Annotated in this window: 49 protein-coding genes and 2 tRNA genes (1 of these 51 cut by a window edge); 32 read left to right on the forward strand and 19 right to left on the reverse strand. The window is 55.2% G+C overall.

The window, feature by feature from the left end:
- The 6 genes from dnaK to greA all read left to right on the forward strand — a co-directional run.
- Window position 1: a 1-nt sliver of a molecular chaperone DnaK gene (gene dnaK / locus FJD38_RS19520; RefSeq protein WP_122783717.1), read on the forward strand. The gene continues 1,916 nt to the left of window position 1, outside the view; a 1-nt sliver of its 1,917-nt coding sequence is all that appears in the window; its start codon lies off the left edge, out of view; only part of the stop codon is in view: it crosses the left edge, with 1 base visible at window position 1.
- A 320-nt stretch (window positions 2–321) separates the two neighbouring features.
- A complete protein-coding gene (gene dnaJ, locus FJD38_RS19525) occupies window positions 322–1,446 on the forward strand; it encodes a molecular chaperone DnaJ (RefSeq protein ID WP_122783716.1) in 1,125 nt (374 codons plus the stop codon).
- Window positions 1,447–1,456: 10 nt separating this feature from the next.
- Entirely contained in the window at window positions 1,457–2,263 is an 807-nt protein-coding gene (gene dapB, locus FJD38_RS19530; RefSeq protein WP_146387005.1) for a 4-hydroxy-tetrahydrodipicolinate reductase, read from the forward strand.
- A gap of 260 nt (window positions 2,264–2,523) precedes the next feature.
- Window positions 2,524–3,660 carry a glutamine-hydrolyzing carbamoyl-phosphate synthase small subunit gene (gene carA, locus FJD38_RS19535; protein WP_122783714.1) on the forward strand — a complete coding sequence of 379 codons (1,137 nt, stop codon included), beginning with the start codon at window positions 2,524–2,526 and terminating at the stop codon, window positions 3,658–3,660.
- Between the two features lie 112 nt (window positions 3,661–3,772).
- Window positions 3,773–6,994, forward strand: coding sequence for a carbamoyl-phosphate synthase large subunit (carB, locus tag FJD38_RS19540; protein ID WP_146387007.1), 3,222 nt, complete (start codon window positions 3,773–3,775; stop codon window positions 6,992–6,994).
- A complete protein-coding gene (greA, locus tag FJD38_RS19545; RefSeq protein ID WP_122783712.1) occupies window positions 6,991–7,467 on the forward strand; it encodes a transcription elongation factor GreA in 477 nt (158 codons plus the stop codon). Before carB ends, greA begins: the two co-directional genes overlap by 4 nt.
- A gap of 295 nt (window positions 7,468–7,762) precedes the next feature.
- Here the strand turns inward: greA and FJD38_RS19550 are convergent, their stop codons facing one another.
- Entirely contained in the window at window positions 7,763–8,071 is a 309-nt protein-coding gene (locus FJD38_RS19550) for a YhbY family RNA-binding protein (RefSeq protein ID WP_122783711.1), read from the reverse strand.
- A 107-nt stretch (window positions 8,072–8,178) separates the two neighbouring features.
- On the opposite strand from FJD38_RS19550, the gene rlmE reads away from it, so the two are divergent.
- The 16 genes from rlmE to FJD38_RS19630 all read left to right on the forward strand — a co-directional run bounded on the left by rlmE (window position 8,179) and on the right by FJD38_RS19630 (window position 24,192).
- Window positions 8,179–8,829 carry a 23S rRNA (uridine(2552)-2'-O)-methyltransferase RlmE gene (gene rlmE, locus FJD38_RS19555; RefSeq protein WP_122783710.1) on the forward strand — a complete coding sequence of 217 codons (651 nt, stop codon included), beginning with the start codon at window positions 8,179–8,181 and terminating at the stop codon, window positions 8,827–8,829.
- 190 nt (window positions 8,830–9,019) lie between these two features.
- Window positions 9,020–10,927, forward strand: coding sequence for an ATP-dependent zinc metalloprotease FtsH (gene ftsH / locus FJD38_RS19560; RefSeq protein WP_122783709.1), 1,908 nt, complete (start codon window positions 9,020–9,022; stop codon window positions 10,925–10,927).
- 8 nt (window positions 10,928–10,935) lie between these two features.
- Entirely contained in the window at window positions 10,936–11,787 is an 852-nt protein-coding gene (gene folP, locus FJD38_RS19565) for a dihydropteroate synthase (RefSeq protein ID WP_146387009.1), read from the forward strand.
- Between the two features lie 16 nt (window positions 11,788–11,803).
- Window positions 11,804–13,141 carry a phosphoglucosamine mutase gene (glmM, locus tag FJD38_RS19570; RefSeq protein ID WP_122783707.1) on the forward strand — a complete coding sequence of 446 codons (1,338 nt, stop codon included), beginning with the start codon at window positions 11,804–11,806 and terminating at the stop codon, window positions 13,139–13,141.
- A gap of 66 nt (window positions 13,142–13,207) precedes the next feature.
- Window positions 13,208–13,963, forward strand: coding sequence for a triose-phosphate isomerase (tpiA, locus tag FJD38_RS19575; protein WP_122783706.1), 756 nt, complete (start codon window positions 13,208–13,210; stop codon window positions 13,961–13,963).
- Between the two features lie 3 nt (window positions 13,964–13,966).
- On the forward strand, window positions 13,967–14,350 hold the full coding sequence (gene secG / locus FJD38_RS19580; protein ID WP_122783705.1) for a preprotein translocase subunit SecG: 384 nt from the start codon (window positions 13,967–13,969) through the stop codon (window positions 14,348–14,350).
- Window positions 14,351–14,379: 29 nt separating this feature from the next.
- Window positions 14,380–14,465: transfer RNA gene (locus FJD38_RS19585), tRNA-Leu, on the forward strand.
- Window positions 14,466–14,561: 96 nt separating this feature from the next.
- Window positions 14,562–14,638, forward strand: a tRNA-Met gene (locus FJD38_RS19590).
- Between the two features lie 141 nt (window positions 14,639–14,779).
- A complete protein-coding gene (gene rimP, locus FJD38_RS19595; RefSeq protein ID WP_122783704.1) occupies window positions 14,780–15,238 on the forward strand; it encodes a ribosome maturation factor RimP in 459 nt (152 codons plus the stop codon).
- A 47-nt stretch (window positions 15,239–15,285) separates the two neighbouring features.
- Entirely contained in the window at window positions 15,286–16,767 is a 1,482-nt protein-coding gene (gene nusA, locus FJD38_RS19600; protein WP_003439619.1) for a transcription termination factor NusA, read from the forward strand.
- A 27-nt stretch (window positions 16,768–16,794) separates the two neighbouring features.
- Window positions 16,795–19,299 carry a translation initiation factor IF-2 gene (gene infB / locus FJD38_RS19605; protein ID WP_122783703.1) on the forward strand — a complete coding sequence of 835 codons (2,505 nt, stop codon included), beginning with the start codon at window positions 16,795–16,797 and terminating at the stop codon, window positions 19,297–19,299.
- A gap of 158 nt (window positions 19,300–19,457) precedes the next feature.
- Complete coding sequence (gene rbfA, locus FJD38_RS19610) at window positions 19,458–19,859, forward strand: 30S ribosome-binding factor RbfA (protein WP_048383699.1); 402 nt, start codon at window positions 19,458–19,460, stop codon at window positions 19,857–19,859.
- Window positions 19,860–19,862: 3 nt separating this feature from the next.
- The gene (gene truB, locus FJD38_RS19615; RefSeq protein WP_016783434.1) at window positions 19,863–20,780 is read left to right on the forward strand and encodes a tRNA pseudouridine(55) synthase TruB; all 918 of its coding nucleotides are present in this window, start codon (window positions 19,863–19,865) and stop codon (window positions 20,778–20,780) included.
- A gap of 163 nt (window positions 20,781–20,943) precedes the next feature.
- Window positions 20,944–21,213 (forward strand): 30S ribosomal protein S15, encoded by a 270-nt coding sequence (rpsO, locus tag FJD38_RS19620; RefSeq protein ID WP_122783702.1) that lies wholly within the window; start codon window positions 20,944–20,946, stop codon window positions 21,211–21,213.
- 224 nt (window positions 21,214–21,437) lie between these two features.
- Window positions 21,438–23,543, forward strand: coding sequence for a polyribonucleotide nucleotidyltransferase (pnp, locus tag FJD38_RS19625; RefSeq protein ID WP_122783701.1), 2,106 nt, complete (start codon window positions 21,438–21,440; stop codon window positions 23,541–23,543).
- Window positions 23,544–23,832: 289 nt separating this feature from the next.
- A complete protein-coding gene (locus FJD38_RS19630) occupies window positions 23,833–24,192 on the forward strand; it encodes a BON domain-containing protein (RefSeq protein ID WP_146387011.1) in 360 nt (119 codons plus the stop codon).
- Window positions 24,193–24,418: 226 nt separating this feature from the next.
- On the opposite strand, the gene FJD38_RS19635 is transcribed toward FJD38_RS19630, so the two are convergent.
- The 14 genes from FJD38_RS19635 to dksA all read right to left on the reverse strand — a co-directional run bounded on the left by FJD38_RS19635 (window position 24,419) and on the right by dksA (window position 43,354).
- Window positions 24,419–27,352, reverse strand: coding sequence for a DUF748 domain-containing protein (locus tag FJD38_RS19635; protein ID WP_146387013.1), 2,934 nt, complete (start codon window positions 27,350–27,352; stop codon window positions 24,419–24,421).
- 109 nt (window positions 27,353–27,461) lie between these two features.
- On the reverse strand, window positions 27,462–28,475 hold the full coding sequence (locus tag FJD38_RS19640) for a class I SAM-dependent rRNA methyltransferase (RefSeq protein WP_122783698.1): 1,014 nt from the start codon (window positions 28,473–28,475) through the stop codon (window positions 27,462–27,464).
- Between the two features lie 108 nt (window positions 28,476–28,583).
- On the reverse strand, window positions 28,584–29,765 hold the full coding sequence (locus FJD38_RS19645) for an acetyl-CoA C-acetyltransferase (protein ID WP_122783697.1): 1,182 nt from the start codon (window positions 29,763–29,765) through the stop codon (window positions 28,584–28,586).
- A gap of 80 nt (window positions 29,766–29,845) precedes the next feature.
- Window positions 29,846–30,715, reverse strand: coding sequence for an oxygenase MpaB family protein (locus FJD38_RS19650; protein ID WP_146387015.1), 870 nt, complete (start codon window positions 30,713–30,715; stop codon window positions 29,846–29,848).
- 53 nt (window positions 30,716–30,768) lie between these two features.
- On the reverse strand, window positions 30,769–32,433 hold the full coding sequence (gene pgi / locus FJD38_RS19655; RefSeq protein ID WP_146387017.1) for a glucose-6-phosphate isomerase: 1,665 nt from the start codon (window positions 32,431–32,433) through the stop codon (window positions 30,769–30,771).
- A 260-nt stretch (window positions 32,434–32,693) separates the two neighbouring features.
- A complete protein-coding gene (gene panC / locus FJD38_RS19660; RefSeq protein ID WP_146387019.1) occupies window positions 32,694–33,554 on the reverse strand; it encodes a pantoate--beta-alanine ligase in 861 nt (286 codons plus the stop codon).
- On the reverse strand, window positions 33,551–34,351 hold the full coding sequence (gene panB, locus FJD38_RS19665) for a 3-methyl-2-oxobutanoate hydroxymethyltransferase (protein ID WP_122783693.1): 801 nt from the start codon (window positions 34,349–34,351) through the stop codon (window positions 33,551–33,553). The genes panC and panB overlap by 4 nt, the downstream gene beginning before the upstream one ends.
- 197 nt (window positions 34,352–34,548) lie before the next feature.
- A complete protein-coding gene (gene folK, locus FJD38_RS19670) occupies window positions 34,549–35,058 on the reverse strand; it encodes a 2-amino-4-hydroxy-6-hydroxymethyldihydropteridine diphosphokinase (RefSeq protein WP_146387021.1) in 510 nt (169 codons plus the stop codon).
- Between the two features lie 3 nt (window positions 35,059–35,061).
- Window positions 35,062–36,453 (reverse strand): polynucleotide adenylyltransferase PcnB, encoded by a 1,392-nt coding sequence (locus FJD38_RS19675; protein WP_122783691.1) that lies wholly within the window; start codon window positions 36,451–36,453, stop codon window positions 35,062–35,064.
- Window positions 36,454–37,195: 742 nt separating this feature from the next.
- A complete protein-coding gene (locus FJD38_RS19680) occupies window positions 37,196–38,629 on the reverse strand; it encodes a sigma-54-dependent transcriptional regulator (protein WP_122783690.1) in 1,434 nt (477 codons plus the stop codon).
- A 22-nt stretch (window positions 38,630–38,651) separates the two neighbouring features.
- Window positions 38,652–41,606, reverse strand: a complete 2,955-nt coding sequence (locus tag FJD38_RS19685) for a sensor histidine kinase (RefSeq protein ID WP_167654290.1) — start codon at window positions 41,604–41,606, stop codon at window positions 38,652–38,654.
- Window positions 41,590–41,766 carry a hypothetical protein gene (locus tag FJD38_RS19690; protein ID WP_003176118.1) on the reverse strand — a complete coding sequence of 59 codons (177 nt, stop codon included), beginning with the start codon at window positions 41,764–41,766 and terminating at the stop codon, window positions 41,590–41,592. The genes FJD38_RS19685 and FJD38_RS19690 overlap by 17 nt, the downstream gene beginning before the upstream one ends.
- A 77-nt stretch (window positions 41,767–41,843) precedes the next feature.
- Window positions 41,844–42,740, reverse strand: a complete 897-nt coding sequence (gene gluQRS, locus FJD38_RS19695) for a tRNA glutamyl-Q(34) synthetase GluQRS (RefSeq protein WP_146387024.1) — start codon at window positions 42,738–42,740, stop codon at window positions 41,844–41,846.
- Window positions 42,741–42,913: 173 nt separating this feature from the next.
- The gene (gene dksA / locus FJD38_RS19700) at window positions 42,914–43,354 is read right to left on the reverse strand and encodes an RNA polymerase-binding protein DksA (protein WP_122783687.1); all 441 of its coding nucleotides are present in this window, start codon (window positions 43,352–43,354) and stop codon (window positions 42,914–42,916) included.
- 323 nt (window positions 43,355–43,677) lie between these two features.
- Between dksA and FJD38_RS19705 the strand changes: the two genes are divergently transcribed.
- Entirely contained in the window at window positions 43,678–44,850 is a 1,173-nt protein-coding gene (locus FJD38_RS19705; protein WP_146387026.1) for a pyridoxal phosphate-dependent aminotransferase, read from the forward strand.
- A complete protein-coding gene (gene sfsA, locus FJD38_RS19710; protein WP_122783685.1) occupies window positions 44,850–45,557 on the forward strand; it encodes a DNA/RNA nuclease SfsA in 708 nt (235 codons plus the stop codon). Before FJD38_RS19705 ends, sfsA begins: the two co-directional genes overlap by 1 nt.
- Here the strand turns inward: sfsA and FJD38_RS19715 are convergent.
- Window positions 45,540–45,878 (reverse strand): Rieske (2Fe-2S) protein, encoded by a 339-nt coding sequence (locus FJD38_RS19715; RefSeq protein ID WP_146387028.1) that lies wholly within the window; start codon window positions 45,876–45,878, stop codon window positions 45,540–45,542. The two genes, sfsA and FJD38_RS19715, sit on opposite strands and share 18 nt — an antisense overlap.
- Before the next feature lie 164 nt (window positions 45,879–46,042).
- Between FJD38_RS19715 and FJD38_RS19720 the strand changes: the two genes are divergently transcribed.
- From FJD38_RS19720 to FJD38_RS19730, 3 genes are read left to right on the forward strand one after another with little or no spacing between them, the layout of a single operon-like run.
- A complete protein-coding gene (locus tag FJD38_RS19720; protein ID WP_146387030.1) occupies window positions 46,043–46,918 on the forward strand; it encodes a heme/hemin ABC transporter substrate-binding protein in 876 nt (291 codons plus the stop codon).
- Between the two features lie 50 nt (window positions 46,919–46,968).
- Window positions 46,969–47,952: a FecCD family ABC transporter permease gene (locus FJD38_RS19725; protein WP_208727529.1), complete on the forward strand. Its 984-nt coding sequence runs from the start codon at window positions 46,969–46,971 to the stop codon at window positions 47,950–47,952.
- Window positions 47,952–48,719 carry a heme ABC transporter ATP-binding protein gene (locus FJD38_RS19730; protein WP_146387032.1) on the forward strand — a complete coding sequence of 256 codons (768 nt, stop codon included), beginning with the start codon at window positions 47,952–47,954 and terminating at the stop codon, window positions 48,717–48,719. The genes FJD38_RS19725 and FJD38_RS19730 overlap by 1 nt, the downstream gene beginning before the upstream one ends.
- Before the next feature lie 230 nt (window positions 48,720–48,949).
- Here FJD38_RS19730 and FJD38_RS19735 read toward each other — a convergent pair whose 3' ends face one another.
- The 3 genes from FJD38_RS19735 to FJD38_RS19745 form a co-directional block, all read right to left on the reverse strand.
- Entirely contained in the window at window positions 48,950–49,222 is a 273-nt protein-coding gene (locus FJD38_RS19735; RefSeq protein WP_122783680.1) for a TfoX/Sxy family protein, read from the reverse strand.
- A gap of 252 nt (window positions 49,223–49,474) precedes the next feature.
- Window positions 49,475–49,816 carry a pentapeptide repeat-containing protein gene (locus FJD38_RS19740; protein WP_122783679.1) on the reverse strand — a complete coding sequence of 114 codons (342 nt, stop codon included), beginning with the start codon at window positions 49,814–49,816 and terminating at the stop codon, window positions 49,475–49,477.
- Between the two features lie 89 nt (window positions 49,817–49,905).
- Entirely contained in the window at window positions 49,906–51,462 is a 1,557-nt protein-coding gene (locus FJD38_RS19745; protein ID WP_122783678.1) for a bifunctional aminoglycoside phosphotransferase/ATP-binding protein, read from the reverse strand.
- A 117-nt stretch (window positions 51,463–51,579) separates the two neighbouring features.
- Here FJD38_RS19745 and mrcB point away from each other — a divergent pair, with 117 nt between their 5' ends.
- The 5 genes from mrcB to ilvN all read left to right on the forward strand — a co-directional run bounded on the left by mrcB (window position 51,580) and on the right by ilvN (window position 57,638).
- A complete protein-coding gene (gene mrcB, locus FJD38_RS19750; RefSeq protein ID WP_146387034.1) occupies window positions 51,580–53,904 on the forward strand; it encodes a penicillin-binding protein 1B in 2,325 nt (774 codons plus the stop codon).
- Window positions 53,905–53,920: 16 nt separating this feature from the next.
- A complete protein-coding gene (locus FJD38_RS19755) occupies window positions 53,921–54,658 on the forward strand; it encodes a tetratricopeptide repeat protein (protein WP_122783676.1) in 738 nt (245 codons plus the stop codon).
- Entirely contained in the window at window positions 54,658–54,987 is a 330-nt protein-coding gene (locus FJD38_RS19760) for a YqcC family protein (protein ID WP_122783675.1), read from the forward strand. The genes FJD38_RS19755 and FJD38_RS19760 overlap by 1 nt, the downstream gene beginning before the upstream one ends.
- A gap of 432 nt (window positions 54,988–55,419) precedes the next feature.
- Window positions 55,420–57,144 (forward strand): acetolactate synthase 3 large subunit, encoded by a 1,725-nt coding sequence (locus tag FJD38_RS19765; protein ID WP_146387036.1) that lies wholly within the window; start codon window positions 55,420–55,422, stop codon window positions 57,142–57,144.
- 2 nt (window positions 57,145–57,146) lie between these two features.
- The gene (gene ilvN / locus FJD38_RS19770) at window positions 57,147–57,638 is read left to right on the forward strand and encodes an acetolactate synthase small subunit (RefSeq protein ID WP_019410366.1); all 492 of its coding nucleotides are present in this window, start codon (window positions 57,147–57,149) and stop codon (window positions 57,636–57,638) included.
- Window positions 57,639–57,671: the final 33 nt, after the last annotated feature.

Genomic DNA, 57,671 nt, shown 5'->3' on the forward strand with positions numbered 1-57,671 from the left:
ATTAGCTTGTTTGTCGCCCGGTTGACCGCGCGCTTGCGGTGACTGGTAGGATGTCGCCGCGCGGGAGCTTGCTCCCGCGTTGGCGTGTCTGGAGTAGAGGAATTTTTACAGCATGCGACAAGGTCGGATGCTGGCGGTTGGGCTTGGAGGTTTTTATGTTCCGCCCGCACGAAACCGCTCCTGTCAGCCAATGCATTGGCTGTTAATCAGAAACCAATATCGTTGAAAAAGACGTGAGTCGAGTCTGGTCTCTATCGGATTTGGCGGGTTTGGTGAGGCTCGGGAGGGTTTTGCCGAACGTCCTTGAGAGTGCAAAGAATTATGGCAAAGCGCGATTATTACGAAATTTTGGGTGTCGAGCGTACTTCCACTGAGGTGGAGTTGAAGAAGGCATACCGACGTCTGGCAATGAAGCATCACCCGGACCGTAATCCGGATGACAAGGCTTCAGAAGAGCTGTTCAAAGAAGCGAACGAAGCTTACGAAGTCCTGTCGGACTCCAGCAAACGTGCTGCCTATGATCAATACGGGCATGCCGGTGTCGACCCGCAAATGGGTGGCGGCGGTGCTGGGTTTGGTGGGCAAAACTTCTCCGACATCTTTGGTGATGTCTTCAGTGATTTCTTTGGCGGTGGTCGTGGCGGCTCCCGGGGCGGCGCTCAGCGTGGTAGCGATTTGCGCTATACGCTTGAGCTGGATCTGGAAGAGGCTGTACGCGGTACCACGGTCAATATTCGAGTTCCTACGCTGGTTAATTGCAAGCCGTGTGACGGTTCTGGCGCCAAGAAGGGTTCTTCGCCTGTTACCTGTACGACCTGTGGCGGTATTGGCCAGGTGCGTATGCAGCAGGGTTTCTTTGCGGTTCAGCAAACGTGTCCGCGCTGCCATGGTCAGGGCAAGATCATTTCTGATCCGTGCGACAGCTGCCGTGGTGAAGGTCGCGTAGAAGAGTACAAAACCCTTTCGGTGAAAGTGCCTGCGGGTGTTGATACCGGCGATCGCATTCGTCTGTCGGGTGAAGGCGAGGCTGGCGTACAGGGTGGGCCTGCGGGCGATCTGTACGTGGTTATCGAGGTGCGTGAGCACGCGATTTTCCAGCGCGACGGCAAGCATCTGTTCTGTGAAGTGCCTATCAATTTTGCTGATGCGGCGCTGGGTGCAGAGCTTGAAGTCCCGACGCTTGACGGTCGAGTCAAGTTGAAAGTGCCTGAGGGCACTCAGAGCGGTAAACAGTTCCGTATTCGCGGCAAGGGCGTTGCCCCTGTGCGGGGTGGTGGTGCTGGTGATCTGATGTGTCGTGTGGTTGTTGAAACACCGGTGAAGTTGAGCCGACGTCAGCGTGAGCTGATGGAAGAGTTTCGCTCCACGCTGGAAGGTGACAGCAGTCACTCGCCTAACGCAACAGGCTGGTTCGAAGGCGTGAAGCGCTTCTTCGGCGACTTATAAGGGGCGGGACATGCGACGTATAGCTGTTATGGGTGCTGCCGGGCGCATGGGTAAAACCCTGATTGATGCGGTGCAGCAGCGTTCGCCGCTGTGCGGCCTGACCGCTGCGATTGTTCGTCCGGGCAGCTCGTTGATCGGTGCAGATGCCGGTGAATTGGTATCCCTGGGTCGTCTTGGTGTTGCGCTGTCGGCTAATTTGCAGGCGGTTGCGGATGACTTCGATGTATTGATCGACTTCACGCTTCCTGACGTTATGCTGAAAAACCTTGAGATTTGCCGTCAGTCTGGCAAGGCCATGGTGATTGGTACGACAGGGTTGAGTCCGGTGCAAAAGCAATTGCTCGCCGAGGCGGGCAAAGACATTCCGATCGTTTTTGCTGCGAACTTCAGCGTAGGCGTAAATTTGTCGCTTAAGTTGCTGGATATGGCTGCTCGAGTGATGGGGGAGGATGCGGACATCGAAATCATCGAAGCGCACCACCGTCATAAAATCGATGCGCCTTCCGGCACTGCCCTGCGCATGGGTGAGGTAATTGCCGATGCGTTGGGGCGTGACCTGCAAAAGGTTGCGGTCTATGGTCGAGAAGGGCATACCGGCGCACGTGAGCGCGAGACAATCGGTTTTGCGACGGTTCGCGGTGGCGATGTAGTTGGGGATCACACGGTGTTGTTCGCCACTGAAGGTGAGCGCCTTGAGATTACCCACAAAGCGTCCAGCCGCATGACGTTCGCCAAGGGTGCGGTTCGCGCTGCGCTATGGCTGGAGGGCAGCGAGCCGGGCCTGTATGACATGCAGGATGTGCTCGAGCTGCGTTGAAATACCTCTGTAATATCGGGCTATTGCGCAATCAATAGCCCGTTTTTTAACCGCTAAGCGATGTGCTGTCGCATTCCTCAGTCTTTTCGGCTCTTTAGCGGTAGACCAAAAAAGCCTTTTTCTGTAAGCTACAGCTTTAGTGTGTCCACTAAAAGCGCGCAGAATTATTCAGTGAAGAAGCGGGGTGACGTGTCCATACGTCACTCCGCTTTTTTACAACCTGCGATCGCCCTTTCAGGCTTTATTTACGGGAGGTCTTCTTGACTAAGCAAGCCATACTCGCCCTCGCTGATGGCAGCATTTTTCGCGGCGAAGCCATTGGTGCCGACGGTCAAACCGTTGGTGAGGTGGTGTTTAACACCGCAATGACTGGCTACCAGGAGATCCTGACGGATCCTTCCTACGCTCAGCAAATCGTGACCCTGACTTACCCGCATGTCGGCAATACCGGTACTACGCCGGAAGATGCCGAGTCTGATCGTGTTTGGTCCGCAGGTTTGGTGATCCGTGATCTGCCACTGGTTGCCAGCAACTGGCGTAACACAATGTCGTTGTCTGACTACCTGAAAGCCAACAATGTTGTGGCTATCGCCGGTATCGACACCCGTCGCCTGACACGCATTCTGCGTGAGAAAGGCGCACAAAACGGCTGCATCATGGCTGGCGACAACATTTCTGACGAAGCGGCCATTGCCGCTGCACGTGGTTTCCCTGGCCTCAAAGGCATGGACCTGGCGAAAGTCGTCACGACCGATAAAGCCTACGAGTGGCGTTCCAGCGTCTGGAACCTGGCGACCGACAGTCATCCGACTATCGAAGCCAGCGAGTTGCCTTACCACGTTGTGGCTTACGACTACGGCGTAAAGTGGAACATCCTGCGCATGCTGGTTGAGCGCGGCTGCCGCGTGACCGTGGTTCCGGCTCAGACGCCTGCCAGTGATGTACTGGCGCTGAATCCTGATGGCGTGTTCCTGTCCAACGGCCCGGGTGATCCTGAGCCTTGCGACTACGCAATCAAGGCGATTCAGGAAGTGCTGACTACCGAGATACCGGTGTTCGGTATTTGCTTGGGCCATCAGCTGCTGGCACTGGCTTCGGGCGCCAAGACTGTAAAAATGGGTCATGGCCACCATGGTGCTAACCACCCGGTTCAGGATCTGGACACCGGTGTTGTGATGATCACCAGCCAGAACCACGGTTTTGCGGTGGATGAAGCCACTTTGCCAGCCAATGTGCGTGCGATTCACAAGTCGCTGTTCGACGGCACCCTGCAGGGTATCGAACTGACCGACAAGAGCGCTTTCAGCTTCCAGGGTCACCCTGAAGCCAGCCCGGGCCCGAACGACGTAGCACCGCTGTTCGATCGCTTCATCAATGAGATGGCCAAGCGCCGCTGATCAATGCTGCGTTGCAGTTCGATGGTGGCCCCGAGCTTCGGTGGCCCCTCGGGCGCTTCAGTATCTTGATTGACAGCTTGCCGACTGACCTGCGGATTTGAGTGACAAACCCATGCCAAAACGTACAGACATTAAAAGCATCTTGATTCTCGGCGCTGGCCCGATCGTTATCGGCCAGGCCTGCGAATTCGACTACTCCGGCGCCCAGGCCTGCAAGGCTCTGCGTGAGGAGGGTTACCGCGTCATTCTGGTTAACTCCAACCCGGCCACCATCATGACCGACCCGGACATGGCCGACGCAACTTACATCGAGCCGATCAAGTGGCAGACCGTTGCCAAGATCATCGAAAAAGAGCGCCCAGACGCACTGTTGCCAACCATGGGTGGCCAGACTGCTCTGAACTGCGCACTGGATCTGGAGCGTGAAGGCGTTCTGGAGAAGTTTGGCGTAGAGATGATCGGTGCCAATGCCGACACCATCGACAAGGCTGAGGACCGTTCGCGTTTCGACAAAGCCATGAAGTCCATCGGCCTTGATTGCCCGCGTTCGGGTATCGCGCACAGCATGGAAGAGGCCAATGCGGTTCTCGAAAAGCTGGGCTTTCCATGCATCATTCGTCCTTCCTTCACCATGGGCGGCACCGGTGGCGGTATTGCTTACAACCGTGAAGAGTTCGAAGAGATTTGTTCCCGCGGTCTGGATTTGTCGCCCACCAAAGAGCTGTTGATCGACGAATCGCTGATTGGTTGGAAAGAGTACGAGATGGAGGTTGTCCGCGATAAGAAGGACAACTGCATCATCGTCTGCTCGATTGAAAACTTTGATCCGATGGGCGTGCATACAGGTGACTCGATCACCGTTGCGCCAGCGCAAACCCTGACGGACAAGGAATACCAGATCATGCGGAACGCCTCTTTGGCGGTGCTGCGTGAAATTGGCGTTGAAACGGGCGGTTCAAACGTTCAGTTCGGCATTTGCCCGAACACAGGCCGTATGGTCGTGATCGAGATGAACCCGCGTGTATCGCGTTCTTCGGCGCTGGCTTCCAAGGCCACCGGTTTCCCGATTGCGCGCATCGCTGCCAAGCTGGCCATCGGTTACACCCTGGATGAGTTGCAAAACGAAATCACCGGCGGTGCGATGCCGGCCTCGTTCGAGCCGTCCATCGACTACGTTGTGACCAAGCTGCCACGTTTTGCTTTCGAGAAGTTCCCGAAAGCTGACGCGCGCCTGACGACTCAGATGAAGTCGGTGGGTGAAGTGATGGCTATCGGCCGGACCTTCCAGGAATCTCTGCAAAAAGCCCTTCGCGGTCTGGAAGTGGGCGTTAGCGGTCTGGATCCAAAGCTCGACCTGAGCAATCCGGAAAGCATGGCCGTGCTCAAGCGTGAGCTGACTGTTCCGGGCGCCGAGCGTATCTGGTACGTGGCTGATGCATTCCGCGCAGGCATGACTGTCGAAGACATCTTTGGCATGAACATGATTGATCCTTGGTTCTTGGTACAGATCGAAGATCTGATCAAGGATGAAGAAAAGATCAAGACGATGGCGCTGTCCTCGATTGATCGTGATGCGATGTATCGCCTTAAGCGCAAAGGCTTCTCGGATGCACGTCTGGCTGTACTGCTGGGTGTGACCGAGAAAAACCTGCGTCGCCATCGTCACAAGCTGGAAGTGTTCCCGGTTTACAAGCGTGTTGACACCTGCGCGGCCGAGTTCGCTACTGATACGGCTTACATGTACTCCACCTATGAGGAAGAGTGCGAATCCAACCCTTCGGATCGTGACAAGATCATGATTCTGGGTGGTGGCCCGAACCGTATCGGTCAAGGTATCGAGTTCGACTACTGCTGCGTTCACGCCGCTCTGGCGCTGCGTGCCGATGGTTACGAGACCATCATGGTCAACTGCAACCCGGAAACCGTTTCCACCGACTACGACACTTCGGATCGTCTGTACTTTGAGTCGGTCACGTTGGAAGACGTGCTGGAAATCGTTCGTGTCGAGAAGCCAAAAGGCGTGATCGTTCAGTACGGCGGCCAAACCCCGCTGAAACTGGCTCGTGCTCTTGAAGAAGCTGGCGTGCCGATCATCGGTACCAGCCCGGATGCTATCGACCGTGCAGAAGACCGCGAGCGTTTCCAGCAGATGGTTGAGCGCCTGAACCTGCGTCAGCCGCCAAACGCGACAGTGCGCAGCGAAGACGAAGCCATTCGCGCAGCCTCCAAAATCGGTTATCCGCTGGTGGTGCGTCCTTCCTACGTGTTGGGCGGTCGTGCGATGGAAATCGTTTACGAAGAAGAAGAGCTCAAGCGTTATCTGCGTGATGCGGTGAAAGTGTCCAATGACAGCCCGGTGCTGCTGGATCACTTCCTCAACTGCGCAATCGAAATGGACGTTGATGCGGTATGCGACGGCACGGATGTAGTCATCGGCGCGATCATGCAGCATATCGAACAGGCAGGTGTTCACTCCGGTGACTCCGCGTGCTCACTGCCGCCTTACTCTTTGCCGCTGCACATCCAGAATGAGATGCGCGAACAGGTCAAGAAAATGGCTCTGGAATTGGGCGTTGTCGGCCTGATGAACGTGCAGCTTGCCCTGCAAGGCGAAGACATCTACGTCATTGAAGTGAACCCGCGTGCCTCGCGTACCGTTCCTTTCGTATCCAAGTGCATCGGCGTTTCTCTGGCAATGATCGCAGCACGCGTCATGGCTGGTAAAACCCTGAAGGAAATTGGTTTCACCAAAGAAATCATTCCTAACTTCTACAGTGTGAAAGAGGCGGTCTTCCCGTTCGCCAAATTCCCGGGTGTTGACCCGATTCTCGGCCCAGAGATGAAGTCCACCGGTGAAGTGATGGGCGTGGGCGATACCTTTGGTGAAGCATTTGCCAAGGCTCAAATGGGCGCTAGCGAAGTGCTGCCAACTGGCGGAACTGCGTTCATCAGCGTGCGTGACGACGACAAGCCTTTGGTGGCGGGTGTTGCCCGTGACCTGATCAATCTGGGCTTCGAAATCGTTTCGACGGTAGGCACTGCCAAGTTTATCGAGGCTGCCGGTCTTAAAGTCCGCCGCGTGAACAAGGTGACCGAAGGTCGTCCACACGTTGTCGACATGATCAAGAATGACGAAGTTAGCTTGATCATCAATACAACTGAGGGTCGTCAGTCGATTGCTGACTCTTACTCCATTCGCCGCAACGCGCTGCAGCACAAGATTTACTGCACAACGACCATTGCTGCTGGCGAAGCGATCTGTGAAGCGCTTAAATTCGGTCCTGAAAAAACCGTACGCAGCTTGCAGGATCTACACGCAGGATTGAAGGCATGATCAAATACCCAATGACAGTCCAGGGCGCCAAAGCCCTGGAAGAAGAGCACGCTCATCTGACCAAGGTTGTTCGACCGAAGCTGAGCCAGGACATCGGTACGGCCCGTGAATTGGGCGACCTGAAAGAAAACGCTGAATACCATGCTGCTCGTGAGCAGCAGGGTATGGTTGAGGCGCGTATTCGTGATATCGAGGGCCGCATGCAAAACGCGGTCATCATTGATGTCACGACTATTCCTCATACTGGCAAAGTGATTTTCGGTACTACGGTAGAAATTGCTAACGTTGAAACTGACGAAAGCGTGACGTACCAGATCGTGGGTGAGGATGAGGCCGACTTCAAACTTGGCAAAATCTCCGTGGGTTCGCCTCTTGCGCGCGCCTTGATTGCCAAGGAAGAAGGCGATGTAGTCGCGGTGAAAACACCGAGTGGTGTTATTGAGTACGAGATTGTCGAAGTGCGTCACATCTGAGTAAAGGCGCCCGCTTCGTGCGGGCGCACTGCTTTGGCGGCTGACCCGGTTGTCTCGGGTTGGCGGTCTTTATATGCATCACACAGAATTGTTGGGCGCTGCTGGTCAAGACAGGCTGGCAGTGATGTTGGGCGAAATGTCAGGTCGTGTGTCTGAGTGTGTCGTGCAGCGAGTAGAGAGGGGATGTAGCGCAGGATGCTATGGCTGCCTGATGCGTTGCGCGGGCAGAGATCATGGTAGGTCTGAAGGCAAGAGTGTCAGGGTGCGCCATGCGCACCCTTGACCCTTGTCGGCATCACTTGAAACGATGGACGTTCGACAGTTGCTTGTTCACATTGACGTTTTTGCGGTACAGAAGCGCCATTTTACCGATAACCTGTACCAAGTCCGCTTTGCCAGCCTTGCAAAGTTCTGCAATGGCCGCCAAACGGGCTTCGCGATCCAGGATGTTGACTTTGATTTTAATCAACTCGTGATCGCCCAATGCGCGTTCGAGTTCGGCTAAAACACCTTCAGTCAAACCATTGTCAGCCACAGTCAAAACTGGTTTCAGATGGTGGCCAATGGACTTGTACTGTTTCTTCAGCTCTTGAGTGAGCGGCATAATCTGACCCCTGTGTCTGATCTTGTAAAAAGCGGCGGCCAGTTTACCCGAGCGAGTCAGAGACCGCCCGGTTAATCACGACCCGTTTAAATTTTTTGAGGTGGCCCGTGGCCCGTTCCAAGACTAGCCTTAACTGGCTGAAAGAGCATTTCAACGACCCGTACGTCAAAATGGCGCAAAAAGACGGGTATCGTTCGCGTGCGAGCTATAAATTGCTGGAGATTCAAGAGCGTGATCGACTGATCCGTCCAGGCATGACTGTGATCGACTTGGGGGCAGCCCCGGGTGGGTGGTCTCAGGTGACCAGTCGTCTGATTGGTGGTCAGGGTCGTTTGATCGCGTCCGATATTCTGGATATGGACAGCATTCCTGATGTGACCTTCATCAAAGGTGACTTTACTGAGGATGCAGTACTGGCTGAAATCCTGGAGGCGGTCGGAAATACGCAAGTAGACCTTGTGATTTCTGATATGGCCCCCAATATGAGTGGATTGGCAGCTGTGGACATGCCTCGTGCGATGTTCCTCTGCGAGTTGGCGCTGGATCTTGCCGGTCGTGTATTGCGTCCGGGTGGTGATTTCCTGATCAAGGTGTTCCAAGGGGAAGGCTTCGATCAATACCACAAAGATATTCGCAAGCTGTTTGATAAGGTACAAATGCGCAAGCCTTCGTCGTCGCGAGACCGATCTCGCGAGCAGTATTTACTGGGGCGTGGCTTCCGTGGCATCGATGGTTCTGCCAGCGATGAGCGTCTCTGAACAGGCTGATAGGTTTTTTTGTATCGCTTTACAGAGCCGACATAAAGAATATTGTGTAGTCAAGCTTCACAAAGGGTTACAGACGGAGCCTACAAGGGTTGTAGGCAATGTAGTAAGTTATGCCGGTGAATATCATGCGAAGCGCGCTTCAGTAGCGGGGCTTGCTTCAGAGGGTAGCTAATTGAACGATATGGCAAAGAATCTGATCCTGTGGTTGATCATCGCAGCTGTCCTGGTGACAGTGATGAACAACTTCTCCAGTCCAAACGAGCCACAAACCCTCAACTATTCCGACTTCATCCAGCAAGTTAAGGATGGCAAGGTCGAGCGCGTTGCCGTTGACGGCTACGTGATTACCGGCAAACGCAGCGATGGCGATTCTTTCAAAACCATCCGTCCGGCGATTCAGGACAATGGTTTGATCGGTGATCTGGTTGATAACCATGTGACCGTTGAGGGCAAACTGCCTGAGCAACAAAGTATCTGGACACAACTGTTGGTTGCGAGCTTCCCCATTCTGGTGATCATCGCGGTCTTCATGTTCTTCATGCGTCAAATGCAAGGCGGAGCCGGCGGTAAGGGCGGTCCGATGAGCTTTGGCAAGAGCAAGGCGCGCCTGTTATCCGAAGACCAGGTCAAAACGACTCTGGCTGACGTAGCGGGCTGTGATGAAGCCAAGGAAGAAGTCGGTGAGCTGGTTGAGTTCTTGCGCGATCCGGGCAAGTTCCAGCGTCTGGGTGGTCGTATTCCCCGTGGCGTGTTGATGGTAGGCCCGCCGGGTACCGGTAAAACCTTGATCGCTAAAGCCATTGCCGGCGAAGCCAAGGTGCCGTTTTTCACTATTTCGGGTTCTGACTTCGTTGAAATGTTTGTGGGTGTCGGCGCAAGTCGTGTTCGTGACATGTTTGAACAGGCCAAGAAGCACGCACCTTGCATCATCTTTATCGATGAAATCGATGCTGTCGGCCGTCACCGTGGTAACGGTATGGGCGGTGGGCATGACGAGCGCGAGCAAACTCTGAACCAGTTGCTGGTTGAGATGGATGGCTTCGAGATGAATGACGGCATCATTGTGATTGCCGCCACTAACCGTCCTGACGTGCTTGACCCTGCGCTGTTGCGTCCAGGTCGATTTGACCGTCAGGTGGTGGTTGGCTTGCCGGACATTCGTGGTCGCGAGCAGATCCTCAAAGTCCACATGCGCAAAGTGCCAATGGGCGATGACGTCCAGCCGGCTGTTATTGCGCGTGGTACACCGGGGTTCTCGGGTGCAGATCTGGCTAACCTGGTGAACGAAGCATCCTTGTTCGCAGCGCGCACCGGTAAGCGTGTTGTTGAGATGAAAGAGTTTGAGCTGGCTAAAGACAAAATCATGATGGGCGCAGAGCGCAAATCGATGGTTATGTCTGATAAAGAAAAACGTAATACGGCTTACCACGAGGCAGGTCACGCTATTGTTGGGCGTGTAGTGCCTGAGCATGACCCTGTTTATAAGGTCTCGATCATTCCTCGTGGTCGCGCGCTTGGCGTTACGATGTTCCTGCCTGAAGAGGATCGTTATAGCCTGTCCAAGCGTGCGTTGATCAGCCAGATCTGCTCGCTTTACGGTGGTCGCATTGCTGAAGAGATGACCTTGGGCTTTGATGGTGTGACGACGGGTGCGTCAAACGACATTATGCGCGCCAGTCAGATTGCCCGGAATATGGTTACCAAATGGGGCCTTTCCGAGAAGCTGGGGCCGCTGATGTATGCCGAGGATGAAGAGTCTTATCTGGGGCGCGGCGGTGGTCAGAGTGCGAATGTTTCAGGGGAAACAGCCAAGCTGATCGACTCTGAAGTGCGCAGCATCATTGATCACTGTTACAACACGGCCAAGCAGATCCTCACGGAGAACCGTGACAAGCTGGACGCTATGGCGGATGCCTTGATGAAATACGAGACGATCGATGCTGATCAGATCGATGACATCATGTCGGGTCGACCACCGCGTGAGCCACGTGATTGGGAAGATGGCGGTTCGGGAACTCCGACAGCGCCGAAACTCGACAAGACTGAACGTCCTGAAACACCTATCGGCGGCCCGGCTGCTGATCAATAAGGCTTGAAATGACCTCTGTTCAGCCCTCAACCCGGTTGCCTTGCGGCAACCGGGTTCTTGATTTGGCCCATACGCACGTGATGGGCATTCTCAATGTAACCCCCGACTCTTTTTCTGATGGTGGCCGCTTTGCTGCGCTGGACGCTGCATTGCGCCATGCTGAATTGATGGTTCTGGCCGGTGCGACTCTTGTTGATGTAGGCGGTGAGTCAACCCGACCCGGCGCCCCGATAGTTTCTCAACAAGAAGAGCTCGATCGTGTTGCCCCGGTTGTGGAGCGCATTAGTCGCGAACTGGACGTCATTATTTCAGTCGATACTTCGGCTCCCGTCGTCATGACTGAGGTTGCCCGTCTTGGCGCTGGCCTCATCAATGATGTGCGCTCTCTGCGTCGTGAGGGTGCCTTGCAGGCAGCTGCGGCGACAGGTTTGCCAGTGTGCTTGATGCATATGCTGGGTGAACCGGGAGATATGCAGAACAATCCGCATTACGATGATCTGGTGGGCGAAGTTTCTGCGTTTCTGGCCGATCGTATGCAGCAGTGTGCGGCGGCCGGTATTGCGTCTGATCGAATTATCCTGGATCCGGGTTTTGGCTTTGCCAAAACCTTGCAGCATAATCTGAGCCTGTTCAAACATATGGATGCCTTGCTGTTGCTGGGGCGTCCTTTGTTGGTAGGGGTATCGCGTAAAAGCATGATTGGTCAGGCACTTAACCGCCCGGTTGATGAGCGGCTGTATGGTAGTCTGGCACTTGCGGCACTGGCGATGAATAAAGGGGCGCGCATTTTACGCGTCCATGACGTCGCCCAAACAGTTGATGTGGTACGGATGATCGCAGCAGTAGAGTCTGCCGACTAAGAATAATGGAGTAGTTATGACAAAGAAGTATTTTGGCACCGACGGTATTCGTGGTCGGGTCGGCGTCTATCCGATAACCCCTGACTTTATGCTTAAGTTGGGGTGGGCTGCGGGCATGGCGTTTCGCAGTAAGGGGGCTTGCCGGATTCTGGTAGGCAAGGACACGCGGATTTCAGGTTACATGTTTGAGTCTGCCCTGGAGGCGGGCCTGTCTGCAGCCGGTGCCGATGTGATGCTCTTGGGGCCAATGCCGACACCTGCCATTGCCTATCTGTCGCGTACTTTTCATGCGCAGGCGGGTATTGTGATCAGCGCATCGCACAATCCTCATGACGATAACGGTATCAAGTTCTTTTCGGGCGATGGCACCAAGCTGCCGGATGATGTTGAATTGATGATCGAGGAGTTGCTGGATGCTCCCATGACGGTCGTTGACTCTGACAAGCTCGGCAAGGTGTCGCGCATCAATGATGCTCCGGGTCGCTATATCGAATTTTGCAAAAGCAGTGTTCCTACCAGCACCAATTTCAGTGATCTCAATATCGTTCTCGACTGTGCCCATGGTGCTACCTACAAAGTTGCCCCTAGCGTGTTCAAGGAGTTGGGTGCGCAAGTCACGGTTCTGTCGGCTCAGCCTAATGGTTTGAATATCAACGATAACTGCGGCTCGACCCATATGGAGTCATTGCAGGCGGCCGTGCTGGCTGAGGGGGCTGACCTGGGCATCGCTTTTGATGGCGATGGTGATCGGGTCTTGATGGTGGACCATACGGGTGCAATTGTTGATGGCGATGAGCTGTTGTTTATCATCGCCAGAGATTTGCACGAGCGCGGCAAGTTGCAAGGCGGTGTCGTCGGCACATTGATGAGCAATTTGGGGCTTGAGTTGGCGCTGGGCAATCTTGGGATTCCATTTGTGCGCGCCAATGTCGGTGACCGCTATGTGATTGCTGAGCTACAAGAGCGCGAATGGCAGATTGGCGGTGAGAACTCCGGTCACATCCTCTGCCTGCAGAACACCACAACGGGTGATGCCATTATCGCGGCGCTTCAGGTGTTAATGGCTTTGCGCCGTCGTGGCGAAGGCCTGGCTCAGTCGCGCCAAGCCTTGCGCAAATGTCCACAAGTGCTGATCAATGTGCGTTTTGGCGGGGGTGTTAATCCGTTGGAGCACCCAGCTGTCAAAGAGGCGTGCGCGCGGGTAACAGAGGCCATGCAGGGTCGTGGGCGTGTGCTGTTGCGCAAGTCCGGCACCGAGCCATTGGTGCGTGTGATGGTCGAAGGCGATGACGAAAGCATGGTTCGCGGATACGCCGAAGAGCTGGCAAAACTGGTAAGTGAAGTTTGTGTCTGAATTCGGCTTGCCAGCGCGGATGTGGTTGGGTAACATCTGCGCCCACTTTGACCGATGAGGTAAAGCATGCGTCGCATGATGGTAGCTGGTAACTGGAAGATGTACGGTACCCGCGCCAGCGTCGATGCGCTGATCAACGGTCTGCGTGGTCTGGCCTTGCCTAACGATGTTGATGTTGCAGTTTTTCCGCCTCAGCTGTTTATTGATCGTGTTATCAATGGCTTGCAAGGTGCACCGATTTCGGTTGGTGCTCAGGATGCTGCGGTGAATTCGGAGCAGGGCGCCCTGACTGGCGAGATTTCTTCGAGTCAGTTGTTGGACGCAGGTTGCAAGTTGGTACTTGTGGGTCACTCTGAGCGTCGCCTGATTCTGGGTGAGCAGGATGAGACACTTAACCGCAAGTTTGCAGCAGCTCAAGCCTCTGGCTTGACGCCAGTGTTGTGCATAGGGGAAACCCTTGAGCAGCGCGAAGCGGGACAAACGCTGGAAGTGGTAGAGCGTCAACTGAATGCCGTGATCGACGAGTTTGGTATTGATGCTTTTGTAAATGCTGTGATTGCTTACGAGCCGGTCTGGGCCATTGGCACCGGGCTGACCGCATCACCGCAGCAAGCGCAAGATGTGCATGCGGCCATTCGCTCACAGCTCGCGCAAAAGAATTCTGAAGTGGCACAAGGTGTGCGGCTTCTATACGGCGGCAGCGTGAAGGCGGCCAATGCGGTCGAACTGTTCAGCATGCCGGATATCGATGGGGGACTCATTGGCGGGGCTTCCCTGAATGCAGATGAGTTCGGTGCGATCATTCGTGCCGCAGGAAACTGAGAAATGCTGGATAACGTCGTAACTGTGTTTCATCTGCTGACAGCATTGGGTGTAATTGCCCTGGTTCTGCTGCAACAGGGTAAGGGAGCGGATGCTGGAGCATCTTTCGGCGCAGGTGCATCAAATACTGTGTTCGGAAGCCAAGGTTCCTCTACCTTTCTTAGTAAGTTTACTGCTATACTTGCCGCAGGTTTTTTCATAACCAGCTTAGGGTTAGGTTACTTTGCTAAAGAGAAAGCTGAACAGCTGACTCAAGTAGGTTTGCCAAATCCAGCGGTGTTGGAAGTTCCAGTGCAAAAGCCGGCTTCAGATGATGTTCCGGTGCTTGAAGAGCAAAAGTCGGCAACACCTGCGACTGACGTACCTCCAGCTCAAGAGCAAAAGTAAAACGGGTTTCATGATGTAAATGCAGTATTGCCGAGGTGGTGGAATTGGTAGACACGCAACCTTGAGGTGGTTGTGCCCATAGGGTGTAGGGGTTCGAGTCCCCTTCTCGGTACCAATTATCAAGAATGCCCGCAGTAGCGGGCTTTCTTGTATGTGGAAGGTTGGATTGACCCTGAAAAGGATCAACCGTATACTTCCGCTCCAGCTTTGTCGCGGGATGGAGCAGTCTGGTAGCTCGTCGGGCTCATAACCCGAAGGTCGTCGGTTCAAATCCGGCTCCCGCAACCAGTTTTAGCGGAGCCCCTTATTAGGGGCTTTTTGTTAACTGGACACTTTATAGCGTCGGTATTCAACGACGTTTCAGAGATGGGCGCTTCGCCCATTTTTTTATTTTGCACAGCATGCACAAACATGCACTAGGGGGTTCAGGTGTCGAGCAAGCTAGAAGAGTTGCAGGCCTTGTTGGCCCCGGTGGTCGTGGCCCTAGGCTATGAATGCTGGGGTATTGAATTTTCGGCTCAAGGCCGCCATTCAATGTTGCGTGTGTATATCGACAAGGAAGGCGGCGTACTGGTGGATGACTGCGCTATTGTCAGTCGTCAGATCAGCGGCGTTCTGGATGTCGAAGATCCTATCGCTGTTGAATACACCCTTGAAGTTTCTTCTCCTGGCATGGAACGCCCTCTGTTCACTCTCGAACAGTTTGCCCAATTTGTCGGTGAGCAAGTGAAGATCAAGCTGCGCTCGCCTTTTGAAGGGCGACGCAACTTTCAGGGCCTTCTGCGCGGCGTAGAAGAGCAGGACATTGTGGTGCAGGTTGAAGACCATGAATTCCTGTTGCCGATCGATATGATCGACAAGGCCAACATTATTCCCAGTTTTGACTGAGACGCGGATCCCGCGGATCCAATGGCTTGCGAAAGGCGAGGCGTACGATGAGCAAAGAAGTACTGCTGGTTGTTGAGTCGGTGTCCAATGAAAAGGGCGTACCGGCAAACGTTATTTTTGAGGCGCTGGAATTGGCTTTGGCCACTGCGACCAAAAAACGTTTTGAAGACGAAGTCGATCTGCGTGTGGAAATCAATCGCCACACCGGTAACTATGAGACTTTCCGTCGCTGGACTGTGGTCGAAGACGAAGATCTGGATGATCCAGCAATCGAGTTGGCGGTAGACCAGGCCCAAGCGAAACAGCCAGGCGCTGTAGCTGGCGATATTATCGAAGAGAAAATCGATTCTATCGAATTCGGTCGGATCGCTGCACAAACGGCCAAACAGGTCATTGTGCAAAAAGTCCGCGAAGCTGAGCGTGCTCAAGTAGTCGATGCTTATCGTGAGCGTCTGGGCGAAATCATTTCGGGCACCGTTAAAAAGGTGACACGTGACAATGTGATCGTTGATCTGGGTAACAACGCTGAAGCGTTGCTGGCCCGTGAAGACATCATTTCGCGTGAAACCTTCCGCGTTGGCGTACGCCTTCGCGCGCTGCTCAAGGAAATTCGTACCGAGAACCGCGGTCCTCAACTGATTTTGTCGCGTACAGCGCCAGAAATGTTGATCGAGCTGTTCCGTATTGAAGTTCCAGAGATCTCCGAAGGTCTGATCGAAGTGATGGCGGCCTCCCGCGATCCTGGATCTCGCGCTAAAATAGCCGTTCGCTCCAAAGATAAACGCATTGATCCGCAAGGTGCTTGCATTGGTATGCGCGGTTCGCGCGTCCAGGCAGTGTCTGGCGAATTGGGCGGAGAGCGAGTGGATATCGTCCTTTGGGATGACAACCCGGCGCAGTTCGTGATCAACGCAATGTCGCCAGCTGAAGTAGCGGCAATTATTGTTGACGAAGATGCCCATGCAATGGACATCGCCGTTGGCGCAGACAATCTGGCCCAGGCGATTGGTCGCGGCGGTCAGAACGTACGTTTGGCTAGCCAGTTGACTGGCTGGACCTTGAACGTGATGACCGAATCGGACATCCAGGCTAAACAGCAAGCAGAAACCGGCGACATCCTGCGTAACTTCATCGAAGAGCTGGAAGTTGATGAAGACCTCGCGCAGGTACTGGTTGATGAAGGCTTTACCAGCCTGGAAGAGATTGCCTACGTACCGGTGGAGGAAATGCTCAACATCGATGGCTTTGACGAAGATACCGTCAACGAGCTTCGCGCTCGAGCCAAGGATCGTTTGTTGACTAAAGCCATCGCTACTGAGGAAAAGCTGGCAGACGCCCATCCGGCCGAAGACCTGCTCTCGCTTGAGGGTATGGACAAGGATTTGGCGATGGAACTGGCGGTGCGCGGCGTAATTACCCGCGAAGACCTGGCCGAGCAGTCTATTGACGATCTGCTCGACATCGACGGCATTGACTCAGATCGTGCCGGCAAGTTGATCATGGCCGCCCGAGCCCATTGGTTCGAGTAACTAGGCGCGGCCTGAGGAGAGAAATGCATGACGCAAGTCACGGTGAAACAACTGGCCGATGAGGTCAAAACACCGGTTGAGCGCCTGTTGCAGCAGATGCGTGAGGCAGGTCTGCCGCACACCGCCGCCGAGCAGAATGTAACCGACAGTGAGAAGCAAGCTCTGCTGACTCACTTGAAAAGCAGCCACAAGGCTAAAGTGGAAGAACCGCGCAAAATCACTTTGCAGCGTAAAACCACAAGCACCCTGCGTGTTGCTGGCAGCAAAAGCATCAGCGTTGAAGTGCGCAAGAAGAAAGTCTTCGTACAGCGCAGCCCGGAAGAAATTGAAGCCGAGCGCAAACGTGAGATGGATGAACGCCGCGCAGTAGAAAATGCTGCACGTCAAAAGGCTGAAGAAGAGTCCAAGCGTCGCGCCGAAGAAGAAGCGCGCCGTCAGCCTGCTCAAGCTGCTGCCCCGGCAGCCGCAGCGCCTGCACCTGTGCAAGCAGCTCCGGCTCCGAGCGCGGCACCTGCTCCAGCGCCTGCTGATGCACGCAAGCGTGACGAACAGCGTCGCCCGGACAAACCACGTGCCGATGATAACAATCGTCGTGGTAACAGCGACGGTGATCGCAAGAACGCTCCGCATCGTGCTTCGGTTAAAGAAAAAGCACCGACGCCACGTGTTGCTCCGCGCACTTCCGATGAAGAAAGCGATAGCTTCCGTCGTGGTGGCCGTGGCAAGGGCAAGCTGAAGAAACGTAACGCTCACGGTTTCCAGAGCCCAACCGGCCCTGTGGTTCGTGACGTTCAGATCGGCGAGACCATCACTGTTGGCGATTTGGCCGCACAGATGTCGGTCAAGGCTGCTGAAGTCATCAAGTTCATGTTCAAGCTGGGTACGCCAGCGACCATCAACCAGGTACTGGATCAGGAAACTGCTCAACTGGTTGCTGAGGAACTGGGCCACAAAGTGACTTTGGTTAGCGACAACGCCCTGGAAGATTCCCTGGCCGAGTCCCTGAAGTTTGAAGGCGAGTCGTTCTCCCGTGCACCGGTTGTGACCGTAATGGGCCACGTTGACCACGGTAAAACGTCCCTGCTCGACTACATCCGTCGTGCCAAAGTAGCTGCTGGCGAAGCCGGTGGTATTACTCAGCACATCGGTGCATACCACGTTGAAACCGAACGCGGCATGGTTACGTTCCTCGATACCCCGGGTCACGCTGCGTTTACCGCAATGCGTGCACGTGGTGCCAAGGCGACTGACATCGTGATTCTGGTTGTGGCTGCAGACGACGGTGTAATGCCGCAGACCATCGAAGCTGTTCAGCATGCGAAAGCAGCTGGTGTGCCGCTGGTGGTTGCAGTGAACAAAATCGACAAGCCAGGTGCTGATCTCGATCGCATCCGCAGCGAGTTGTCCGTTCACGGCGTGACGTCGGAAGAGTGGGGTGGTGACACTCCGTTTGTTTCGGTCTCGGCGAAAATGGGTACCGGCGTTGACGAATTGCTCGAAGCCGTATTGCTGCAAGCTGAAGTTCTGGAACTCAAAGCCACTCCATCGGCTCCTGGCCGTGGCGTAGTGGTTGAGTCCCGTCTGGACAAAGGCCGCGGTCCTGTTGCAACCGTTCTGGTTCAAGACGGTACTCTGCGCCAAGGCGACATGGTTCTGGTCGGCTCCAACTACGGCCGCATCCGCGCCATGCTCGATGAGAACGGCAAGCCTATCAAGGAAGCCGGTCCATCCATCCCTGTCGAGATTCTCGGCCTGGACGGTACGCCAGATGCTGGCGACGAGATGAGCGTAATGACTGACGAGAAGAAGGCGCGTGAAGTTGCCCTGTTCCGTCAAGGCAAGTTCCGCGAAGTGAAACTGGCGCGTGCTCACGCAGGCAAGCTGGAAAACATCTTCGAGAACATGGGCCAAGAAGAGAAGAAGACGCTTAACATCGTCCTCAAATCTGACGTCCGTGGTTCGTTGGAAGCTTTGCAGGGCGCTCTTAGTGGCCTGGGTAACGACGAAGTGCAAGTGCGCGTAGTGGGCGGCGGCGTCGGTGGTATCACCGAAAGCGACGCTAACCTGGCACTGGCTTCCAACGCTGTATTGTTCGGCTTCAACGTGCGTGCTGATGCAGGCGCTCGTAAGATTGTCGAGCAAGAAGGCCTGGACATGCGTTACTACAACGTCATCTACGACATCATCGAAGACGTCAAGAAAGCCCTTACCGGCATGCTTGGCAGCGACGTTCGGGAGAATATCCTGGGTATTGCTGAAGTCCGCGACGTGTTCCGTTCGCCTAAGTTCGGTGCAATTGCTGGCTGTATGGTGCTGGAAGGTGTTGTTCACCGTAACCGTCCAATCCGCGTACTGCGTGACGACATCGTTATCTTCGAAGGCGAGCTGGAATCCCTGCGCCGCTTCAAGGATGACGCTGCCGAAGTGCGTGCCGGCATGGAATGCGGTATCGGCGTCAAGAGCTACAACGACGTTAAAGTCGGTGACAAGATCGAAGTGTTCGAGAAGGTTCAGGTTGCTCGCAGCCTGTAAACCGCGAACCTCAAGAGCAAAGACGAGCCGCAGCATGCAGATGCAGTGCGCTCTGTCTGGACTCTAAACGCAACGCCCGGTCCGGCTTTTGTCTGGCCGGGCGTTTGCCGCTTTCAGAACGCATGGGTTTCCCATGGGTGAGTAACAGGTAACAAGACATGGCAAAAGAATACAGCCGTACCCAACGTATCGGCGATCAGATGCAGCGTGAGCTGGCACAGCTGATCCGTCGCGAAGTTAAAGACCCGCGCGTGGGTCTGGTCACTATTACTGCGGTAGAAGTCAGCCGTGACGTTGGTCACGCCAAGATTTTCATTACGGTAATGGGTCAGGACAACGCTGAAGATATTGCTCAGACCATCAAGGTTCTGAACTCCGCTGCAGGCTTCCTGCGCATGCAACTGGCGCGTGAAATGAAGCTGCGCAGTGTTCCTCAGTTGCATTTCCACTATGACGAAAGCGTTGTACGTGGCGCTCATCTGTCCGCTTTGATCGAGCGTGCAGTGGCTGAAGACAATCAGCACCCTGAAGCCACCGCTCCTGAAGACACCAAGGAGTAACCGGTGGCTCAGGTCAAGCGTATCCGTCGTAACGTCAGTGGCATCATCCTGCTCGATAAGCCGCTTGGGTTTACCTCCAACGCGGCTTTGCAGAAAGTCCGCTGGCTGCTCAATGCTGAAAAGGCAGGGCACACCGGTAGTCTCGATCCTTTGGCCAGCGGCGTCTTGCCGTTGTGCTTTGGCGAGGCCACCAAGTTTTCGCAATACCTGCTCGATTCCGACAAGGGTTATGAAACCTTGATGCAATTGGGCAAGACTACGACAACGGCCGATGCCGAAGGCGAGGTTTTACAGACGCGCCCGGTGACCGTTGGTCGCGCCGATATTGAAGCTGTATTGCCGAAATTTCGCGGGCAAATCAGTCAGATACCGCCGATGTACTCTGCTCTCAAACGTGATGGCCAGCCCCTTTACAAGTTGGCACGTGCAGGCGAAGTGGTGGAGCGTGAACCGCGTTCTGTTACTATTACCCGCCTCGAATTGTTGGCCAGCGAAGGCGACACTGCACGCTTGGCCGTCGACTGCACTAAAGGCACTTATATCCGTACCCTGGTGGAAGATATTGGTGAGCAATTAGGGTGCGGTGCATACGTTGCAGAACTGCGTCGTACGCATGCAGGCCCGTTTAGCCTGGCCCAAACCGTCACGTTGGAAGAGCTGGAAGCTGTGCATGCCGAAGGTGGTAACGAAGCGGTGGATCGTTTCCTGATGCCTTCAGACAGCGGTTTGCTTGATTGGCCGTTACTGCACTTTTCGGAGGCTAGCGCGTTTTACTGGCTCAATGGCCAGCCAGTACGCGCTCCCGATGCGCCCAAGTTCGGCATGGTGCGGGTACAAGATCACAACGGTCGCTTTATCGGTATCGGTGAAGTGAGCGAAGACGGGCGCATTGCGCCGCGTCGACTGATTCGGTCGGAATGACCGGAACAGGCCGGGCCGGGATGTTATTGTCCCGGGCCGGACTGAAACGAGGGTGGCTGTTATTAGGCACGGTCACATCTCATTTTTAAATACGAGGATTTGTCCTCGGCCTATTGGATCTGTCTTGTTCGCAAGCAGACCCCTAATTGAAAGGAAATGCCTCATGGCACTGACAATCGAACACAAAGCAGAAATCGTAAAAGACTACCAGCAAGCTCCAGGTGATACAGGTTCTCCAGAAGTGCAGGTTGCACTGCTGACCTTTAACATCAACACGCTGCAAGGTCACTTCAAAGCTAACAGCAAAGATCACCACTCCCGTCGTGGTCTGATCCGCATGGTAAACCAGCGTCGTAAGCTGCTGGACTACCTGAAAGGCAAAAACGTTGAGCGTTACAAAGCGCTGATCGCTCGCCTGGGTCTGCGTCGCTAATAGCGATGTTGCTAGAGGCTGGTTGTCTGTCGTGTGTCTGCGGGTTTCCCGCAGACTCGTGGCAGGCTTCCAGCCTCAAGTTTTATCTGGGCTACCCGGATTCTTACGAAAACTTTCCGCTCGGGCTGTTTTCGTAAGCATCTTGAATCGGGTCAATACCCGATGTTGCACAGGACTTTCGCAAGAAACCCGTTCCCCAAGAGCCACAAAGAAGGTAGGACACCGTGAACCCGGTTATCAAAAAATTTCAGTTCGGTCAGTCGACCGTTACTCTCGAGACTGGCCGTATCGCCCGTCAGGCCTCCGGCGCAGTATTGGTCACCGTTGACGACGACGTCAGCGTGTTGGTGACTGTAGTCGGTGCCAAGCAGGCTGATCCAGGCAAGGGTTTCTTCCCTCTGTCCGTTCACTACCAAGAAAAAACCTACGCTGCCGGTAAAATTCCAGGTGGTTTCTTCAAGCGTGAAGGTCGCCCTTCCGAGAAAGAAACCCTGACCTCGCGCCTGATCGACCGTCCGATCCGTCCGCTGTTTCCAGAAGGCTTCATGAACGAAGTGCAGGTTGTCTGCACCGTTCTGTCTACCAGCAAGAAAACCGATCCGGACGTCGCTGCGATGATCGGTACTTCGGCTGCATTGGCAATCTCCGGTATTCCTTTTGATGGCCCAATCGGCGCTGCACGCGTTGCTTACCACGAAAGCACTGGCTACCTGCTGAACCCAACCTACGAGCAACTGGCTGCTTCAAGCCTGGACATGGTTGTTGCCGGTACATCTGAAGCCGTGTTGATGGTTGAATCGGAAGCTAAAGAGCTGACCGAAGACCAAATGCTGGGCGCTGTCCTGTTTGCTCACGACGAGTTCCAGGTCGTTATCCAGGCAGTTAAAGAACTGGCTGCCGAAGCTGCCAAGCCAACCTGGGACTGGGTTGCTGCTCCAGAAGCCACCGAACTGTTGGGCGCTATCCGTGCCGAGTTTGGCGAGGCGATCTCTCAGGCTTACACCATCACCGTCAAGGCAGACCGTTACGCGCGTCTGGGCGAGTTGAAGGATCAGGTTGTAGCCAAGTTCTCCGGTGAAGAAGGCCAGCCTTCGTCCAGCGAAGTCAAAGCTGCTTTCGGCGAAATTGAATACCGCACCGTTCGCGAAAACATCGTTAATGGTAAGCCGCGCATCGATGGCCGTGACACTAAAACTGTTCGCCCGTTGAACATCGAAGTGGGTGTTCTGCCTAAGACCCACGGTTCGGCTCTGTTCACCCGTGGCGAAACTCAGGCTCTGGTTGTTGCCACTCTGGGTACTGCCCGTGACGCACAGCTGCTGGACACCCTGGAAGGCGAGAAAAAAGACCCGTTCATGCTGCACTACAACTTCCCTCCGTTCTCGGTAGGTGAGTGTGGTCGTATGGGTGGTGCAGGTCGTCGCGAAATCGGCCACGGCCGTCTGGCTCGTCGTTCTGTTCAGGCCATGCTGCCTGCTGCTGATGTATTCCCGTACACCATCCGTGTTGTATCGGAAATCACCGAATCCAACGGTTCCAGCTCGATGGCATCGGTGTGCGGTGCTTCGTTGGCGCTGATGGACGCTGGTGTTCCGATGAAGGCACCCGTTGCCGGTATCGCCATGGGTCTGGTTAAAGAAGGCGAGAAATTCGCAGTTCTGACCGACATCCTGGGTGACGAAGACCACTTGGGCGACATGGACTTCAAAGTAGCCGGTACCGCTAAAGGTGTTACCGCGCTGCAGATGGACATCAAGATCAAAGGCATCACCGAAGAAATCATGGAGATCGCACTGGGCCAAGCCCTGGATGCTCGCCTGAACATCTTGGGTCAGATGAACCAGATCATCGGTCAGTCGCGTAACGAACTGTCGGCCAACGCTCCGACCATGATCGCGATGAAAATCGACACCGACAAAATCCGTGATGTGATCGGTAAAGGTGGCGCGACCATCCGTGCGATCTGCGAAGAAACCAAAGCTTCGATCGATATCGAAGACGACGGTTCGATCAAGATCTTCGGCGAATCCAAAGAAGCCGCAGAAGCTGCACGTCAGCGCGTTCTTGGGATCACTGCAGAAGCAGAGATTGGCAAGATCTATGTCGGCAAGGTTGAGCGCATCGTCGATTTCGGCGCATTCGTAAACATCCTGCCAGGCAAAGACGGCCTGGTTCACATCTCGATGCTGAGCGATGCTCGTGTAGAGAAAGTGACTGACATTCTGAAAGAAGGTCAGGAAGTGGAAGTACTGGTACTGGACGTGGACAACCGCGGTCGTATCAAGCTGTCCATCAAGGACGTAGCTGCTGCCAAGGCATCGGAAGCTTAATCGCTCCCCACGCCTGCTTTAAAAAAAGGATCCTTCGGGATCCTTTTTTTATGGCTACAGTTAAGCCAGCGCCAAAGGGCCATATGCCATGAGTTGAAAGCCGCAACTTGCATGCAGATTTTTATGGCGCCATGCAAATTGCACGATCGGGTAAAAGCATGTTTTTCATAAGTCATTGATTTATATGGTTTTTATTGTTTTCGAAAAGTTGGCACGTGCCCTGCAACAGTACTGATAACCCTGCTGCTGCAAGACAGCGCAGATTCTAAAGAAGACAGGAGTTACTCGTATGAAGAAGTTTGCTATCGCTGCTGCAACTGCCACCGCTCTGACCCTGACCCTGACCATGGCCAACGCCGCATTTGCTGCTCAAGCAACCACCCAAGCACCAATGAACGTGGCTGCAGGCGAAGTTGATAAAGCCAAGGAAGCTACTTCTGATACTTGGATCACGACCAAAGTTAAATCTGATCTGCTGACCGAAAAAGGCATTCCAGGTAGCGACATCAAAGTCGAAACCAACAAAGGTGTTGTGTCTCTGTCGTCCACTGTTGCTATCACTGACGCACAGAAAAAGATTGCGGTCGACATCACCAAGAAAATCAAGGGCGTTAAAGCCGTTTCGGCTGATGGCCTGAAAGCTGAGTAAGTGTTCTGACTCGTAGAGCCAGAGTAAGTCGCAGCAGGTGATTCAACCTGCGGGCTTTCAAATCAGGTTCATGCGACGGCCACACGGATGTGGTCATTACAGCCCCCGACGCTCTGCGTCGGGGGCTGTTCTATGTGCGGCCCCATAAACTGTTGCTTTGACCGACTAACGCTGAGTGTTGAGCATGAGAGGGCGCCCCTGATCCACAGCCTGGGACGATGAGCCCCTATTCACTGTCCAGATGCAGGGGAGTAATCACTCGACCATCGCTCTCGGCTTCACCCAGCGTGGCATCGATAAAGTAGACGCGGTCATCTGCCAGCCCGCCTTTATCCACCAGATAGTCTTTGATGCTGCTGGCTCGGTCTTGACCCAGTTGACGTAGCAATACTTCGCTTTTGCTCCAGAAATCGATCAATGCATCGCGCATTTTAGCGGCACGTTCTTCACGGCTCAGATCTGCCCATTCAGCAGGCGGTTGTTGCTTCATGCGGGCACGGTAAATACCTTCAAGCAAAGGGGCTTTTTCATCGTCTGGTACGTTAAGCAGCGATGCCTGAGCGGGCACTTTCTCGCCTCGACGCTGGAGGATTTTGTAGTAGGTGTACTGATATTCGCGCTCAAGGCGATCCTTGGCGATCAGTGGCCCATCGCTGGTTTGCGCCGCGGTGCCTTCAATCTCCAGGCGCAGGGCCGGGCGTTTCTTCAACGCTTCGGCGAGCGTGTCGAGCGCTTTTTGTGCATCAGGTTTCAACTCGCTCGACCCGGGGGCAAAGGACACCGTGCCCAAATCTTCTGAGCCACCGCCATTGATCAGTCCGCCAATAAACTTGAAGGGTGCTTGTACGGCGCGCAGCACCAGATTGCGCAGAGTTTGCCAGACGATGGGCATCACACTGAATTGCGGGTTGTTGAGGTCGCCTGTGAGCGGCAAATCAATTGAGATCGTTCCATCGGTGTCTTTGAGCAGGGCAATCGCTAACTTGATCGGCAGGTCGACCGCGTCCGGGCTGTCGACTTTTTCACCCAATTGCAGTTGCTCCACGACCAGCTTGTTTTGAGCCTTGAGCTGCCCTTTGGTGATCAGATAATGCACGTCAAGGTTCAGGCGGCCTTTGCGAATGCGGTAACCGGCGAATTTACCCGAGTAAGGTGTCAGCGTCGTCAGCTCGACCCGTTTGAAACTGGTGGCAATGTCGAGACTCGCCATTGGATCAAAGGGGTTGACGCTACCTTTGATCGTTACCGGCGCATATCGGTCAACCTTACCGGCGACATTCACACTGGCAGGTTTAGCTTGGCGACTATCAATGGTGCCAATTTGGCCGTTGAGCTGTTGGATGGCCGTTGCAAAGTTAGGCGTGAGGCTGAAATCTGCGAAATTGGCAGAGCCATCATTGATCGCAATGCCGCCAATATGGATGCCCAGCGGCTTGTTCTTGGTGGTGGCCGGTTTGGCGGTTGTTTTAGCGCCGCTATTAGCCGGTTGCGGGATAAGCAGGTCGTCGATATTAGTGGTGCGGTCGTCGTTGATCATAAAGCGCACGTAGGGCTGCGCAAATTTGACGTTGGCAATCGCCAGGCTGTCTTCATGCTTGTACTTCAGACCCTCCAGATCCAGGCGCTGCCACTTCAGGAAGTCACGATTCTTGAGGGTATCGAGCGTGTGCAGCTGGGCGATCTGCACGCGTCCGTCGACGGTAAAGGCCAAGGGGTCGATGCTGTTGAGGTCGACCGTCAGATCGCTGTCGAGCATACCGCTTCGTAATTCAAGTCGAATGAACGGGTCGATGTAAGCTTGCGCAACGCGCAGGTCGATATCTTGGGTGGTGACCTTGAGTTTGGCGCTCACCGGGTTGAGATCCACGTCACCGCTGGCGGTAAGTTTTCCCTGCTTGCCTATGCCTGCATCGAGTTTGACGGTGAAAGGTGACTGGTTAAGGCTGTCGAAATTATGTACGTCGACATTGATCGGACCCATATCCAGGGCCACAGGTGTTTTGGGTTCTTTATCGGCGAGATGAACGCGATAGTCGCGCAGTTGCACGTCTTTAAGCAGTACTTGCCATGGCTTGCTCGGGGCCACAGGAGCAGGTTTAGGGGGCTCGACGGTGACTGGGTCAACCCCTTTATGTGAAGCCCTGGAAGCCTTGGATGGATGACTGGCAAACAGTTTCTGCCAGTCGAGCTGGCCATCTTTTTCCCGAGTGACCCAAGTTTCCAGATTCTTGCTGTTGATCTTGCCAACCACGACGTGTTGCTTGGCCAGGTCCAGGGTGGTATCGCTGACATCCAGCCGTTCGAGTCTTGCCAATGGACGTCCGTCTGGAGCATTGATGTTGAAGGGCGCAATACTGGCGGTAGCGTTGCTGAGCACCATTTGCGTGTCTTTAGCCAGGTTCAGCGTGTAATCCGTGCTGAAATTCAGGACGCCATCTTCGAGCACCAGAGGCAGCTCATCACGCACATAAGGCCACCAGGCTTTCATCTTGCCGTCAGTCACCTTGAGTGTGCCCTTTGAGGCAATCGGCACCACGCTCAGCGTGCCACTCCAATCGATGCGACCGCCTTCGGGGCCGTTAGCCACCAGCGTCATGTCGGCATTGTCTTCGGGCAAGGTGCTCAGATTTTTCAGCTCAAGATCCATCGAGTCGTAGAGAAATTCGATGGGCTCGCTGGGACGCATATCGGTGAAATGGAGGTAGCCATCAGCCAGTTTGATGGCGTCAATGCGCAGCGGGAAAGGTTTGCTGTCGGGGTTGGCGGGTGTCGGCTCACTGGCCGGCAACTTGAACAGTTGGGTCAGGTTAAGCGTACCGTCTTTGTTAAACAGCACCTCAGTCTTGGGTTTGTCTAGCTGCACATCCGCCAGATGCAAAGCTTTTGTCCACAGGCTGTCTGTTTGCAGGTTGGCGTAAAATCGCTCAAATCCCACCTGCTCCTTACCCGGCTCGCCGACGCGAAATCCCCACAAGGTCAACTCCAGCGTAAACGGGTTGAACTCGAGCCGATCGAGTTTAGCGGGGACTGTGGCGTAGTTGGCTAACTGCTGGTTGATGATGCGCAGGCCAATGCCGGGCAATATTAAAAAGCCCAGCAGGCTATAAATGGCAGTCGCCGTCAGCAAAACAACAACGGCGCGGATCAATCCTTTGAGCATGTGGGGTGTCGTCTATTTCAGTCAGAGTGCCTTTGAGTATGGCACGCGTTTCTGGTTCCGAGACGGATGCCATGTGATCTGCAGGATTTGTCCAGATCGTTAGTAAGATCTAGAACTGTAGAATCAGCGTTTTCAAGGGTGGCTGATGATCCATCGACGGAAAATCTGCCGCAGGGCTGAGCACCTGCCAATCACGCACCGGGCGACCGGCTTTTTCGGCGCAGCGCAGTACTTGTTCACGCCAATCGTCCATGCTGACTTTAGCCAGATTGTTGCAGCAGATAAGTACGCCATCTGCGGCAGTGGTCAGCACCGCGGGTTTGAGCAGGCTTTGATAGTCGCGTAATAGATCAACGGTGCCGAAAGCGCTCTTTGCCCACGCGGGTGGGTCGAGCAACACAAGATCATATTCGCGTTGTTCAAGGCGGGGATAGGCGGGGAGTTTGTGGCGGCGCTGAACGATGGGCAATCCTGCCAGTTGGCGGATGGCAGCAAAGTAATCGGACTGCACGAACTTCATTTTTTTCAACTCAGGATTCAATAGGCCGTTTTCACGGCCCACGGCAAGATTGCCCTCGGCGAAGTCGAGGTTGCACACTTCACTGGCACCTCCGGCCGCGGCGCTCAGGCCCACCCCGCAGGTATAGGCAAACAGGTTCAGTACGCTTTTGCCAGCGCTGTGTTGTTTGACCCAGCCGCGTGCGTTGCGCAGGTCAAGGAACAGCAAAGGGTCTTGACCTGCATGGCGGCCGCGGACGCGATAGTTAAGGCCCCATTCATGCCCCACCATGTCTTGAAGCGCCGCTTCCTCGGCGCGATAGACTGTGTCGTCACGGTCAATGCGCGAGTTGCCTTGGGAGCGATCGTTGTACACCAGCAACAAATCGAGCCCCAGATGACGATTGATCGCGTCATGCAACTGCAGCAAGTCATCGCGTTCCAAACGTTGATGAAAGCTTTGCACCAGCAGTTGTGGGCCGTATCGGTCGATGGTCAGGCCCCCGGCGCCTTCCTGACTGCCGTGGAACAGGCGATAGCAGTCGGTGCCTTGGGCATGCAGTTCTGCCAGCAGATCGTGACGATTATCGAGGGCGGCGCGCAGCGCCTGATTCAAGGAAGACATGCGATGCGCCTTGGGAATAGATAAGGCGCGGCAGTTTAACAGAACAGAGTCTAAACGGGCTTTTGTAGTCGCTGTCGCAGGCTGCGGCAGCGACTACAGAGTGCTTGTTTAATCGCGCTCAATGGCCATGGCTACACCTTGGCCGCCGCCGATGCACAAGGTTGCCAGACCCTTTTTGGCATCGCGCTTGATCATTTCATGGAGCAGGGTGACCAGGATACGACACCCTGACGCACCAATCGGGTGACCAATCGCAATGGCCCCGCCGTTGACGTTGACCTTATTCGCGTCCCAATTCAGCTCTTTGCCTACCGACAGGGCTTGAGCGGCGAACGCTTCGTTGGCTTCGATCAGGTCAAGCTGTTCAAGACTCCAGCCCGCCTTGGCCAGACACCGCCGGGTGGCGTCTACAGGGCCGATGCCCATGATGGCCGGGTCGACTCCAGCGTTGGCGTAAGCAGCGACTTTGGCCAGCACCGGTAAGCCCAGGGCCTTGGCTTTGCTCGCACTCATCAACAGCACGGCAGCCGCACCATCGTTGAGCGAGGAGGCGTTGCCAGCGGTGACAGAGCCGTCCTTTTTGAACGCCGGTTTTAGCTTGGCCAGCGATTCAGCCGTTGTACCTGCGCGTGGCTGCTCATCGGTATCGAACGAAACGGGTTCGCCTTTACGTTGCGGGATCACGATCGGCGTAATTTCATCGACAAAACGGCCGGTTTCGATGGCAGCAATGGCTTTTTGTTGGGACTGAGCAGCAAATTCATCCTGCTCCTGGCGGCTGATGCCGAACTTATCCACAAGGTTTTCCGCGGTGATTCCCATGTGATAGTCATTGAATGCATCCCACAGTCCATCGCTGATCATTGTGTCGACGATTTGACTGTGGCCCATGCGCAGGCCCGTGCGGGCACCGGGGACGATGTAGTTGGACAGGCTCATGTTTTCCTGGCCGCCAGCAATGATGACGTCGGCATCGCCACAACGTATGGCCTGCACAGCGAGGTGCAAGGCTTTCAAGCCAGAGCCGCAGACTTTGTTCAGGGTCATTGCCGGAACAGCGAAAGGCAGGCCAGCCTTGATTGCCGCCTGACGCGCAGGGTTTTGCCCGGCACCCGCGGTGAGCACTTGGCCCATGATCACTTCATCGACCTGAGCGCCATCCAGCCCGGTTTGTTCCAGTAGCTGACGAATGACGGCTGCTCCCAGTTCAACAGCAGAAACATGGGCTAGCGAACCTTGAAAGCTGCCGACGGCGGTGCGGGTGGCGGCAACTATTACGACGTCTTGCATCGCGCGAATCCTCATTTTTATTGGTGTGTAGTACTCGGAATCAGGCACGCATGGTGGCATAAATTGATGGCGCTCGGGTTTTAGTCAAGCCCCATCCGCCGCCGTGCACGCTGCACCGAACCATTACGTACGGCCCAGCGCAGTACCGGCGCGGTGCTTTTAACACCGGCCCTTACCAGCGTGCGAGTGAGCGGGCGCTGATAAAGCCCTAATTGATGACTGGCCCAGTCTGGCAGTAGATCAATCCCGGCTTGCATCATCAGTGCCCCAAACGGTTTGGCCAAAAGGCTGGGGGAGGGTGCATTCAGCAACAGGCGAATAACCTCATTGCTGCGTTCATCGCACAGCAGTTGAGGGCGGATATCGTTGAGGTATTCCGCTATTTGCTGGCGTGTGCGTGGCACGTCAGTGGCGCCCAAGCGCTCAGCGACCAATGCTATTTCGTCGTAATAGCGATCTTGATCGGCGATGGATAAATGCGGATTGCGATACCGCAGATGAGCGGCCAGGAAGTTGCTGACTTCGGCCACATGCACCCATGTCAGTAAGTGCGGATCGCTGGCGGCATACGGTCTGCCATCAAGACCAGTACCGGTAACCTGCAGGTGAATGGTACGTACTTTTTCAATCAGCCAGTCGGCATCCCGGGTGGAGCCAAACGTTGTGCCTGAAATGAACTGTCCTGTACGACGCAGTCGTCCCAGCATGTCCTGACGAAAATTGGAGTGGTCCCATACCCCGGCCAACGCCAGTGGGTGCAAGGCTTGCAGCATCAACGCGCTGATGCCGCCTATCAGCATGCTGGTGAAGTCACCGTGCACTTGCCAACTGATAGAGTCCGGGCCAAACAGACCGGGATCGCCTTTGGGGTTTTCAAGGTCGAGCTGGCCGAGCGAAAGGCCGGTCAGGCTCATGATTTGGCGTTCGATGGGGCGGCGAATGAGTTCCATGGAGCCTCGGTTGTGCCAGCCAGTCCCGGATGCCGAGGCTGGCTGGCTATCAATCAACCGCGATGACGACCGCGGAAGTAGTTGATAAGACCTTGGGTCGATGCGTCGTCGGCAGGTTCTTCCAGGCTGCCGGTGAGGCGGTTGTAGACGCCTTTGCCGAGTTCCTTGCCCAGTTCCACGCCCCACTGATCGAAGGCATTTATGCCCCAGATCACGCTCTGAACGAAAACTTTGTGCTCGTACAGGGCCACCAGTGCACCCAGGCGACGTGGGCTGATACGTTCAACCACAAGCGTGTTGCTCGGACGATTGCCCGGGATCACTTTGTGCGGTGCGAGTTTTTGAATGTCTTCTTCGAGCATGCCCTTATCGCGCAACTCGGCCTCGGCTTCTTCGCGGGTTTTACCCAGCATCAGTGCCTGGCTTTGTGAAAGGCAGTTGGCATACAGCCATTGATGATGGTCGGACACCGGGTTGAAACTGACGATCGGCACGATGAAGTCGGCCGGAATCAGCTGTGTGCCTTGATGCAGTAACTGGTGATACGCATGCTGCCCATTGCAGCCCACGCCGCCCCAGATCACCGGGCCTGTGTCAGTCGACACCGGGGTACCGTCCTGACGTACGCTCTTGCCGTTGGACTCCATGTCCAGCTGCTGCAGGTGCTTGGTGATGTTACGCAGGTAGTGATCGTACGGCAGGATGGCGTGGCTTTGCGCACCCCAGAAGTTGCCATACCAAACACCGAGCAAGGCCATCAACACCGGCATGTTTTGCTCGAACGGGGCGTTCTGGAAGTGCTGGTCCATGCTGTAGGCGCCGGACAGCAGCTCCTTGAAGTTGGACATGCCGATGGCCAGTGCGATCGGCAAACCAATCGCCGACCACAGCGAATAGCGACCGCCTACCCAGTCCCACATCGGGAAGATATTTTCTTCACGGATACCAAAGGCTACCGCAGCCGCGTTGTTGCTCGATACGGCGATAAAGTGGCGATGCAGCTCAGCTTCCGAACCACCTTGCGCCAGATACCAAGCGCGGGCAGCCTGTGCGTTTTTCAATGTTTCGAGGGTGTTGAATGACTTCGACGAAACGATAAACAGTGTTGTTTCAGCGCGCAGTTTTGCGGTCAGTTCATGAAACTCACTGCCGTCGATGTTCGCGAGATAGTGGCAGCGCACGCCTTTTTGCGCGTAGGACAGCAGGGCTTCAGACACCAGTTCAGGGCCCAGGAATGAGCCGCCAATGCCGATGTTGACGATGTCAGTGATGGGTTTTTCGGTGTAGCCGCGCCACAGGCCATCGTGAATCCGCCCGACCAGTTCGGTCATTTGGTTCAGGACTTTGTGCACTTGGGGCATGATGTTGACGCCGTTCACCGACAGTTTGTCGGCTACAGGGCGACGCAGTGCGGTGTGCAAGGCCGGGCGACCTTCGGAGGCGTTAACGATTTCGCCTTCAAACAGCGATTTGATTGCCCCTTTAAGATCGACCTCGTTAGCCAGTTCAACCAGCAAGTCGCGGGTTTCATCAGTGATCAGGTTTTTCGAGTAATCCAGAAACAACCCGCAGCTGCTCAGCGTGAAGTCTTCAAAACGCTTCGGATTATTGTTGAACGCATCGCGCATGCTGAAATTCTGCATGTCGGCACGGTGGAGTTTTAACGCTTGCCAGGCGGGCAGAGCGGTAACGTCATGAGGAGTGCGGTAGTACGCCATCGCTGCGAATATCCTTTTTGCTTGAACTGCCTTTGGACACTGAAACTCCCGAAACCTTCACGCATGGGTGAGGTGTTCGGTCAGTCTGTTTCTACGCTTGATCACAAGCCGGGCCACAACAGTAAACCTAGTGCCACCTTATGTCTCGGTTTTGTCTGACACCTGGCGGTAACTTTTGTCACCGCAGTGTCACTCAAGGTGAAACGTTTCAGTGTTTCATGATGAAGGCTATTAAGTGGGCCTCGGACTCACATTGGCTGTTATAGCCCGCTGTCGAGATTCAAATGGACGTTATCGATCAAGCGAGTGTTGCCCAGAAACGCAGCCACCAGAATCACCAAGTCGCGATCCGAGGTTTGTGCAGGAAGCAAGGTCAGAGCGTGGCGGACTTCCAGGTAGTCAGGGCGAAAGCCGAGCGCTTGAATCTGCTCCACATGCTGGTTGATCAGCGCGCCATAGTTACGTTCGCCTGCGGTAATGGCTTGGCTCATTGCCTTCAAGTGTTGATACAACGCAGGCGCGAGAGCGCGTTGTTCTTCGCTCAAATAGCCATTGCGAGACGACAGGGCCAGACCGTCCTCGGCGCGTACCGTGGGTTCGCTGATGATCTGAACGGGCATATTCAGCTCTTGGACCATGGCGCGAATAACGGCCAGTTGCTGGTAGTCCTTTTGCCCGAAGATGGCCAGATCGGGCTGAACCATATTGAACAGCTTGCTGACGACCGTAGTCACACCATCGAAATGCCCTGGGCGTCGGCTGCCGCACAGCTCATTGCTCAGTTGGGCGGCAGTCACGCGGGTCAGTCCGGTCATGCCGTTCGGGTACATTTCCTCAACGGTGGGTGCAAACAGCAAATGGCAGCCCGCTTGCAGAAGTTTTTCCTGGTCTGCGGCCAACGTGCGTGGATAGGTGTCCAGGTCTTCGTTAGCGCCAAATTGCAGCGGGTTTACAAATATGCTCGCTACCACGAAGTCAGCCTGTTGCGCGGCCGTGGTAACCAGGGCCGCATGGCCGCTGTGCAGGTTGCCCATGGTGGGAACAAGGGCGATTTGCTTGCCTTCGCGGCGTGCGCGAGCGACAGCCGCGCGCAATTCGCGAACGGTTTTAACAGTGTTCATGCAGAGAATCCGTGTTCAGTGCCAGGGAAAGTGACAGCTTTGACTTCAGTCACATAAGCGCTGAGTGCTGATTGAATATCGGGTTGACCCGCCATGAAGTTTTTCACGAACTTGGGTACGCGCCCTGTAAGGGACAAACCGAGCATGTCATGCAGCACCAGAACCTGACCGTCGGTGTCGCTGCCGGCGCCAATCCCGATTACCGGGATCTTGACCGCATGAGTGATTTCTTTGGCAAGCTCGCTCGGCACGCATTCAAGCAGCAGCATGGCCGCGCCTGCCTGCTCCAATGCAATGGCATCGGCCCGCATTTGGCGAGCCTGGGCTTCGTTACGGCCTTGCACTTTATATCCGCCCAGTACATTGACGGTTTGCGGAGTCAGACCCATATGCGCGCAGACAGGGATGCCGCGCTCGGTCAGTAAGCGAATGGACTCTGAAAGCCAGACCGCGCCCTCGACCTTGACCATGTGGGCCCCGGCTTGCATCAGCTGTGCGCTGTTGTTCAGGGTTTGCTCCAGCGTGGCATTAGCCATAAATGGCAGGTCCGCAAGAATCATTGCGTCCTGGTTGCCGCGTTTGACGCAGGCCACGTGGTACGCCATTTCGGCGGTGGTAACTGGCAGTGTGCTGTCATGCCCTTGCAGAACCATGCCCAAGGAGTCGCCTACCAGTAGCACTTCCACACCGGCTTGATTGCAAGCGTGCGAAAAGGTGGCGTCATAGCACGTCAGCATGGTGATTTTTTCACCTTTTTGCTTAAGGCTTTGCAGGGTGGTGAGGGTGATAGCCGGCATGAAAAAGGATCCTCGTCAGGCAGTGTGACAATCACTGCGAGTAACGCGTGTGATTCATCGTATAAGCAGGAGCACCACTTCTAAGGGGTGTTTGTAACGCCTGCTTTTCACATTGCGCCGTCCATTGGACGGCAGCGGGATGCCTATAGTCGTGACGAGCACACTGGAAGTCAATTACAGGTGTTACCGGGTCAGTGTTACCGGCGTGATTGATTCGATTCAGCGTGGGGGGGCAGACGTTCCAGCCCGACAAATGGGCATTCGCTCAAGAGCTGAGAAAGGGAGCGACCATCGGCCAGAATCAGCGACGTGGGGGCTACTTCAGCCAGCGGATAGAGGACGAAAGGCCGTGCCTGCATATGGTAGTGCGGAACCTTGAGGCGCGGTTCGTCGATCAGTCGATCACCGAACAGCAGGATATCGAGATCCAGTGTGCGAGGCCCCCAGCGCTCATGTCGTTCGCGGCCCTGGCCCAGTTCGATGGCTTGCAGGGCATCCAGCAGTTGCAAGGGAGTCATTGCCGTATCTAGAGCCGCTACGGCGTTGGTATAGCGGGGTTGGCCCGCCAGCAGTGAATCACTTTGATAGAACGCAGATACATCCACAAGGCGGGAGTCCGGCAATTGTGCCAGCGCTTCGACTGCGCTGCGTAATTGCTCAGCCGGGTCAGCCAGATTGCTGCCCATTCCAATGTACGTACGTTCCATCGTTTACTCGTCGGCTGCGCTGCGTTTACGCTTGTTAGCCCCGGTACGGCGGCGTTTTCGGGGTGCAGGACCGCCCCCTTCGTCTTTGGCATTGCTCAGGTCGCGAATCATTTCGCGGCGTCCGCTTTCGTTCGCATCCTGGTAGTCAGTCCACCACTCACCCAGGCCGTTAGTCTGCTCGCCTGCGCTCTCGCGCAGCAGCAGAAAATCATAACCGGCGCGGAAACGCGGATTGTCGAGGAGCATATCGGCACGTTTACCGCTGCGCCGTGGCAACCGCTCCTGCATGTCCCAGATCTCGCGGATGGGCATCGTGAAGCGTTTTGGAATGGCGATGCGCTGGCATTGTTCGCTGATCAGCTCGTGAGCGGCTTCTTGCATGGCCGGAATAGGCGGCATGCCTTGGTCTTGCAAGCGTAAAACCCGAGCCGGCAGGGCAGGCCACAGCAGTGCGGCAAACAAAAATGCCGGGGTAACAGGCTTGCCCTGTTTGATCCGCAGGTCAGTGTTACGCAAGGCTTCACTGATCAAGGTGTGGGTGTACGTCGGGTTGTTTTCCAAGGCTTCGGCACTCGCCGGGAACAATGGATCGAACAACTCAAGGTCGACCAGCATTTCAAAGGTGTCAGAAGCGTTACCTGAGAGGAACAGCTTGAGGACTTCTTCGAACAAACGTGCAGAAGGGATCTCTCGCAGCATAGGTGCCAGTTCGCGAATCGGCGCAGCTGTGTGCTTTTCGATGCCGAAATTGAGCTTGGCGGCAAAACGCACGGCTCGCAGCATACGAACCGGGTCTTCCTGGTAGCGCTGTTGAGGATCGCCAATCAGACGTAGCAAGTGGTTGCGAATGTCGTGTACGCCGTTGGCGTAATCGAGAATGCGCTCACTGACCGGGTCGTAGTACAGGGCATTGATCGTGAAGTCACGACGCTGGGCGTCTTCTTCAAGGGTGCCGTAAACGTTGTCGCGCAAAATGCGTCCGCTTTCGTTACGCGAGGATTGATTGCTGTCTTCCTCTTCGTCGTTTTGCGGATGATTGGCGCGGAATGTCGCGACTTCAATGATTTCGCGGCCAAAGTGGATATGGACCAGTTTGAAGCGGCGGCCAATGATGCGCGCGTTTCGAAACTCGGCACGCACTTGCTCAGGCGTTGCACTGGTGGCGACGTCGAAGTCTTTAGGCGTGATATTGAGCAGCATGTCGCGTACGCAGCCGCCGACCAGATAGGCCTGATAACCAGCGTTCTGCAGGCGTTCAACAATATTGACCGCGTACCGGCTGAACTGGGCGCGTTGCAGCGAATGCTGGCTGCTATTGAGCACTTCAGGGGTGCTGCGCAGTTGTTGCGTGCGACGCTTGGGAGTACGGAGTGACTGGAACAGCTTCTTCAGCATGGGATGCACTGTTTGAAGGAATGTTCGGCCAAAACGAAGAATGACCGCATGATGGGCGGGGATTCTAGCATTTAGTCAGGGGATGGTGTAGGAAGCTGAGGCGGTCTTGTGACTGAAGCTGCAAGCGGCCAGTAGAAACAGCTGCAAGAGGTGCGAACTAGACAGGTGGAAGATTTTTCTAAATCTCAGCAAGCACAAGGGGAGCCGAAGCTCCCCTAGAAATTATTGCGTGCTCTATTTTTATTATTGATTGCGGGCTTTTTGTTTTTGTTAAGTGCCCTGGTTACAAAGGTTTTGCCTGTGTAACCCTCCCAATCGGGAGATAAGAGCAAACGGATTGCTTTGGTCGCTGTGTTGCTGTGATCAATGATCCAACCAGTTCAGGTTCTGCTTTAAGTGCAGTTTTTGTTCTTCTCTGCCGGGTTGTGGGGCTAGGCCCAATAACAACGCCTCTCCAAAACAATCAGTTAGCTGCGCCTCCGCCGTGTTGTTCTTGTTATGCGTGAGCCGATACGTCTTATTTTTATTGTGTGCTGCTGTGATTCTTATTGTTCTTGTACGGATACATATAGCAGGGTGCGTGCCAACTTTTGCGTGGGCCAGCAAAATAAGGGCTTTGCGGGGATTTAGCCTTTTTCTGGGCCAAAAAAAACCGGAGCTTCGTTACCGTAAGCCCCGGCTTTTGTTACGTCTTTAAGGTGCGGTAACAGTTTTTTCACATTTCTGTGTGTTACCTGGAGCGTTACCCTTCGGTGGTCACCCCGGTTTTTCTACGCGGAATACCCAGGCGCTGACGGCGCTCCCACAGGCATTTACGGCTGACACCCAGTTTGCGTGCCAGTTCGGTCTCGGTCATGTGATCCTGGTGCTCAAGCACAAAGTGCTGGAAGTAGTCTTCAAGAGAGAGGTCTTCGGCTGGGTCATGGCTGGTGTTACCGCTGCTGATGCTGTGCTGCGGGCCCAAACCAATGAAGTCATCGTCACGCAGGTCGCCCAGCTCAATGTCGATACCTAGCAAATCGGCAGAGATTTCCGGGTTTTCGCACAAAATAACGGCGCGCTCTACGGCGTTCTCGAGCTCACGAACGTTACCTGGCCATGAGTACTGGCTAATGGCACGTTCGGCATCCGGGGCAAATTTCAGGTCGGTACGGCCAACGCGCGCGCTTTGGCGTGCCAGAAAAGCGTGGGCAATTTCATTAACGTCTGAACCACGTTCGCGCAAGGGGGGAAGCTTGAGGGCGATGACGTGCAATCGGTAGTACAAGTCTTCGCGGAACTGACCCACCTTTGCCAGGCTCTTGAGGTCGCGGTGAGTTGCAGCGATCAGGCGCACATCCACTTTTTGTGATTGCACCGAACCTACCCGACGAATTTCACCTTCTTGCAGCACCCGCAGCAAACGCGCCTGTGCTTCAAGGGGCAATTCGCCAATTTCATCGAGGAACAATGTTCCGCCATCGGCCGCTTCAACGAGGCCTGCACGTCCCGCGCTGGCGCCGGTAAAGGCGCCTTTCTCGTGGCCGAACAATTCTGATTCGATCAAGGACTCAGGGATGGCCGCGCAGTTGACCGAAATCATCGGTGCTTTGGCGCGTCGCGACAGGTTGTGCAAAGCACGGGCTACCAACTCTTTACCCGTTCCCGATTCGCCTTGAATCAGGACATTGGAGTCGGTAGGTGCGACTTTGCGTATCTTGCTGTACATGTCCAGCATGGGCGGGCAAGAGCCGATGATGCCGATCTCGCCGTTGCTGTTATCGACCGTATTTTTGTCCGCATTACCGGCCTTGGCCGGGCGCTCGACAGGTGTGCTTTGAGTGCTTTGGCGATCACGCAGGATACGCGCCACAGCTTGCAGCATTTCGTCGTGGTCGAACGGTTTGGCGATGTAGTCCACCGCTCCCATTTTCATGGAGTCCACGGCAGAACGCAGACTGGCATAGCTGGTCATGATCAACACTGGCTTGCCTTGGCCAAGCTTGATCAGCTCAGTTCCGGGGGCACCGGGCAGCCGCAGGTCGCTGACAATCAAGTCGAACGAGGGAATGCTGAAACGCTCTTGCGCTTCCTGTACCGAGCCCGCTTCGCTGACCTGGTATTGGTTGCGCTCCAGCAAGCGGCGCAGTGCGGAGCGTATGATGGTTTCATCTTCGACGATCAAAATATGCGGCATTGATTCAGTTCTCTCGACGGTCTCAGTTCACAGCGGACGTCGCTTCGACATGACGCGGCAGGGTGACCCGAATACGGGTTCCGCGTTGGCTTTGAATGTCAGCCGGGCTGTCGATGGTGATTTGTCCATAATGCTCTTCAACGATGGAATAGACCAGTGCAAGGCCCAGACCGGTGCCTTCGCCGGGGTCCTTGGTGGTGAAAAACGGCTCGAATAATCGGTCCATGATGTTCTTCGGAATGCCCGTGCCTTCGTCTTCTACGATCAGATCAATGGTGTGCTCACCGGCTTCACTTTTGACCCGGACAGCACTGCCGGCAGGGGATGCGTCCCGGGCGTTCGACAGCAGGTTGATCAACACTTGCGCTAATCGCTGAGGATCGCCCTCGACCCAATGGTCGGGGTCGCACAGGTTGTAGAACTGCACTTCAAAATTACGCCGGTTCAATGCCAGCAAACCAATCGCATCCTGTGCCACTTCAGCCAGACAGACGGGTTCGTCATTGTGCTGGTGGCTGCCGGCGTGGGCGAAGCTCATCAAGGACTGCACAATGCGCGAGATGCGCTTGGTCTGTTCAAGTATCTGGCTGCTGATTTCAGTCAGTTCTTCGTCATCTTCGCGTTCTTCACGCAGATTTTGCGCCAGGCAGGCAATGCCGGTCACAGGGTTGCCGATTTCATGAGCCACCCCCGCCGCCAGCCGTCCGATGCTGGCCAGTCGTTCGGAGTGCACCAGTTTGTCTTCGAGCATTTGAGTCTCGGTCAGGTCTTCGACCAGTAACACCAAACCACTGTTGCCCGGTGCCAACGGCTCGTCAATGGCTGCCTTGTGCAGGTTCAGCCAGCGGGTTTGACCGTCGAGAGCCAAATGTTGCTTGTGCAAGTGCTCGTCGGGCAAGTCGATAAACCCCTGCAGCAGTTCACGCCATGGGTTGCCCAGAGTGCTCATGCGCGAACCCACTACCCGCTGTGCGGGGATGCCGGTCAGTTCCTCCATGGCTTTATTCCACATCAGGATTTCCTGGTCTTTGGCCAGCGAGCAGACACCCATCGGCAACTCTTGCAGCGTTTGACGGTGGTAACGGCGCAGGGCGTCCAGTTCCGCGGCCAGTCCGGTCAGGCGAGAGTGGTAGTCCTCGAGCCGGCTTTCGATGAAGTGGATATCTTCAGTGACGTAGCTTTCGCCGCTTGATTTGTAGGGCAAGAAGGTTTCGACCATGTCCTGAGCAACGCTGGGGCCCATTAAGCCGGAAAGGTTGGCTTCGATACGGTCGCGAAGGCGGCGCAAGGCATAAGGGCGACGCTCGTCGAAGGGCAAAAATAAGTCTCGCAAGGCTTGTTCGACTTCTTTTTGCGCCGCTTTCGCCCCAAGTGGTTTGGCGAGTTGGGTGGCAAACTCTTGTGGCGAAGCTGCGTGTAATTCGCGTCGTTGCGGGCGTCGAACGTTATCCACTGCACAGGCTTCGGCGGCGCTGGCTTCTTCGGGGCTGGCATTGGTAAACAGAGAAATCAGCGTAAACATCAGTACGTTGGCAGCGAGTGATGCGATGGCTGCCATGTGCCAGCTGGTATCGTCCAGCACGTAGATCATGTTCAACCACGGGATGTAAAAGCCCTGAAAATTGCCGATCAGCGGGAACAGCATACTGGCCATCCACACCAGAATCCCGGCCAGCAACCCGGCAATAAAGCCGCGGCGATTCGCCGTTGGCCAGTACAGCACCGACAGTACGCCCGGCAGGAATTGCAAGGTGGCGACAAACGCGACAATGCCGAGGTTGGCCAGGTCCTGCTCTGCACCCATCAGCAGGTAAAAACCGAAGCCGGCCATAATGATGGCCACGATCAACGCACGTCGGGTCCATTTCAGCCAGCGGTAGATATTACCTTCGGCAGGTGGCTGATAGAGCGGCAATACCAGGTGGTTCAATGCCATGCCTGACAGTGCCAGGGTGGTGACGATAATCAACCCGCTGGACGCTGACAGCCCGCCGACATAAGCGAGTAATGCCAGTGATTTGCTGTTGGCGGCAATACCCACACCCAAGGTGAAGTATTCGGGATTGGTGGTGGCGCCCAGTTTGAGCCCAGCCCATAGAATCAGTGGCACGGCGAGGCTCATTAGCAGCAGGAACAGCGGCAAGCCCCAGCTGGCGCTGACAAGCCCGCGCGGGTTGAGGTTTTCAGTGAACGTCATGTGATACATGTGCGGCATCACGATGGCTGACGCAAAAAACACCAACAGCAGGGTACGCCACGGCCCTTCTTGTAATGGGGTATGCAGAGCTGCGAGGGCAGTCTGGTTTTGCAGTAACCACACTTCGAGCTGTTGCGGGCCATCGAAGACGCCATACAGTGCGTAGAGGCCCACGCCACCGATTGCTATAAGTTTGATGACTGACTCAAAGGCGATGGCAAACACCAGTCCTTCATGCTTTTCCCGAGTTGCGATGTGCCTTGAACCGAAGAAAATCGTGAACAGTGAGATCAATGCGCAGAAGCTGAGTGCCACGCGGTGTTGCACAGGCTCGCGGGTCAGGATGCTGATGGAGTCGGCGACAGCTTGAATTTGCAGGGCCAGCAGTGGCAGGACGCCAATCAACATGAAAATCGTGGTCAGTGCCCCGGCCCACGTGCTGCGAAAGCGGAAGGCAAAAAGGTCGGCGAGTGAGGAAAGTTGATAGGTGCGGGTAATTTTGAGAATGGGGTACAGGAGCACGGGCGCCAGAAGAAACGCCCCGGAGACGCCCAGGTAGCTGGACAGGAAACCGTAGCCGTATTCGTAAGCCAGCCCCACCGTGCCGTAAAAAGCCCAGGCGCTGGCGTACACCCCCAAAGACAACGTGTAGGTCAGCGGGTGGCGAATGATTGATCGCGGGATCATCCCTCGCTCGCTGATCCAGGCTACGCCAAACAGAACCGTCAGGTAGGCGGCGCTGATGAGAATCATCTGGGTGAGGCTAAAGCTCATCGGCATCTTTTTGGCTCTGCAAAATAAAGGTCACAACAATCAGAATCAGCCAAAGCAGATAAGGCCTGTACCAAGCGCCTGTCGCATCGATCCACCAATCCATGATGGCGGGTGAAAACAGGTAGATCCCCACAACCAGCAACAGGACCAATCTATAGATATACATCCTGCCCTCTCTTTTACTGGCCGCATGCTCGAAACGTGCGGCGATGGTAACGGATGGCTGACAACCTGCAACAGGTGTCAGCGTAATTGCGCTTCGGCCAGCGTGAGCGTGCGCGGGATCAGGTCAGCATTCCAGTGTTGGATGCCCCAGTTCAGGATTTCGCGCGGGCTGGCGTGCTCAAGACCTGCGTCAGTCTTCTGGCCCAATGTTCGCAAGGCACGCAGCAGTAACGGTGTGGCTTGATCGGCCGTCAGGGGCGGCGAGCGATAGGATTTTCCAAGCTTGTGGCCATCCGGCTGCACGATCAATGGCACGTGCAGGTAACGCGGCTGTGACAGCCCCAGTAGCTCCTGCATGTAGAGCTGGCGCGGGGTGGAGTCCAGCAAGTCGGCGCCGCGCACGATATCAGTCACGCCCTGCCAGGCATCGTCGAGTACCACCGCCAACTGGTAGGCATAAAGTCCGTCACGGCGACGAATCACGAAATCACCCACCTCGCGACCCAGGTGCTGGCGGAATTCCTCTTGAACCCTGTCCTTGAACGCGTACTGCAGTTCAGGCACACGTAAACGGATGGCGGCGTTCTCGATTGAGTGGCCGGCATTTCGGCAAAAACCGGGATAGATACCGTTATAGCCCTCGAGTTGTTTGCGCGAACAAGTGCAGGCATAAGCCAGCCCCTGGCTGAACAAACGGTCGAGGACATGGGCATAGGCGTCATGGCGATCGCTTTGACGGACCAGTTCACCATCCCACTCGAAGCCGTACCGCTCCAGTGCATCGAGGATGGCGGCTTGAGCGCCGGGCATTTCCCGCGGAGGGTCGAGGTCTTCCATTCGCAGCAGCCAGCGGCCACCCACTGATCGGGCATCAAGGTAAGAGGCGAGGGCTGCCACCAATGAGCCAAAGTGCAAATGGCCACTGGGGGTTGGGGCAAAGCGCCCGGTGTAAGCGGGGGTTGAACAAGCCGTCATGGCAAAGATCCTGTAGCCGCTGCCGAAGGCTGCGATGGGGGGCGACAGCAGTCCCGGTAGTGTGGAGGGCCTACAGTCCTTATCGCAGCCGGTACAACAGCTACCAACCGGCAGGACTTAATTTCAGAAACAAAAATGGGGCGTTCGCACGCCCCATTTGGTCAAACCGGCGATTACTTGCCGACTTGTTTTTCCTTGATTTCAGCCAAGGTTTTGCAGTCTACGCACATGTCGGCAGTAGGGCGGGCCTCAAGTCGACGAATGCCGATTTCGACGCCGCAGGATTCACACCAGCCGTATTCTTCGTCTTCGATCAATTGCAGCGTCTTGTCGATTTTCTTGATCAGCTTGCGCTCGCGATCGCGGGCACGCAGTTCCAGGCTGAATTCCTCTTCCTGGCTAGCGCGGTCGGCCGGGTCAGGAAAGTTCGCCGCTTCGTCTTTCATATGATCAACGGTGCGGTCAACTTCCTGCATCAAGTCCTGTTTCCACTTTTGCAGAATCTTGGTGAAGTGCTTGCGCATGCGCTCGCCCATGTACTCTTCACCCTTCGTTTCAACGTACGGTTCGAAGCCGCTGAGTTGACTATTCTGTTGCTTAGCTTGTGTGGGCATGAAATGGACCGCCTCTCATTCTTCTAATCCATTGCGCAGGATTGCAACATCACCGACACCTGCCGGCCCTGCGGCTGCAAGCGGGCGAACTTACCAGATCAAATCGGGCCGCGCTACTCCCTGTTGTCTAGCCTGCCGCCAGTGGTTGTGTCTGGAGCCTGTGATGCTTGAGATTAGTGGCTGAATAAATAATTTTAGTCGAGCTGTGACCCGTGCTTGCACCGTTTGGTTCTACTCATGTGCAGTGTAAGACTCTAATTCATTCTCCCTTGTGACAGTGCTTGGGTAGAATCTGGCTTTTGCTTACCCACAAAGGCAGGCTCATGGCTCAGTCTTACAGTGCGCGCAGTCGCGCGATCGAACCGTTCCATGTCATGGCGTTGTTGGCCCGCGCCAATGAGTTGCAAGCGGCGGGGCACGATGTCATTCACCTCGAAATAGGCGAGCCCGACTTCACCACGGCTGAGCCCATCATTACCGCCGGCCAGGCTGCTTTGGCGGCAGGCAAGACGCGCTATACAGCCGCTCGCGGCCTGCCGGAACTGCGTGAAGCCATTTCGGGGTTTTATCACCAGCGTTATGGTTTGAATATCGACGCTTCGCGAATTCTGATCACTCCGGGTGGCTCCGGTGCACTACTTTTAGCCAGCAGCTTATTGGTCGATCCGGGTAAACATTGGCTACTAGCTGATCCTGGCTACCCGTGTAACAGGCATTTCCTACGTCTTGTGGAGGGTGCGGCACAGCTCGTTCCTGTAGGGCCGGATGTGCGTTATCAACTCACGGCTGATCTGGTAGAGCGTTATTGGGATCAGGACAGTGTTGGGGCATTGGTTGCATCACCGGCCAACCCTACCGGCACCCTTTTGAGTCGAGATGAGCTTGCTTCGTTGTCGACGGCTATCAAGGCACGTAACGGGCACTTGGTGGTGGATGAGATCTATCACGGCCTGACGTACGGTTGCGATGCGGCAAGCGTGCTTGAGGTGGATGACAGCGCGTTTGTACTCAATAGTTTCTCCAAGTATTTCGGTATGACAGGCTGGAGGTTGGGCTGGCTAGTCGCGCCACCCGAGGCGGTTGCCGACCTCGAAAAACTTGCGCAAAACCTCTACATCAGCGCGCCAAGCATGGCGCAGTACGCGGCGCTGGCCTGCTTTGAGCCGCAGACGTTGACCATTCTGGAAGCCCGTCGAGCCGAATTCGGTCGTCGTCGTGACTTTTTGTTACCGGCGTTGCGCGAGTTGGGTTTTGGCATTGCCGTCGAGCCCGAAGGTGCGTTTTATCTGTATGCCGATATCAGCGCGTTTGGTGGCGATGCCTTCGCTTTTTGCCAGCATTTTCTTGAAACAGAGCACGTAGCCATTACACCTGGGCTGGATTTTGGTCGTTATCAGTCTGGGCATCACGTCCGTTTTGCCTATACGCAAAATCTGGATCGCCTTCAGGAGGCGGTTGATCGGATCGCCCGTGGCTTGAAAAGCTGGAGGGGGTGATGCACTTTTCTCCGGGCTTGGAAGAGGGGCGCCTGATTAAACGTTATAAGCGTTTTTTGGCGGATATTGAGACAGTTAGCGGCGAGTTGATGACCATTCACTGCCCTAATACGGGATCGATGTTCAATTGCATGGTCGAAGGCGGGCAAGTCTGGTTCAGTCGTTCTAATGATCCCAAGCGTAAGCTCCCAGGCACGTGGGAAATCAGCGAAACACCGCAAGGAAGGCTCGCCTGCGTCAACACCGGGCGTGCCAATCGCTTGATTGAGGAGGCGTTGCTAGCAGGTGTTATCACCGAACTTAGGGGGTTTACGGCGCTTAAGCGTGAAGTTGCCTATGGGCAAGAAAATAGCAGGATTGATTTTCGCCTGGAGTATCCGCAAGGTTTTGCCTATGTCGAGGTGAAAAGCGTGACGCTAGGATTTGATGGCACGCGCATAGCCGCATTTCCGGATGCCGTAACGCAGCGCGGCGCCAAGCATTTGCGGGAGCTGGCCAGTCTGGCTCGCCAGGGTGTGCGGGCGGTGCAGTTGTATTGCGTCAATCTGACTGGGATCGACGCCGTGCGCCCGGCTGAAGAAATAGACCCTGGATACGCTGCCGCGTTGCGAGAGGCAGTCGCCTCTGGAGTCGAGGTATTGGCGTACGGAGTCAGCTTGACGCCGGAGGCAATCGTTGTGGATCGCCGCTTAGACGTCCTCCTCTGACACAGAGGGTATGATCCAGATCCCTTTAGTATCCTCGCGGCATTCAAGGGCTGACAGAGACTGTCCGGCGCATGGCCCGGCAACGCACTCGCCAGTTTCAATCAAAAACAAAGCCGCATGAGTCGAGCACTGGATCAAGCTGGCGCTGGCGTCGAGAAACTGATCCGGTTGCCACTCCAATGGAATGCCGCGATGCGGGCAGCGATTTTTGTAAACATACACCTGACCCTCGCGGCGCACTGCCAGCAGGCGCATGTCGTTGTGTTCAAAGCCTCGGGCAGTACCTTCAAGCAGTGCCTCTGAAGGGCATAAAAAAATCATTGCAGTCTCATCTGGGTTTAGCCGTGGCTTACAGTGGAGCGGGTTAATAGGTTGACGTGCAAATGCAAACAATTATCAAATGGAGTTTCGCTCTGCAAGGTTCAGTGTGGCTGCATAAAACTAACCTTGCCCGTTGTGCCCTCTCTATCAAGGAACATCTCTGTATGCGCTTGAGTACCCACCTGATTGCCCTTTGTACTGGCCTTGTGATCAGTCATGCGAGTTTGGCCAGCGAGTTACCACAACGCTGGGTCAGTGTCGGAGGTGCGCTATCGGAGTGGGTCAGTAAGTTGGGCGCGGAGTCTAAATTGGTTGGGGTCGATACTACCAGTCAGCATCCTGAATCACTCAAGTCTCTACCCAGTGTGGGTTATCAGCGTCAGCTTTCGGCAGAAGGCATCTTGAGCTTGAAACCCGATGTCTTGATAGGCACTGATGAAATGGGGCCGCCGCCTGTGTTGGAGCAGATTCGTGGGGCCGGGGTAGCCGTCGAGATGTTCTCGGCCCAGCCCGACCTGGCAAGTCTTGAAGCGACACTTATGCATTTAGGACGACTGTTGGGCGATGAGGCGCAGGCCGCGCAATTGTTCGCGGATTACCAGCAGCAACTGCAAGCGCATCAGCAGCAAGTCAAGCGGGCTCAGACCAATCAAAAAGCGCCAGGAGTGCTGTTGCTGTTGGGCCACGCGGGCGGTAAACCGATGATTGCGGGCAAGGACACTGCAGCGGACTGGCTGTTGACCCAGGCGGGTGGGCAGAACCTGGCGACGCATTCGGGTTATAAGCCATTTTCCGTTGAAGCGCTGGTAGGGTTGAACCCTGAGGTGTTGGTGTTTGCCGATCGTGCACTGACAGGCGAACCCGCTCGAAAGGCATTGATGAAAGAAAACCCTATTTTGGCGTCGATCAAGGCTGCTAAGGATGGGCGCATTTATGAGCTTGATCCAACACTGCTAGTAGGTGGTCTTGGCCCGCGACTACCGGCCAGTTTGAAGCAGTTGACCGCTGAGTTTTATCCCAAGGCGCCGGCAAACCCATGAGGACATTGGTTAAACCTCGCTCATTGTTTATTGGGTTGGGCGCGTTGTGCGTGCTGAGTATTTGGTTGTCACTGGCCTTGGGGCCGGTGAGCCTGCCTTTATTTGATACCTTGCGTGCGGCATTACGCTTGATGGGAGTGCCCATTCATGGCCAAGGGCTGGAGCAGGCCGAATTAATACTGGGGCAGATTCGTTTGCCGCGCACTTTGCTGGGACTGGCGGTTGGCGGCGTGCTGGCGCTGTCGGGGGTGGCCATGCAGGGGCTATTTCGCAACCCATTGGCAGACCCGGCATTGGTGGGCGTGTCCAGTGGTGCTTCTTTGGGCGCGGCGATCGCGATTGTGGCAGGCGCTACCTTGGGCGGGCTGCCTGAATTTTCAGGTCCTTATCTATTGTCGTTTAGTGCGTTCGTTGGTGGGCTGGCGGTCACCGCGCTGGTGTATCGCGTCGGTCGTCGTAATGGCCAGACCCATGTAGGCGTGATGTTACTGGCGGGGATCGCACTGACCGCGCTGGCAGGTTCTATTGTGGGTTTTTTCACCTATCTGGCTGATGATGCGACGTTGCGAACGCTGACATTCTGGAACTTGGGAAGCCTTAATGGTGCCAGCTATGCACGGTTATGGCCGTTGCTGGTTGTCACCGCGGGTGTTGCGTTGTGGTTGCCACGCCGCGCCAAGGCGCTGAATGCGTTGTTGTTGGGCGAATCCGAAGCCAGTCATCTTGGCATCAACGTGGAAGGTCTCAAGCGCGAACTGGTGATGTGTACGGCGCTAGGGGTCGGCGCAGCAGTAGCTGCGGCTGGAATGATCAGCTTTGTCGGGCTGGTAGTGCCCCATCTGGTACGACTGCTGGCAGGGCCAGATCATCGGGTGTTGCTGCCCGCGTCTGTATTGGCGGGGGCTACCCTGCTGCTGTTTGCAGACCTGATTGCACGTCTTGCTTTAGCGCCGGCGGAATTGCCGATTGGTATTGTTACCGCATTTCTTGGTGCGCCCTTTTTCCTCTATTTACTGCTGCGAGGTCGCCACTGATGCTGCGCACAGAAAATTTGCACATCCGACGCGGTGAAAAAATCGTGTTGGCTGATGTCTGTCTTGAGGTGCGGGCGGGTGAAGTGCTTGGGGTGCTTGGGCCCAACGGCGCGGGTAAAAGTACATTGTTGGCCGCATTGTGCGGGGAGCTTGCCCCCACAGAGGGGTTGGTGTGGCTGGATGAGCAACCTCTGAATCAATGGAAAGGCCTTGAGCGTGCACAGCGATTGGCCGTTTTACCGCAAACGTCGACACTGGATTTTGCGTTTCGAGTGGAGGAGGTGGTGGGTATGGGGCGCCTGCCTCATCAGACAGGGCGCGTGCGCGATGCACAAATAATCCATGAGGCGCTGGAGACTGCGGATGTTGGACATTTAGCGGGTCGCAGCTATTTGGCGTTATCAGGTGGTGAACGTCAGCGGGTTCACTTGGCGCGCGTGCTGGCGCAATTATGGCCTGGGCAAAATGGTCAAACGTTGTTGCTGGATGAGCCCACCTCCATGCTGGATCCTTTGCACCAACATACGACGTTAAAAGCCATTCGAGCATTCGCAGATCGCGGGGCGGCTGTGCTGATCATTTTGCATGACTTGAACCTGGCTGCACGTTACTGCGATCGCTTGTTGCTTCTGGAAGCGGGGCGCCCCAGTGCATTGGGTTGTCCACAGGAAGTGTTGAAACCCGACATGCTCAAAGCCGTCTTCGGTCTGGATGTACTGGTGCAACCGCACCCTGAGTTGGGTCATCCGCTGATTATTGCGCGCTGAAACAAAATCTTTAGTGGTTGGCGGGCGCTTTCCACAGGCAAAAAAAGACCCGGCAAGAGCCGGGTCAAATAACCGTGATTAGCCTGATGAGGAGATTTTCTGAGAGTCCGAACCAAGGGCCTTTCAGAATATCGGCTGGTCTCGCGACCAGATGACGTAATCATAACAATTCTCATTTCCATGTCAACAACTGTTTTTTAGCTTTATCCAAAAGCGTGTAAACGGTTGTTTCAGCCTTTTCGCGACGTCGACAAATGATCGACTTGCCGATTAAGCGCTTCTTTTCGCTCGGCGGGAATATCGTTCCAGTGCACATCCAGCAATGCACCCTCTATGGCATACAGTAATACCTTGGAGGCTCTGAAGCCTCTAGCTTTGACTGCCCGGTAAGCATCCACTGCGCCCAGACGCTTGAGGTCCGATGCGCTATGAATGCCCACAGCGTGAAGCCATTGCGCTGACGTTTTACCAAGATTCTTCAAATGCTGAAGTTCATCGTTCATCAGCTCTCCTTGCGACGGCGTGAGCTCAGCGTTTACGGGGCGACACGATTTTTACTGAAGTGTAGCGGCAGGTAGGAATAACGCTGCTCATTAGTCGTTTTTGGAACAAGCAAACCGTGCCATAAGATGAATTTTGAGCTAAAGAAGAGGCCGCAAGCACCTCAGAGGATGCAGAAGGCAGAGCGCTTGCGTCGATCATGCCTGCCCGCTTGACTCCCGAATGTGGTTAAGCGGCGAAGTGTCGTATTTGTATTACCGGGTGCGGTAGCGCAACCGTGTTCCAAAATTAACCGACATCAATATTTCATCGGCTGTCAGTTCTACGGGAAAGTACGCACCCGAAATTTGTGCGTGAGCCAGGCTGGCGCCTTCGATGCAAGCAGTGCGCAAGTCCAGGCCGCGCAAATCAGCTGAGCGGAAGTAGCCATCAGTAAAATCAATGGCGTTCGCATTGAGCTCACGTAGATCCAGACCTCGAAAATCCCCCCCGCGCATATCGACGGGCCCATCAGGGCGCTGTTGATTAAACCCGTTGATGTTGTCTTCATGCAGCAGTGTGTAGAGGGCTGACGCAAGTAATGAAGGGTGGCTCATGGGGAGGCTCCTGCGTGGTCGATACTGGCATTATAGTATCGCTGTGGGGGCGCCGTTAAATCACAGTGTTTAACGGCGCCCCCGTCCACTTACAGGCCTGGCAAGCGCTGACGGATGTCAGCAATCAGGGTGTCGAGACTTTTGCTGTTGTGGGTTTCAACACGCTTGCTGTGCAAGATTTCATCAGCCCCAAGCGGTTCCCGGCTAGCTTGTTGAGCCTTGACCACTTCCAGTGTGGCATCGGACGGGTCAGTGCCAAGGGCTCTGCGATGGGCCAGCCAGCCTTCGATGACGGCATCGGGGGCGGTGCAATCCAGAATCAGGCAAGGGACACCCGTTGCTTCCGCTACTTTGGCCGCGGCATCACGTTGCGCACGTTTGAGATAGGTGGCGTCCAGCACAACCGGGAAACCTGCACGGAGAACGATTCCAGCCAGTTCGTGAAGTTTGGTGTAGGTAACATCGCTAGCCTCAGCGTTATAAATGCCTGCACCTACAGCATTTTCAGACTGTTGATTACCAAACAACTTCTTGCGGACTACATCTGAACGTATACGAATCGCTCCCAACGACTCGACAAGACGCATTGAAACGGAGCTTTTGCCCACAGCCGAAACCCCGTGAGTAATAGCTAGAAAGCGTGAAGGGATGGTGCTGTAGCTTTCAGCCAGGTTGGCATAGTTGCGGTATTGGCGAAGAGTGGCGGCCCGTTGAACAGGGCTGGCTTCTGCAGGCATGCTGAACAGGCTGACCTTGGCGCGCACCAGAGCGCGATAGGCTTTATAGAAGTTCAGCAGTTCCAGCCCTTCGTAGTCCTCGGTCAGCTCCAGGTACTGGCTGACGAAACGTCGGGCCAAGGATTTCAAACCACGATCCTCAAGGTCCATGGCCAGAAACGCTGCATCGGCATATACGTCGGTGAAGCGGAAGGGCTCATTAAATTCAATGCAGTCGAAAATAACCACCTTGCCATCAATCAGGGTCGCGTTGCCCAAGTGAATATCGCCATGGCATTCGCGGATAAAACCTTCGGCCTTACGCTTCATTAGCAACGGCTTCAGACGCTCAAAGCTCGCCTGTGCCCAAGCCTGGAGTGCATCCAGTTGTTGCAGGTCAGCTTTGTCCGAAAGAAACGGGCGAATTTGCTCGAAATTCTGGATTACGGGATCCATTACCGCTTCTGGAGTGCCTTGGTAATGTTCCAGAGGAACATGAGGGGCATGGGCGTGGAAGCGTGCAATCTGCTGGGCCATCTCATCAATATGAGCGGCATTTAATTCGCCATTGGCTTGCAACGTACTTAGCAGTTGGCTTTGCGGGAATTGACGCATTTTCAGTACATATTCAATGGCTGTTCCTTCACCACCCAGAATAGGCGCCTCGGCTGTGCCAGTGATGGGCAATACGTCAAGGTACAGGCCTTCGGTCAAGCGCTGGTTCAGGCGCAGCTCTTCTTTGCAGAAGTGCTCGCGGGCACTGAGATCGGTAAAGTCCAGAAATCCGAAGTTAACCGGTTTTTTCATCTTGTAGGCATATGAGCCGGTGAGGATGACCCAGGAAATGTGCGTCTCGATAACCTGAAATCCATCGACTTCATGTGGGTACAGATCCGGGTTTTTCAGGGCGGCAATCAAGTTCTGGCTCACGGTTGATCCTTCAAGGTTTAGAAAAATAATGGTCGCCATTATGGCTGCTGATAGCGGTACTGCAAACCGCCGGGCTGCGCATGATGAACATGAACAAAGTGCGTATAATCTCGCGCCATGACTCGAACCCGATCTTCTCGCACCCGTTCCAAACGTCCTTCCGGTGGTCCTCGGCGCTGGCTGGGCTGGGCTCTTAAGCTCAGTCTGGTAGGCCTGGTTGTACTGGCAGGTTTTGCCATGTACCTCGATGCCATTGTTCAGGAAAAGTTCTCCGGCAAGCGCTGGACCATTCCTGCCAAGGTGTACGCTCGCCCGTTGGAGCTGTTCGTCGGCCAGAAGCTGGCCAAAAATGACTTTCTTACTGAGCTTGATGCGCTCGGCTATCGTCGCGAAAGCGTAGTCAATGGCCCCGGCGTTGCAGCAGTCAATGGCAACACAGTTGACCTCAATACCCGAGGTTTTCAATTTTATGAGGGTGCCGAAAAAGCACAGCCTGTACGGGTGCGGTTCTCGGGCGATTACGTCGCAGAACTTTCGTCGACCAACGGTTCAAAATTGCCCGTCGTCCGCCTTGAACCTTTGCTGGTAGGCGGCCTTTACCCTAAAAACCTCGAAGACCGCATTTTGATCAATATTGATCAAGTGCCGCCGTTCCTGCTTGAAACGCTGGTAACGGTTGAGGATCGGGACTTCTACCATCACTTTGGCGTGTCGCCGAAGTCGATCATCCGAGCCATGTGGGTCAATACGTCATCCGGGCAAATGCGCCAGGGCGGCAGTACCTTGACTCAGCAGTTGGTCAAAAACTTCTACCTGACTAACGAGCGTAGTCTGAGTCGCAAGTTGACCGAGGCAATGATGGCGTTGTTGCTTGAGTTGCATTACGACAAGCGTGAGATTCTTGAAGCGTATCTGAACGAAGTGTTCGTCGGTCAAGACGGTCAGCGAGCAGTCCATGGTTTTGGCCTGGCCAGCCAGTTCTTCTTTAGCCAGCCGCTCGCTGAGCTCAAGTTGCATCAGGTTGCGTTATTGGTCGGGATGGTAAAAGGGCCCTCGGCCTACAATCCCCGTCGCTATCCGGAGCGTGCTCTGGAGCGTCGTAACCTTGTGCTCGACTTGCTGGAACAACAAGGTGTCGCGACGGCAGAGCAAGTGGCTGCCGCCAAGAAAATGCCTTTGGGTGTGACCAAGCGGGGCAGCTTGGCTGACAGCTCATTCCCGGGGTTCCTCGATTTGGTCAAGCGCCAGTTACGTGAGGATTATCGCGACGAAGATTTGACTGAGGAAGGGCTGCGAATCTTCACCAGTTTCGACCCGATCCTGCAAATGAAGGCAGAAGCTGCCGTCGGTGAAACCTTCAAGCGTTTGTCCGGGCGCAAAGGCTCGGATGAAGTTGAGGCTGCAATGGTGGTGACCAATCCTGAAACGGGTGAGGTTCAAGCACTGATTGGAAGTCGTCTGCAGGGGTATGCAGGTTTCAACCGCGCACTGGATGCCGTGCGTCCAATTGGTTCGCTGATCAAACCCGCGGTTTACTTGACCGCTCTTGAGCGTCCGAGCCAGTACACGTTGACCAGTTGGCTGTCAGATGAGCCGCTGTCGATTAAAGGTGCGGATGGCCAGATCTGGAAACCGCAAAACTATGATCGCCGCTCGCACGGTACAGTTTTCCTGTATCAGTCGATGATGAACTCCTACAACTTGGGCACCGTACGACTGGGGCAGGAAGTCGGCGTACCCAATGTGCTTAAAACGCTTGCACGATTGGGCGTTGAGCGTGAGTTCCCTGCGTTTCCGTCCATGTTGCTGGGTGCTGGCGCATTGAGCCCTATTGAAGTGGCGACTATGTATCAGACGCTGGCCAACGGCGGTTTCAATACGCCGATGCGCGGTATTCGCAGTGTGTTGACGGCAGAGGGCGAGCCGCTCAAGCGCTATCCATTCCAGATCCAGCAGCGTTTTGACCCGGCTTCAATCTTTCTGATTCAGAACGCCATGCAGCATGTGATGCGCGAGGGTACTGGGCGCTCGGTCTATAACGTGTTGCCGAGAAGCCTCGCTGTGGCGGGCAAGACAGGTACCAGTAATGACTCACGAGACAGCTGGTTCGCCGGGTTTAGTCAGGATGTGCTGGCCGTTGTCTGGCTGGGCCGCGACGATAACGGCAAAACGCCGTTTACGGGAGCTACCGGTGCCTTGCAGGTGTGGACCAGCTTTATGAAAAAAGCGGACCCATTACCGTTGGATATGCCGCAGCCGGATAACATTGTTCAAGCCTGGATTGACCCGCACACCGGCCAAGGTTCCGATGCCAACTGCCCGGGTGCAGTGCAGATGCCGTATATTCGCGGCAGTGAGCCGCCAGCGGGTGCCAGTTGTGGTGCGCAGGAACCTGCGCCGGGTGAAGCCGTGATGGATTGGGTCAAGGGCTGGTTGAATTAAGCAAAGAGGATTAGACGTGAACAAGTGGTGGATTCCGGCTGTTTCAGCCTTTGCTTTGCTTAATGGTTGCGCGAGCGTGCCGCAGGGTTCAATCCCTGTGGTCGACTCGGGTGTGCCTGTGTCAAATAACGAGCGTGTATCGGCTCAGCGCACAGCCAGTAATTATCCGCAGGCGACGGCTGCTCGTGCAGCCCAGGCGCAGGCGATTCCTCAGGACTCGGGTGTCGTTGTAATGATTCCGGGAGGCGGGGCGGCTGTTTCGACCCCTATAAGCAGTGCGCCTTTTACGCCGGGGCCGATTACTCCTGGGCCAGCCTCCGCACCCATCAGCACGGGGAGCTACACACCGAGTACGACCTACACGGCCCCGGCTCCTGTTAGCCCCAGCGGAATCCCTTCCAGCAGTGGTGCTCTGGCAGCCGATGAGCAATTGGACGGGCCAGTGCTGGCGCTGCTGACAACCGCTCAGCAACAGCAATCCAGTGGCGACTTGAATGGCGCTTCTTCGAGCCTGGAGCGGGCGCAGCGAGTAGCACCTCGTGAGCCGCAAGTGCTTTATCGTTTGGCTCAAGTGCGCTTGGCTCAAGGGGATGCTGCACAGGCGGAGCAATTTGCCCGCCGCGGTCTGACCTTCGCCAGTGGTCGCCCGGACTTGCAGGCAAGTCTATGGGGGCTGATTGCCCAGGCTCGTGAAAAACAAGGTGATGCCGCCGGCGCTGCATCTGCGCGTCAAAAAGCGAAGGTAAGCCTCTGATGGACAATCGTATCGCGGCCCTGGCTGACCAATTATTGTTGATTGAGCGCGAATTGCGCGTGCAGGGCTGGTGGGATGATGTAGCTCCCAGTGCTGAAGCCTTGGCGAGTGTTGAGCCATTTTCAGTGGATACGCTGGATTTTCATCAATGGCTGCAGTGGGTTTTTCTAACCAGAATGAAGCAGATTCTTGAATGCAACCTTCCCTTGCCCAACGCGTCCGGGATCCTCGAAATGGCTGAAATGGTATATGCCGACCGTCCGCTAGAGAGCCTTGGATTGCGTACGGCGCTGAAAAAGTTCGATCAACTGATCGTCGACGCTCGTTAATTGCCTGGCTGCCGGTTTTTCCGGCAGTCGAGCGCATATTTCTACCGCTTTGCGCCATTCGCGCGCGTTTTATCCCTCATCAAGACAGCTTATTATGAGTTCTCATGCGCTTTGTTGGAAAAAAGCGCAATTATTGCTTGACTTGCAGAGGCTGAAACACAAGAATCCAACGACCGCTGTACAGGGACTGCCAGAAGCAGACCCTCTCAGCAGATCATGAGGCGCACACCCGCGCCGACTTGTTACACCCGCAACGCGTTACCTCGCGCTGGGTGGGAAAGCCCCGCAACACTTGGGGAGTTCCCAATGCTTGCTCAGTCAGTGCTGACGTAGTCGGCGACTACCGTCGCTCATGCTCTGCTGAGAAGTAAACCTATTAAGACCCGTTCGTATTTTTGTGAACGGTATTCTGGCGTTTTAGAGGTGAACAACGTGGAGCTTTTATCTGGCGGTGAGATGCTTGTCCGCTTTTTGCGCGACGAAGGTGTCAAACACATCTACGGGTACCCAGGTGGTGCTCTCCTTCATGTTTACGATGCGCTGTTCAAAGAACCGGAAGTGACCCACATCCTGGTTCGGCATGAGCAGGCTGCAACCCATATGGCTGACGGTTATGCCCGTGCCACCGGTAAAGCCGGTGTTGTACTGGTTACGTCCGGGCCGGGGGCGACCAACGCCATTACCGGTATCGCTACGGCCTATATGGACTCCATTCCGATGGTGGTCATTTCAGGTCAGGTGCCTAGCACCATGGTCGGCACCGATGCATTTCAAGAAACCGACATGATCGGTATCTCCCGGCCGATCGTGAAGCACAGCTTTATGATCAAGCATGCCTCTGAAATCCCGGAGGTAATGAAAAAAGCTTTCTATCTCGCACAATCCGGTCGGCCCGGTCCGGTCGTTGTCGATATCCCTAAAGACATGACCAACCCGGCTGAGAAGTTCGAGTACGTCTTCCCGAAAAAAGCCAAGTTGCGCTCTTACAGTCCGGCAGTACGCGGGCACTCGGGGCAAATTCGCAAAGCTGTTGAGATGCTTTTGGCGGCTAAACGTCCGGTTCTCTACGCGGGCGGCGGCGTTATCCTGGGTGGTGGTTCTGAGCCGCTGACCGAGTTGGCCAAAATGCTCAACGTGCCAGTGACTAATACGCTGATGGGGTTGGGTGCTTACCCTGGCACTGACCGTCAGTTCATCGGCATGCTGGGGATGCATGGCAGCTTTACCGCCAACATGACCATGCATAACGCGGATGTCATTTTGGCCGTTGGTGCGCGCTTTGATGATCGTGTCATCAACGGCCCGTCCAAATTCTGTCCGAATGCCAAGATTATTCATGTCGATATCGACCCGGCTTCCATCTCCAAAACCATCAAGGCTGATGTGCCTATTGTTGGGCCTGTAGAGAGCGTGATGACCGAAATGGTCGCAATCCTTAAGGATATGGGTGAAAAACCCAATTCTGAGGCCGTTGCCAGTTGGTGGAAGCAGATCGATGAGTGGCGCGGTGATCGCGGTCTGTTCCCTTATGACAAAGGTGACGGCAGCAAGATCAAGCCTCAAGCTGTGATCGAAATGCTCTGCGAAGTGACCAAAGGCGATGCTTACGTCACTTCCGATGTAGGCCAGCATCAGATGTTTGCGGCCCAATACTACCGTTTCAACAAGCCTAATCGCTGGATCAACTCAGGCGGTCTGGGCACGATGGGCTTTGGTTTCCCGGCTGCAATGGGTGTGAAACTGAACTTCCCTGATGCTGACGTTGCGTGTGTGACGGGGGAGGGCAGTATTCAAATGAACATTCAGGAACTGTCCACTTGTCTGCAATATAACCTGCCGGTAAAAATCATCAGCTTGAACAACGGCGTGCTTGGCATGGTTCGTCAGTGGCAGGACATGAACTACGGCAGTCGTCACTCGCACTCTTATATGGAATCGCTGCCTGACTTCGTCAAGCTGGCTGAGGCATATGGGCACGTGGGTATCAGAATCACTGACCTGAAAGACCTGAAGCCCAAGATGGAAGAAGCCTTCGCCATGAAAGATCGCCTGGTGTTCCTCGATATTCAGGTTGATACCAGTGAGCACGTTTATCCGATGCAGATCAAAGATGGCTCCATGCGCGACATGTGGCTGAGCAAGACGGAGCGTACTTAATCATGCGGCACATTATTTCTTTGCTTCTTGAAAACGAACCCGGTGCTCTGTCTCGCGTTGTCGGGCTGTTCTCTCAGCGTAACTACAACATCGAAAGCCTGACCGTAGCGCCGACTGAAGACCCGACCTTGTCGCGTCTGACGCTGACTACGGTGGGGCATGACGAAGTTATTGAGCAGATCACTAAAAACCTGAACAAGCTGATTGAAGTGGTCAAGCTGGTGGACTTGTCAGAGAGTGCTCACATCGAGCGAGAACTGATGTTGGTCAAGGTCAAGGCGACGGGCGCTCAGCGTGCAGAGATTAAACGCACCACGGATATTTTTCGCGGGCAGATCGTTGACGTAAGCGCCAGTGTTTACACCGTGCAGTTGACAGGTACCAGCGACAAGCTCGACAGTTTCATTCAGTCGATTGGCACTGCATCGATCCTGGAAACCGTGCGCAGCGGCGTCACCGGTATTGCTCGTGGCGACAAAGTACTCAGCATCTAACTCCAATTAAGTAGTACATGGCCGAGTGGCCTG

This window comes from Pseudomonas saxonica, assembly GCF_007858365.1.
In the GTDB taxonomy this organism is placed as follows: Bacteria; Pseudomonadota; Gammaproteobacteria; order Pseudomonadales; family Pseudomonadaceae; genus Aquipseudomonas; species Aquipseudomonas saxonica.

Coding starts and splice junctions, on each gene's coding strand:
- dnaJ (WP_122783716.1), top strand. CDS start 322: ATGGCAAAGCGCGATTATTACGAAATTTTGGGTGTCGAGCGTACTTCC.
- dapB (WP_146387005.1), top strand. CDS start 1,457: ATGCGACGTATAGCTGTTATGGGTGCTGCCGGGCGCATGGGTAAAACC.
- carB (WP_146387007.1), top strand. CDS start 3,773: ATGCCAAAACGTACAGACATTAAAAGCATCTTGATTCTCGGCGCTGGC.
- greA (WP_122783712.1), top strand. CDS start 6,991: ATGATCAAATACCCAATGACAGTCCAGGGCGCCAAAGCCCTGGAAGAA.
- FJD38_RS19550 (WP_122783711.1), bottom strand. CDS start 8,071: ATGCCGCTCACTCAAGAGCTGAAGAAACAGTACAAGTCCATTGGCCAC.
- ftsH (WP_122783709.1), top strand. CDS start 9,020: ATGGCAAAGAATCTGATCCTGTGGTTGATCATCGCAGCTGTCCTGGTG.
- folP (WP_146387009.1), top strand. CDS start 10,936: ATGACCTCTGTTCAGCCCTCAACCCGGTTGCCTTGCGGCAACCGGGTT.
- glmM (WP_122783707.1), top strand. CDS start 11,804: ATGACAAAGAAGTATTTTGGCACCGACGGTATTCGTGGTCGGGTCGGC.
- tpiA (WP_122783706.1), top strand. CDS start 13,208: ATGCGTCGCATGATGGTAGCTGGTAACTGGAAGATGTACGGTACCCGC.
- secG (WP_122783705.1), top strand. CDS start 13,967: ATGCTGGATAACGTCGTAACTGTGTTTCATCTGCTGACAGCATTGGGT.
- nusA (WP_003439619.1), top strand. CDS start 15,286: ATGAGCAAAGAAGTACTGCTGGTTGTTGAGTCGGTGTCCAATGAAAAG.
- infB (WP_122783703.1), top strand. CDS start 16,795: ATGACGCAAGTCACGGTGAAACAACTGGCCGATGAGGTCAAAACACCG.
- rbfA (WP_048383699.1), top strand. CDS start 19,458: ATGGCAAAAGAATACAGCCGTACCCAACGTATCGGCGATCAGATGCAG.
- rpsO (WP_122783702.1), top strand. CDS start 20,944: ATGGCACTGACAATCGAACACAAAGCAGAAATCGTAAAAGACTACCAG.
- FJD38_RS19630 (WP_146387011.1), top strand. CDS start 23,833: ATGAAGAAGTTTGCTATCGCTGCTGCAACTGCCACCGCTCTGACCCTG.
- FJD38_RS19635 (WP_146387013.1), bottom strand. CDS start 27,352: ATGCTCAAAGGATTGATCCGCGCCGTTGTTGTTTTGCTGACGGCGACT.
- FJD38_RS19640 (WP_122783698.1), bottom strand. CDS start 28,475: ATGTCTTCCTTGAATCAGGCGCTGCGCGCCGCCCTCGATAATCGTCAC.
- FJD38_RS19645 (WP_122783697.1), bottom strand. CDS start 29,765: ATGCAAGACGTCGTAATAGTTGCCGCCACCCGCACCGCCGTCGGCAGC.
- FJD38_RS19650 (WP_146387015.1), bottom strand. CDS start 30,715: ATGGAACTCATTCGCCGCCCCATCGAACGCCAAATCATGAGCCTGACC.
- pgi (WP_146387017.1), bottom strand. CDS start 32,433: ATGGCGTACTACCGCACTCCTCATGACGTTACCGCTCTGCCCGCCTGG.
- panC (WP_146387019.1), bottom strand. CDS start 33,554: ATGAACACTGTTAAAACCGTTCGCGAATTGCGCGCGGCTGTCGCTCGC.
- panB (WP_122783693.1), bottom strand. CDS start 34,351: ATGCCGGCTATCACCCTCACCACCCTGCAAAGCCTTAAGCAAAAAGGT.
- folK (WP_146387021.1), bottom strand. CDS start 35,058: ATGGAACGTACGTACATTGGAATGGGCAGCAATCTGGCTGACCCGGCT.
- FJD38_RS19675 (WP_122783691.1), bottom strand. CDS start 36,453: ATGCTGAAGAAGCTGTTCCAGTCACTCCGTACTCCCAAGCGTCGCACG.
- FJD38_RS19680 (WP_122783690.1), bottom strand. CDS start 38,629: ATGCCGCATATTTTGATCGTCGAAGATGAAACCATCATACGCTCCGCA.
- FJD38_RS19685 (WP_167654290.1), bottom strand. CDS start 41,606: ATGCCGATGAGCTTTAGCCTCACCCAGATGATTCTCATCAGCGCCGCC.
- FJD38_RS19690 (WP_003176118.1), bottom strand. CDS start 41,766: ATGTATATCTATAGATTGGTCCTGTTGCTGGTTGTGGGGATCTACCTG.
- gluQRS (WP_146387024.1), bottom strand. CDS start 42,740: ATGACGGCTTGTTCAACCCCCGCTTACACCGGGCGCTTTGCCCCAACC.
- dksA (WP_122783687.1), bottom strand. CDS start 43,354: ATGCCCACACAAGCTAAGCAACAGAATAGTCAACTCAGCGGCTTCGAA.
- FJD38_RS19705 (WP_146387026.1), top strand. CDS start 43,678: ATGGCTCAGTCTTACAGTGCGCGCAGTCGCGCGATCGAACCGTTCCAT.
- sfsA (WP_122783685.1), top strand. CDS start 44,850: ATGCACTTTTCTCCGGGCTTGGAAGAGGGGCGCCTGATTAAACGTTAT.
- FJD38_RS19715 (WP_146387028.1), bottom strand. CDS start 45,878: ATGATTTTTTTATGCCCTTCAGAGGCACTGCTTGAAGGTACTGCCCGA.
- FJD38_RS19720 (WP_146387030.1), top strand. CDS start 46,043: ATGCGCTTGAGTACCCACCTGATTGCCCTTTGTACTGGCCTTGTGATC.
- FJD38_RS19730 (WP_146387032.1), top strand. CDS start 47,952: ATGCTGCGCACAGAAAATTTGCACATCCGACGCGGTGAAAAAATCGTG.
- FJD38_RS19735 (WP_122783680.1), bottom strand. CDS start 49,222: ATGAACGATGAACTTCAGCATTTGAAGAATCTTGGTAAAACGTCAGCG.
- FJD38_RS19740 (WP_122783679.1), bottom strand. CDS start 49,816: ATGAGCCACCCTTCATTACTTGCGTCAGCCCTCTACACACTGCTGCAT.
- mrcB (WP_146387034.1), top strand. CDS start 51,580: ATGACTCGAACCCGATCTTCTCGCACCCGTTCCAAACGTCCTTCCGGT.
- FJD38_RS19760 (WP_122783675.1), top strand. CDS start 54,658: ATGGACAATCGTATCGCGGCCCTGGCTGACCAATTATTGTTGATTGAG.
- ilvN (WP_019410366.1), top strand. CDS start 57,147: ATGCGGCACATTATTTCTTTGCTTCTTGAAAACGAACCCGGTGCTCTG.